The following is a 57,671-nucleotide window of genomic DNA, read 5'->3' on the forward strand; positions in this document are numbered from 1 at the left end:
GATGTCAGCAGTCGTGACGGGGGCAGAGTTGTATTTGCCGCTTGAAGGATTGATTGATATCGAGGAGGAGTTGGCTCGTTTGACGAAGGAACTTGGCAAGTGGCAAGGTGAAGTAAAGCGGGTTCAGGGCAAGTTGTCGAATGAACGTTTTACTGCCAAGGCGCCTGAGTCAGTTGTTGAGGAAGAACGTGCGAAAGAGAAGGATTATTTGGAGAAGTATGCGGCGGTTGAACGTCGTATTGCGGAACTAAAGGAAATTTAAAAGTAGTTTGAAGAAGGTGAAAGCCCATTTGACAGCGCGATGCTGTTGGATGGGCTTTTGTCGTTTGGGGTTGGTGAGGATTAAGGGGAGAGAGATAGGGATTTACGCTTCGTAGGGGACGCTTTCCAGGGGCTTCTCCTACGATCCCAAGCTAAAATCATATGTTAAATATAGTATTCATCCAGTCGGATGGGTATAATTGGAATCAAGATATTATGAATGTTAGGAGAGTGCTCAATGGGTTTTTTAGTTCGGGAGATGTTAAGTAAGGATATTGAGAGAGTACAGGATATTGCTAGGGTGAGTTGGCATGCTACGTATGAGGGGATGATTCCTCGTGCGATTCAAGATTGCTTTTTGGATGCGGCTTATAGTACTAGTATGATGAATACCCGTCTACAAAATTCTAATCTATTTGTTGTAGAAGATGAAAATGAAGTAGTTGGGTTTGCTGATTTTTCACAGGTAGATGATGGCGACAAATCCGAACTGCGTGCTATTTATCTTTATCCTGATCGACAAGGGAGGGGATTGGGCTCGACTCTTATACAAAAGGGAATTGAAGTTCTGGGAGAGATGAGAGAAATTGTGGTCGAAGTGGAAAAGGAAAATCTAGTTGGGCGGAAGTTTTATGAAGCGATAGGATTTGAGACGGTTAAAGAATATGATGATTACTTTGACGGCCATATGTTGAAAACGATTCAAATGAAATGGATTCTTTAAGAGTAATTGGGGGGGGATTTGCTTGAATAGAATACTGTTCATTGTAGTAAATATTTTTACTGGTTTATTTGTGCTGATTACTAGTGTTGTAGGCTATGGAATTAGCGGAATGGGAGAAGATTCTACTCCTAATATTGCCATACTAGGTTTAATCGTAATATGGGCAGTCGGCTTAGCTTTGCAGTTAAGCAAAAGGATTCGTGTTTTAGGGTTTATTATCACGTTTATTCCGGTAATGTTTATATTATATATCTACTTTACAGCTATGAATATATAAAGGAGAGAAGCGAATGTTAATTAAACCAAAGAAATTGCAGCGTGGTGATCAGGTCGCAACAGTGAGTCCTTCGTGGGGAGGCGCAGGCGAACCGGAAATCAGGTGGCGATATGAGCAAGGCGTAAAGAGATTGGAAAGTATTTTCGGCTTAACTGTTGTGCCGATGCCGAACAGTTTAAAGGGAGCCGCCTTTCTCTACGAGAATCCGAAAGCTCGTGCAGAAGATTTGATGACTGCATTTAAGGACACGAATATTAAAGGGATTATTGCGAATATCGGAGGAGAGGACAGCATCCGTTTACTTTCATATATCGATTTTAGCGTAATACACGAAAATCCAAAAATCTTCATGGGATACTCTGATGTTACGGTATCTCATCTGTTTTGTCATAAAGCAGGACTCTCGTCATTTTACGGACCAGCAATATTAACCGATTTTGCTGAAAATATAGAGATGGATTCCTACACAGTTGAGATGGTAAATAGGACTCTCTTTTCTAATGAAATTATTGGTGAGATCCAACCAGCTGAAAAGTGGACAAGTGAGCGGTTGGAATGGATCGCTCAGAATAAAGATAAGCGACGTACGATGAATCAGAATACTGGATACGAACTGCTTCAAGGCTCAGGTACTGTGCAAGGACGATTGATTGGCGGGTGTATCGAAGTATTAGAATTTGCGAAGGGTACGGCGATTTGGCCAGAAGACGAGTATTGGAACAACAGTATATTATTCTTTGAAACATCCGAAGAGAAGCCTGAACCTAGTTTGATTCGCTACTGGTTAAGAAATTATGCAGCACAAGGAATCTTACAGAAAGTAAATGGGATTATATTCGGTAAACCTCAAGACGAGAAATATTTTGATGAGTATAAAGAGGAAATTCTGAACGTGATGAAGGAATATGGTTTGGAGCATTTACCTATTTTATACAACTTGAACTATGGCCATACAGAACCTAAGTTTATATTACCGTATGGGGCATTGGCGAAGATAGATTGTGAACACGAGACGTTTTCGATTCTCGAGAGTGGCGTTGAGTAAAATAGTAGATAAATGAGGTGTTTTTAATTTTTACAGATCAGCAATTGCGAATGCTCATCAAAGGTGAAGTTATAGGGGACACCTTTCCTTATGATAGCTATGATGAAAAAGAGATCTTGGCACATATCAATCGGCTGTTTTACCGAATCAATCGCATCCACAATGTGCTCTGCGAAGCGGAATGGGATCATTTTGGCAGTGGCTATGCTTCCTTTGTGGAGTTTTTTTGTTATCGGAAAGAAGATTGTATCGTTGTGGAAGAAAAGAATGGAATACGTGAAATAGAGATAAAAGGTATTATACTCGATATAAGTCGTCTAGCATCAGTCGCTATAATGGGAGAAGACGTTAGGTATAGAACTATTAGTATAGAGACGAACGAGGAAGTAAGCAGTGGACAAGGTACAATTCTTGATGATCCTACTTCGTTAGTTGTGGGTGCGGAAGTGGAAATACTAGCAATAGAATTACGAAAAGCTCTACAGGAGTTTGATTTCAACCTATTAGCTGCAAAGGAAATGAGTGCACCACTATCGTTTAAAACAAAAATCCCAACAATATATCGGAATGAGCGACAATATCTAGTGTTGGATGCCATCTTTTATTGGGAAGATTAATAAAGGGGTTAAATGTAGATCGATAAAATAAATAGGGAGGAACGATATGAAAGTGGAAGTAGTGGAATACAACAATCAATGGCCAGAATTGTTTAAAATAGAATCTCAAAAGATCGCCACGGTTTTTAAAGAAGAATTAGTAAGTATTCATCACATCGGCAGTACATCTGTAGAGGGTCTATCAGCTAAACCAATTATTGATATAATGCCCGTAGTAAAGACAATCGAAAATGTTGACGCCTTGAGTACTCAGATGAATGAAATCGGTTATGAAGCGCTTGGTGAATTTGGAATGAGGGGAAGACGTTATTTTAGAAAAGGTGAACAGACTCGAACACATCAAATCCATGTATTCCAGGAGGATAACCTATACGACATTGCTCGTCATTTAGCTGTTAGAGATTATCTTCTCGTTCATCATGAGGAGAGTAATCTCTATGGCAAATTGAAAATAAAACTGGCTGCCATGTTTCCAGACGACATAGAATCCTATATGGATGGGAAAAATTTGTTTGTGAAGGAATTAGAGCGAAAAGCGCTTATTTGGTACGATGCCAAAGCGTGATATGTGGAAGGAAAACTGAAAAGTAAAGAGGTGTTCTATGAGGTTATTCGCGAAGTTAGGAATCATAGTAATTTCAACACTTCTACTAACCGCATGTTTTGGAGAAGATTATGATTTCACCCCTCCAGATGTTACGCTGATGAATCATACGGAATATACTGATACAGATGAATTGACTGCGGTGAATATCGAGTGGGATTCGGACAAATTATACACTAAGAAAACCAATGATATTTTCTCAGTCGCAAACGATCAGAAAACATTGGTTTATCATATAGGACAAGAAGTGAGAGTCGTATTTGTCACTCAGGATTTTGCTATCAGGAAGTTGAGCGCTTATTTTATGAAAGATGGTATTAAAACAGAAATCGAGGTAGATGGGGAAGTTTTCAACATGCCTAACGAGAAGGGTAAATATATCATTGTCTTACATCTTCTTGCAGATAGTGGAACGGTAGAATATGTAGGGAACGTGTTAATTGAGTAGTGGTGAACCGTTACTAGTGGTGCTAGCCATCTTTAGAATTGTGAATCTAATACTGAGATTCCATTAAGCTGGTTTACATAATATTATTATAGGTACTAACAGAAAGGAGTTTAGTAATGCTGGCAATTATTGAAGTATTGGGTATTGTATTACCTATTATAATAGCGGGTCGGATTGTGGTATTTGTCATTAAGAGACTGGATCAGAAAATGAAGCAAGGTGCGTTGCCTAAGAAAAAATCGAATAGCGCTATTTTCCGAATGTCGAGAAGTCATTTGATGTGAAAGAGATGCTTTGGAAATTAGAGAAATCGAATGTAGATGTACATATGTATGATGGGGAGCACGGGTTTAGTGATCCTTACGCTGCTTCATACAATAGAGAACTGGCTTACATGACCTGTAAGCAAACAATAGACTTCTTCAGAAATAATGGAATGAATCGTGTAGAGGGAAGCACTTCATGAGGAGAAGTGCTTTTAGCTGTTTAGATAAATTGATAATACAACCCTAACTGTGTATCGTACCATAACAAAGTGCCATGTTTTCGTTTTGGTAGGCGTGTTTGGAAACTCCACTCAGGATACTGTTTGATGATTTGGACTTGATCACCAGTGGCGAAGGCGATAAAGGATATATAATGATCTTTTGTCATCGGGTGATCACTTGAGATAAAATGTTCATTATCCACTTCTTCAATCGTGAGTTTTTCTGTCTGGCTCGCTTTCTTTGCTTCGAGCGCTTCCAGCTTCCTGCCACAGCAAGATATTGTAATATCTCCTGTTGCTAATACGATATTATGGCAAGATGGGCATACAAAGTACTTTGATTTCTTCATATTTCCTCCTATAAATTCATTAGACAGTAATTCACCGTCTAAAATGTTTTCTATATTTACACCTAGTAGTGTAGATAAGCTAGATAAAAGCGTTACATCAGGACAACCATATCCGCGCTCCCATTTTGAAATGGTGCGATCCGAGATATTCATTTGATCGGCTAATTGCTTCTGTGTGAATCCTTTTTCTTTGCGCAAATTATATATTACTTCTCCAACTTTACTCGTATCCATCGTTTTCCCTCCTGCTCTCTATATATCATAGGCGCAACTCTCACGTGCATCAACAAACGTTCGGTGGAGTTTGTTACACTCATCTGTACTAGCATGGATAATTTACTTAATAATATAAAAGAACAGCACTGAGGTAGCAGAAAGGAAGGTGAATAGGAATGAAACAGCATTGTTGCGAAGATATGGCGTATCATGCAAATTTCACATGCGACATACACGATGAACCGTTTGATTGTCCGGATCAATTAATCCTGTTTGATAAAACAGATCAAGATTACCGACTGCTGATTCATGATGGAGGTACTTCTAGTATCGGTATTTCTTTTTGCCCTTGGTGTGGGAATAAATTATGAATGAGCTATTAGATTATTGAAAGGATAAGTGACTATGGAATATACACTTAAAGATAGAAGTTTCGAGTTCAGTGAAACAGAAGTAAAACATGAAGTAATCAAAATTGGAGAACCAGAGGATGACCTTTTCGAAATTGAATTCAAACTAACCTTCTCTTATGGATTCTTGAATTACTCACATAATTTTATTTGGATAAATCAAGATATCGAAACGTTATTGGAACAAATGAAGAAAATGGATGAAAAGAATTATGGTACTCTTAGTGTACTTTCCCCAGGGGTTTCTTTCGCTTATTTAAAAGATCCCCATGATGAAAACCTTTATGAGTTTACGGTTTTCATGGATACTGGCTATATTAATTCCTATATGGGAACTGAATCGAAACTTGGAATTACTCTAATAGTAACCCGTGAAGATATTGCAAACTGGATTACTTCTTTTATAAAAAGTTAGTTGAAAAACTGCCCACTCCCTTGCCTTCGGAAAATAGGCGAGGGAGTGGGCCATTTACTTTTTTGTTGCTTGTTCAATTACGATCCATAAATCATTCTTATTCTCATTACGTTCTTTCCGTCAATGAATCATATCCGTATTGTCTTACTTCTGTCTACTTCATCCAATTTAGTAGAGCGTTTTCTTAACATGAGTCATCACCCAACTGATTTTTGACATACTTCAATAATTTCTTCGCTACTGAAAACTCATGTGTTTGATAGAGTGAACGGGCCCCAACTGGATCCTCGATTTCATTCAGCAACCAGCCACCTGAAATTGGAAGTATGAAATCCATGCCAATATAATCGCTCGAAATTGCCCGGGAAATCGCCTGAACTTGTTTGGTTTCCGTGTTGTTTAACGTGTACAATTCTACCGTGCCACCCAATGTGTAGTTGGATTTGAATGAATCTTTCGCTCCAGTTCGTTTTACAGCACCTAACACTTCATTACCCAACATGAATACGCGGACATCTGTTGCATTCGATTCGATGAAGGGCTGCACGATTAGTTCATTATGATCGAATCGATTTAAAATAGTTTCAGCTTGCTTCGCGGATTCGCATAGAAATACTTCACTACCGCCATGACCTCCGCGCGTTTTCATTACAAAGGGTAAGGGGGGAAGTTGATCCGCTCGGAATGTGGGAACGGCGGGAATACCAAGTAGAGTAGCGAGTTCAAATGTACGCAGTTTATCATTGGCGATTTTCTGTACACTCGCTCGATTGAACACACGGTAGCTCGCTTGTTCCAATTCCAAAGCGAATGTAGGATTACGATCTCGGAATAAAATGAAATCAAGCGGCTCGGTAGGCGAATCAGTTATCAGCTTTAATTCAATCCCTAGATTTTTCGCTTCTTTCAAAAGATCGTCGATAAACGCGTGATTCCTCTTCGCTTCCTCCTCATTATAGTAAACGGCGCCTTTCATTTAATCTTCTCCAATATGTACGCGATCATTGCATCGGCTACGTTAATGCCGGTGACGTTCAAGAGGTTACGGATATGTGCTGCGCCGTTCACTTCGCAAACGAGGGGCTGTTCATCCGCACCGAATAATAAATCCACGCCTGCGAATTCTGCTCCAACTGCTTTTGCCGCTTCCATAGCTAGTGTTTTCTGTGCGCTAGTCAATTCCACCACTTCAGCTACGCCACCGTTCGTAATATTCGCTCGAAAATCTGTCTCTGAGTGGCGATACATAGCCGCAATGATTTGATCTCCTACTATGTTTACGCGTAAGTCTCGACCTCTACTCGTCTCAATGAACTCTTGAAAGACATAATCCACGCCACGCAGCTCATCGACTTTCTCATAGAACGCATCTTTCGTCTCGATCAAATACACCTTCATACCAAATGAGCCATGACCTTCTTTAATAATCATAGGTAAGCGTAGAGTCTCAAGGACATTCTCGTAATATCCGCTTTCTGTAATCGTGAAATTAGGATAAACTTTCGGTGCGATGATCGTCTTCGGCATCGCGACACCATGCTTCGCTAGTTCAAGATACTGTTTTGCTTTATTATCACAAGTTTCAATAACTTCAGGATCATTGAAGACGGGGATCCCCATATTTTTCAAATACTGTGCAAGCAACGTATCTTTATCGAGGAAGACGACGAAATTAGGAGCATCTTTCACTTCGTTTTGCACATCCATCTGAATTTCATAATTTTTTAAGATTGTCGTCCGTACACCAGCACGCTCTGCCGCTTCCTGTATAAGCCGTGCTTGATCAGCGAATTTATCACTCGTTAAACTACCATTATAAATAACCCAACAACTTTTCAATCCCGACGCCACCTTTGCTATACTGTATATAACTTAATTTTAGCACAGGAGGAATTTCTTTGATTCCAAAATTTGATGAATATAAAAAACAATTTGACATAAAGAGTGATGATTTGATTAAACCGGGTTTGGACGCGATTGAAGAGGCATTGGCGAGTGTGTTGAATCCTGAGAGAGATTTACGAATTATTCATGTGGCGGGTACGAACGGTAAAGGCTCGACGATTGCGGTAATGGAAGCTGTCCTGCAAGCACACGGATTTGAAACGGGCGTATTTTCTTCACCAGCCATAGTGGATGTACATGATCAGATTCGAATCAATGGAAAGCCAATTAGACATGAGGAATTGGAGTATGTGTTCGAGGAGATGGAAGCCGCAGGATTGAGTGGTATGCTGACGGACTTTGAATTGCTGACAGTGGCGGCTTTTTTGGCGTTTCGTAACGCGGGACCTGATTATGTGTTACTTGAGACGGGGATGGGTGGCAGATTCGACAGCACGAATGTTGTGACGCCTTTAGTGTCCATCATTACGTCGATTGCGCTAGATCATATTGGGTTTCTTGGTGACACGGTAGCGAAGATCGCAGAGCATAAGGCGGGCATCATTAAACCATATACTCCTGTAGTTATAGGAGAGCTACCAGAAGAAGCGAAAGAGGTTGTACTGGCAGAAGCAAAGATGAAAAAAAGTTTAGTGCGTGCATATGGAGAGAATTTCACTATGGAGCAAGGGGAGACGGAAAAGTTTAGGGGAATGTCTACATTTGAAATTCCAGTGCGGCATATGAAAGGCCCACACCAGGCAATCAATCATGCAGTGGCACTAGAAGCTTTATCATTGGCAGGGGTGCCTTTAAAACAAGACAAGGTGACAGAAGCGATTACGAATGTTGCATTGCCTTTTCGATTCCACAAAATTGCGGAGAATGTGTATATTGATGGAGCGCATAATCCCGCCGCGGCTCATATGTTGGTGCGGACGATTGAAGAGCAGTTTCCGGGAGAGAATGTCGATTGGGTTGTTGGGATGTTGAATACGAAAGATTACGCGGAAACATTGAAGATCTTGGCACCGCTTGCAAATAGTTTTGCGTTTGTGGATTTTCCACATGAGCAAGCTGCGAAAGCGGAGGATTTGCAGGTGGTTTGTCCTATAGAAGCGAGCCGCGTAATTTCATATAAAGAAGTGAATTTGAAATGTTCACAAAAACACATAAAAGTAGTCGTTGGCTCTCTTTACTTATTGAGTAGTTTAATGAGACAATAGGCTTAACAGAATGAGTTTTATAGACTTATATATTTATATTAGGGTATTTAGTTTTATTTTCTATAGTAAAATATGATGATAATAAAGGTTAATATATATTTAGAAATCAAAGAATCATTTCAGGAAGGAAGACCAATATGTTTATGCATTATGTGAAAAAAAATTCAGGAATGACTCTTGTGGAAGTTTTAGCATCTCTAGTGTTGCTATCAATTATAATAATTTCCTTCTTGGCAGTCTTTCCCACTGTTGCGAAACAAAATAAAGCTTCTGAAGAGTTTATGGATGCGACATATATCGCTCAATCTGAAATGGAATATATTATTAGCATAAAAGGACAGGAAGATGGTCTTACTGACTTAGTAAAAAAGCTTGTGGAAAGTGAAAGAGTAATAAAGAATGAAGGTAGAGTTAGGTACAAAACAGCTACTTCGACTAGTAAAGAAATTGTATTGGAACGAGAAACTCCAGAGTTATCCTATAAAGTTACAATTATCTTTAATAAAGACGTGACTTATCAAACTTCACATGTACTAGTAAAAGTATCTCAATTGGACCTAGAGGAAAAGATGAGAGCCCAGATGGAAACAATTCTATGGTGGGGGGAGAACTAATGAAAAATTCTATCAAAGATCAAAAAGGTGTAACACTGGTAGAGTTATTGGCTGTTCTCGTGCTTTTGTCACTAATAGGGTTGATGATATTTGGAATCTATTTCTCTGGTAAAAAAGAGTATGATATCCAAAAAGAAAAAACAGAACATCAGGAAAACATTCTATTTGTAATGAAATATCTTACGAAAGAGATTAGAAAAAAGAATAATTTCAGAGTATTCGATGAAGATGTGCTGGAAATTAAAAAAGAGACTGGGAAGGATATTTATCGACGTAAGGGTACCACATTATTTAAAAATTCTGAAGTGCTTGCTGATAACATTAAAGATTTCAAAGTGGAGTCTTCTGATGGTAAAGCATTAAAAATTGAAGTGGTTAGCGATGATAAACTTAATAGGAATAGTGATGCGAAAAAGATTGAGACAACCATCGTGATTAGAAAAGGAGGGGAGTCATGAGAAACGACAAAGGGTATACACTTGTTGTTGTTTTAATGGTTCTGGTTGTAATGGCTGTTTTAGGCACCTCCATAATTGGACTATCATTGAATAATTCTAAAATGACTAGGGGAGAGCAGGACGACCAGTCAGTTTTCTACATTGCAGAATCTGGAGTGAACTATACACTAGCTCGAATAAATGAAATTGCTACTGCCACTGCTTCCCAATTTACTAAAGCCGACGATGAAGCTAATTTTTTTCAGGCGGTAAGTGAAAAAGTGCGATTAGCAGGTATTGAGGATGATACAAAAAATCAGCAATTTGAAAATTTATACGGAGAGAAACCAGAGATTATAAATGTTGAAATCAAAAGAGGAATTGACCGTAATATTTCTAAGTATGAGATTCGTTCTACAGGGAGAATTGGGGGAAAGGTAAGAACTGTAAGTCAAATCATAACTTTGAATTATGAAATACTTCCAGGTATAGGCACTGGTCAGGGTGGGAATAGCGGTAATGGAGATGTAGGAACAGGTACATCAACTAGTTTTCCCGCAATTAAAGTTCCGGACGGCACAGCTGTTTTTGTTAATGGGAAAATTAGTATAAGTGGTGGAGCTATAATTAATGGAAGTATAGGAACGAACCTAACAGATAATAAATCTATTACGCTCAGTGGCGGTCCAAAAATTTCTGGAAATATCTTTGTACCTGTTGGTTCTGAAAAAGGTGCATTAGATAAACCGAATTCGATGACTATCTCAGTCCCTATTGGTATGGAAGAATCCGGAATTATGAAATTACCAGAGTTTCCAGAATACCCTTCCTATAAGAAGCCGTCCGATGTAACAATAGGTGATCAATATAAACGAAAAGATGTCATCAAAGATGGCGGCGTCTACGCAGATAATTATGTCTCAAATAATTATACGTTAAACATTGACGGTAACATGTATTTAACTACTATAAAGGTTGACGGAAATAACACACTGAAAATTAATGTTGGAGATAAAGATAGAGTCATTGTGGTGGACCATCTAGATGTCCTTCAAGGAAAAATAGAGATCATAGGTACAGGCAAACTTACATTAATGGTAAAAGATAAAATTAATGTAAAAGGATCTATTGGAAACAGTGGCTCAGCTAATCAATTAGGTATATTCTTTGAGGGCTCAACAACCAAGGAACCTAAAAAGGTGAAATTCGATAATGAAACTCAAATTAATGGTTCATTTTATGCGAAGGATGCAGATATCGAGTTGACAGGCGGTGGTGGAATTAAAGGGAATATTTTAACTGGTGGAAAAGAGGTAAAGGTAAGTGGAGGAGTTAAAGCAGATCCAACATTAATCCTAGCACCGAATGCCGCTGTTAATATATCAGGTGGTGGTAACATAAGTGGTGCGATTTACGCAGGTTCATTTACCGCTGATGGGGGGGCTAGTGTGACTTTCAAGCAGCCGAATATAGGCGCGGTTCCAATTGGTCCCGGAACAAATAAGCCCGATCCGGTAGTTCCTGATAATACTTTAATCACACCACCACATATTACTAGAGGCGAATTCAAAGAAATTTAACATTATATTTTATTGGTAAAGGAAGGTGTCCAATGCAATCAAAATTATACAAAACCAGCTTAGCCTTAGGTGTTCTACTACTGGTCATCTTCGTATTATTCGCCCAACAAGCATACGCAGGTGACGGATTCTTCTCGAATTTCAAGAAGTTCAGCAAGCACACATATGCAGGACCGTTTGAGATATCAAAGCATAATCGTAAAGATGCGAAAGAAAAGCTTATAAATAATTTTGCAGAGCTTGAACAAGCTTTATCAGTACAACTAATCGTACAAGATCTTCAAGTAGATGTTCCTACAGAAATAGTAAGTTTTAATCCAGACGCTACATTAAATCAAGCGAAAAGTGGAGATGACAATTCATTAGTCGCGAGTGTTTCCCGTGAAGGTCTTCGCACGGTGATGAAGCAGAATTTTAATTCGCTTACATTCAGTGAAGCCGAGGTAGAGACGATTGCTGCACAAATAGAAGTTCAGCTACGGAGTGGTATTATGCCGCAACAAGTATATGTAGCCAACTATATTCCTGAGTTGTATGAGCAGAATCAAGTGATTGCTTCAGCTATATATGAAGCGGATGAACTAGCAAAAGGTCTGCGTTTATTGATGGATGACTTGGATGGGTTGGAGATTCAGCCGAACTCCTCGTTTTCATTCAGTGAATATCTAGAAGGTAAAGAGTCTGCTAGTGCGACAGATTTACAAATGACGATTATGGCGTCTCTACTATATAAAGCGGCACTGCAAACGAATTGGATTATGGATGAACGAAATATTTCTACTGAATTGCCAGCAGGCGTTGAACCAGGATTCGAAGCGGCGATTAATCGTAAGCTCGATTTGGATTTCCAATTCACGAACCCTAATCAAACAGTCTTCACGATTCGTACGGATTGGACAGGCTCACAATTGGAGCTGTCAATTGAAGGTCTGCCATTTGTGCATAGCTACGATACTGAAGTGGAGAAAATTACAAAGTATGACCCTAAAAAGGTTATCCGTTATAGCGCTTTTGTAAATGCGGGTGCGATTGAAGTAGTGGATAAAGGTAAAAAAGGCATGGAGGTTGCGGTTAAACGTAATGTTATGCTGAATGGTTCATTGGAAGAGATTGAAGATGTATCGGTTGATTTCTATGCTCCGCAACCAATTATTGAACGTCATAGTTTAGAAAAAGTAGTAGAGAAAGTTCCTGATAGTAATGTGGAAAGTAATTCTGGCACTACTGATGGAAACACTTCAGGTAATGGGTCGACTGATAATCCGTCTAATTCATCTAACGGAAATGGCTCCACTTCTCCAAATAGTGGCGGATCAGGTAGCGATGGTAACTTGGGATCGGGGAGCAAAGGCTCAGGATCATCTAACGGAAGTGATGCAAGTAACTCGAATGGTTCCGGCACCAAAGATGATGTGAAATATGATTACGATAAAGGTGGCAATCTGATTAAAGTCGACAAGAATGGTAATCCAATCGATTGATAAAGGGGGATTCAGATGGCGACAACTAGAAAACGTCTTGGAGATTTATTAATAGAGTCTGGCTTGCTATCGGACGAACAGTTAATGAGTACGTTGAAAGAAAAGTCTCGGGATGAGCGACTTGGTGATGCGTTATTGCAGCGTGGGTATATTACGGAGCAGCAGTTAATTGAAGTGTTGGAGTTCCAACTCGGAATTCCTCACGTCAACTTGTTCCGATATCCGTTTGATCCGAAGTTGTTTAATATTGTACCTAAAGGTTTAGCGCAGCAAAAAATGATTGTTCCGTTGAAAAAAGATGGCGATAAATTATTTGTCGCGATGGCGGACCCAATGGATTACAATACAATTGAAGATTTACGACTTTCCACAGGATTTCATATAGAAACTGCGATTGCGTCAAAAGATGATATAACACGAACGATCACTCGATATTATGATGATGAATTATTTGATGACTTGTTGTTTGAAGAACCAGACACTACGGCAAGTCAGATGGAGCAACAAGATGATATCGTGGATAATGATTCTCCTGTTGTGCGTCTAGTGAACCAGATTATTTCTAGTGCGGTGTCTATGAAGTCCAGTGATATTCATATTGATCCTCAAGAACATCAAGTCATCATCCGTTTTAGAATTGACGGAAAGTTGCAGACGGAACGAGTTTTACCAAAGCATATGCAGTCCATGTTACTTGCACGGATTAAAATTATGGGGAATTTGAACATTACCGAATCTCGCATGCCTCAGGATGGTCGGATTAAAGTAATGATTGATTTCCGTCCGATTGATTTGCGGTTATCGACTTTGCCGACAGTCTTTGGTGAGAAAGTCGTTATGCGTATTTTGGACTTGAGCAGCTCGTTGAACGATATGACAAAGCTTGGTTTTGGGCCAACGAATCTAGAGCGTTTTCTTGAAGAAATTGAGAAGCCAAATGGTATCGTTCTGATATCTGGTCCAACGGGTTCTGGTAAATCATCTACGTTATATGCAGCCTTGAATCGATTGAATAGCGAAGAGGTAAATATTATTACGATTGAAGATCCTGTGGAGTATCAATTGGAAGGAATTAATCAAATTCAAGTGAATTCCAATGTAGGGTTAACGTTTGCGACAGGGTTACGTTCTATTTTACGGCAAGATCCTGACGTGGTAATGGTCGGGGAAATTCGGGATAAAGAGACGGTGGAAATCGCGATACGTGCTTCATTGACAGGACACTTAGTTTTAAGCACAATCCACACGAATGACTCGGTTGCGTCTATATCAAGATTGCTTGATATGGGTGTGGAGCCTTTCCTTTTGACTGCTTCTTTGAATGCGATTGTAGCTCAACGATTGGTTCGTCGTGTTTGTCGAGATTGTGGTACTACTCAGCCGGCTACTGATCGTGAAAAAGAGATTTTTGTTAGACGTGGGAAAACGATAGAAACGATCCATCGCGGTACAGGTTGTTCTGCGTGTAATATGACTGGTTATCGAGGACGTATTGCGATACATGAAGTTTTGATAATAAATGCGGAATTGCGTGATGCTATTAATAGTGGCGCAGCACCTACAGTATTCCGTGATATTGCAGAGAGAAGTGAAACGATATTCCTGATAGACGATGGTTTGGAAAAAGTACAGCAAGGCATTACAACTACTGAAGAAGTGTTGAGAGTAGCCTTGTTAGATTAGGAGTGTTTGCTGTGACGGAAAGAATTGATCAATTACTAACTGAGGCCTTTAAAATCAAAGCATCCGATATTCACTTAACTATAGGCGTGCCGCCAGTTTTTCGAGTACACGGTGACTTGAAACGTTTTGGTGAAACGGTTATGACTGAAGAAGACACAAAAGAAATTGCTTATCAGACGATCCCAGAAAAGATGATTCCAGCTTTTAAAGAAGCTGGACAGATTGACTATTCTTATGAAATCCCTGGCATTTCACGTTTCCGTGTCAACGCATTCCAACAACGCGGTGCGATTTCATTGGCATTCCGGACGATTCCTACAAAAATTCCGACAATCGATGATTTGAATATGCCGGGAACGTTGAAGAATTTGTCTGATATGGCACAAGGGTTAATTTTAGTAACAGGGCCAACAGGTTCGGGTAAGTCCACGACACTTGCTGCGATGATTCGTTATATGAATGAAACAATGCGTAAGCATATTATTACATTGGAAGATCCGATTGAGTATATGCATGCGCACGGTTCTTCTATTATTGATCAGCGTGAAGTCGGTTTTGATACGCTGTCGTTTGCGGACGGTTTACGTGCTGCTTTGCGTCAAGATCCGGACGTTATTCTAGTTGGTGAGATGCGAGATTTGGAGACGATCTCTACGGCCATTACTGCTGCGGAAACCGGCCACTTAGTTCTTGCGACTTTACACACGTGGAGTGCTGCTTCGACGATTGATAGAATCATAGATGTATTTCCTCATGGTCAACAGGCGCAAATTCGTGTGCAATTGGCGGGCGTTTTGAAGGCAGTCGTTTCTCAGCGTTTATTCCAGACGATGGATAAGCAAGGCAGACGTGCGGCAACGGAGATTATGATTAATAATCCTGCTGTGTCGAACTTGATACGATCTGAGAAGATTCACCAGATTCCAAACGTCATTCAGACAAGTCGTGCGCAAGGGATGCATATGATGGATCACTCCGTAAAGAATTTGATGGATCAGCGAATTATTTCGTATGAAGCAGCATTGCCGTTTTTGCAAGGGGATGATTAATAGTGGCTCGTTTTACATATGAAGGGCGAGATGCTAAAGCGATTCGCCGTGGTACGGTAACCGCTACGAATAAACGTGATGCGGCAATCAAACTTAAAGGGCAAGGGATTCGTGTGGTAAGTCTTGTGGAACAGAAAGAGACTGTTTTGACGAAGGATATAACTATTGGAAGTCCGGTAAAGCGTGATCAATTGATCATGTTCTTGCGACAGTTCTCGACGCTTCTTCAAGCAGGGGTTACGATTGTGGATGCGGTGAGGATTTTATCTATGCAAGTGGAGCAGGCGGCTTTTCGGAAGATCTTAACATCAGTTCAGGAGGATTTGCGGACAGGTAATCCTTTGTCGGTTGCTTTAGCTAAACATCCTAAAGTTTTTGAACCTTTGATTTTGAATATGATCAGTGCCGGAGAATTATCAGGTACAGTGGATGAGTCCCTTGATCAACTTGCTGACCATTTCGAGAAAGCTTATCGTTCAAGACAAAAAGTAATGTCTGCGTTGTCTTATCCAATTGTCGTCGGTATATTGGCTATCGGAGTAGTTATTTTCCTGCTCTCATTCGTCGTGCCAATGTTTGTGGAGATGTTCGATAGTATTGGCGGGGAACTGCCTTGGCTTACAATATTCGTACTACGAGCCAGTGATTTCATGCAGAGCTACTGGTATGTCGTAATATTGGCAGTTGCCGCAATTGTCGTGGGTATCACATTAATACGAAATAATCCTCAAGGGAAATACATACTAGACACTATTTTATTGAAGCTTCCGATCTTTGGTAATATCGTACAGAAATCTTCTTTGGCTATGATGACGCGAACGCTTAGCTCAATGTTTTCGAGCTCGGTTCCAATTCTACAGTCTCTAGCGATGACGGAGAGAGTAGTAGACAACAAAGTAATATCGAAAGTAATTGGAGAATCCAGAGCGTCCATGGAACGTGGGGGATCACTAACTGAGCCGATGATGAACCATTGGGCTTTCCCTCCTTTAATCCCGCATATGATTGCGATTGGAGAAGAGACTGGTTCTTTGGACTCGATGCTAGCAAAAGTTGCTGACTTCTATGAAAAGGAAGTAGAGGCTGCTACAGACCGCTTAAAAGCTTTAATAGAGCCTTTAATGATTGTTTTCCTAGCAGCAATAGTCGGGACTATAGTTTTGGCAATCATGATGCCGATGTTTAGTATGTTTGAACAGATAGATAGTTTGTAACAGAAATAAAAAATGTTATGTATTATTTTTATTTATTTCAATAAAACTAGTGTTATTTTCCTAATACCTCTGATATACTATATTAATAGAGTAAGAAAAAACAAGAGGAGGAAATTATATGAAAAAGTTTTTGCAAAAGAAATTAAATCAAAAAGGTTTGACGCTTGTTGAGTTACTAGCAGTTATTGTTATTTTAGGTATTATTGCTGCGATTGCGGTGCCTGCTATTGGGAATATTATTACTAACACTAAATACAATGCAGCTAAGGCAGATGCAATAAATACCCTTAATGCGGCTAACATGTACTTTACAGAAGACAATACAGCTACAGCTGCGTCTGAAGTCACAGTTGTTCAATTAAAAGACAACGGCTATTTGGATAGCTATGGCACTTTAACTAAAGAAACAAAGGTAGTAAATAGTTCTCCTAGAAAAATTAATGGTGCAGCTTCCTATGGTGATGGTAAATCGGTGAAATTAGACAATACTTTAGAAGAAATCAATGATGATAATCAAAAAGGAAGTACAACTCCGGAAACAATAAAGGTCCCGTAAGAATAAAAGGCAGTTAAGTAGTTAATAAAATTACGATATTTTCAGATGATGCAGAGTGCGGTTTAAATCGCTCTCTGCTTTTTTTATAAACTGGAATAGGAGGTTGATATTATGCAACAGTTAAAATCAGAAAAAGGATTAACTTTAATTGAATTTTTGGCAGTGATTGTAATTCTAGGAATCATTGCCGCACTTGCTGTTCCTTCGATTGGAAAAATAATAGAAAATAATCGACACAAAGCTACTAAGAGCGAAGCGATTATCATGCTAGAAGCGGCACAATTATATTTTATAGAAAATCCAGAGAATTATGGAAAAGAGCATCAAACAATTATTTTGCCAAATCTAATTAAAATGGGTTATATGGAAGGTAGAGGTTATTTGAATGGTTCTGCTTACGTAACAAACGTCACACCGGCTAAAATCTGCGCTAATTCCGAAGGTAAAAGTAAAGTGACGTTTTACAATGCAACTGCCGAACAAATTGTAAATAGTAAACAAGATGTCAAGGTCGGCAATGAGAAGTGTGGTGATTTAACACCATAATGAATAGAATGTTTGACACTCCAGTAGGATTCTTGTTAACTGGAGTGTTTTGTTTTGAGAACTATTAATGATAATTGATTTGTTTAACTGTGTGAAATTTGAATCCCTTTCCTACCAATCTTCCCTTCTAACACCACATTTGATATACTTACCATAACTAGTAAGCAAGGAAGAAATAACTAAAACCCTTGCTTACTCTCGTCTGGAAGGAGTTCGTTCATGTCTATATTATCTAATTTAAAACGCCCGCTTTCCAAACTCACTATGCCAACACTCAGCCGTAATAAGCGTGTTTATTCATTAACTCTTGACGATGACGCGATTCGGTACGTACGAATAAAATCCCTGGATCCGATCGTACTAGACACTGCAAAAGAGATGTTGCTACCTGAACATGTCATCCAAGAAGGCCGAATAGCCGAAGAGGATATGCTGCGGGATGTCTTGTTGGAGATTGTGAAAGATTGGAATCTTGCGAAGCGTGACGTGGCGTTTCTTGCGCCCGATACATATGTCATTATCCGACGTGTTGCGTATCCAGACACGGTGGAGGATGAAGAGCTGAAAAGCCATTTCTTTATCGAGATTGGTTCGACGATTTATTTGCCGTTTGATGATCCGGTATTTGATGTTGTTCCGTATACAGCGAATAATGCGCAAAATGAAGCGATTTTAATTGCGTCGAAAGAAAGTATCATGCAGACATATGAGGAAGTGCTGAAGTCCGTAAAGTTGGAACCAGTTGTGGCGGACATTGCACCGCTTTCTCTGTATCGTCTGGCACATCATGTGCATCACTTTGAGGGGACGGAACATATTCTCCTTGCTGATTTGCGTGGTCGTAGTCTGACCGTGTCCATTTTCTATTCTCATTATCCTTTGTTCATACGCTCGATGGAACTTGAGTTGCCACTTAGCATGTCGACAGGCGAAGAGCTGGAAAAGCAGGTTGAGCCACTTACGATTGTCATGGAGCTCGAGAAACTGGCGAATTTCTATCGCTTTAATTTGGCGGAGAATGATTCGGCTATTACCCATCTAGTATGGAATGGAACCTATACACAACAAGAGGAATTATTGCAAATGGTACGAGAACGTTTAGCGATCGAAGCGCTTCCCTTGGTGAAAGAGCCGATTAGTTGTGTGGACGGAACCGCTATTACTGCGGATTTCCACCGAGTTATTGGTCTAGCACTGAAGGAAGAGGTGTAATACGTGTATGTTAGTTGATATAAATCTACTTCCGGAAAAGATCCGGGAGAAGACTACTTTTCTTTGGATAGCGATTGTCATCCTCTTAGTCGCTTTCATTAGTTGGGCCGTGCTGTATTTCTTCGCTCAAAAAAATGATGATGAAGCTCAAAAGTTACAGCAGTCTACATATGAAATACAGAAACAACAAGAAGGTGTTACGTCCCAAATGCGGTTGTCTGCATTTGGTCAGGAAAAAGAACAGTTAGCTGCGACGGTGGAGTTTCTTAAGGGGCATCAATATAAAACACAACCTCTTATAGAAGATCTTTCGAAAGCATTGCCTGATCGAGGGTTTTTCCAAGAGCTAACATTCACTGCGCCAAACGAAGTGACGTTGAAGGTACAGTTTGATGATTTGATGGAGCCTGCGCTCTATTTAACTCGAATGAAAGCTTCGGCGTTAGTAATTGATGCGACGTTTGAAGGAATTGAGACGGAAAAACTAGATATTAAAGAACGCGAGAATGTCTTGCCTAGATATTTCGCTACCTATTTCATTCAGTTTGTTGATGACCGTGCGCTGCCAGGTACAGATGCAGATGTAGACCCAAATGCGATTGAAGAGCCGCAAGAGGAAGCCCCACCTGCTGAAGAACAACCACAGCAACCTGCACCTGAAGAACCACAACCTCCTGTAGATGCGAATACGGAAGGAGGCGATACGCTTGAATAAGTATCTATCTAAACGTCAGATGGAGATCGGATTGGTCGTATTGGCCTTGATTTTCCTTATTGCACTCGTCTACTACACGGTGACGAACGTCTACTTGCCAGCGAAAGAAACGAAGGATCAGATGGCGGCTCAATTTGCTTCGGAACGTGATGTGTTGTTTTCATTACAAAAGCAATTGGCGAATAAAGATCCGAATGAAACGATAACGTCTGCGCCACTTCAAAAAGTCGTGCCAGTTATACCGCTTGAAGATGCATTACTCATTCGTCTGGAGAAGGCGGAAGTAAAATCCAATAGTAGAATAGAAGAAATTAATTTTTCGAAAGAAGTATTCGATGTAGAATTATTGCCTGAAAATGTACAAAATCTCGAAACGGTGTTGATGGAAGTGACGCTCGCTGCGGATACGTACAAGCAAGTGGATACGTTTATTTATGAGATTGAAGAAATGATTCGAATTATGAATGTAGAGACAATCCAGTTTGAAGCGACTGCCGAGAAAACGGAAGAGGAATCGGATATCGGTGAAATGAAAGTCGTGATTTCATTTAATGCGTACTTCCGTCCGGATCTTGTCAACTTGCAAAATGAGGCGCCGAAAGTAGATGCGCCGCCACCTGCATCGAAATTCGATCCGACGACGATCAATAAAATGACAGGTACCGAGAAAGCGGAGTAAGGAGGCAATTCATGGAATGGCTCTATAGTATATTTTTCTTCCTTTACGGTATTACGTTCGGCTCGTTTTTTAACGTTGTCGGCATCAGGGTGCCGCTGAAGGAGTCCGTTGTGTCGCCTCCTTCTCACTGTACGACGTGTGATCGGAATTTGACGCCGGTTGATCTAGTGCCGGTTTTCTCTTACGTGTTCTTGCGTGGCAAGTGCAGAGGTTGTAAAGAGAAGATCAGTGCACTTTATCCCACGATGGAGTTGATCACAGGTGTATTGTTCGTTTGTGCGTACTTACACTTCGGATTTCAGTGGGAGCTCGTTGTAGCATTACTGTTTATTTCGATGTTGGTTATTTTAACGGTATCCGACCTGAAGTATATGTTAATTCCAAATAAAATCTTGTTGCCGTTTGGTATCGCGATTTTCATCTTGCGCTTCATCAGTCCGCTGACGCCATGGTGGGATAGCTTGCTTGGAGCGGCCGTTGGGTTCGGTCTGTTGCTGTTAATTGCGATCGTGTCGAACGGCGGGATGGGCGGTGGCGACATTAAGTTGTTTTTCGTTATCGGCTTAGTGCTCGGGACGATGCAGACGTTAGTGACACTGTTTCTCGCTTCATTAATTGGCGCGATTGTCGGACTGATCTTTTTGAAAAAGACGAAGCAAGGACGTAAGACGCCTGTGCCTTTTGGTCCTTCGATTGCGGTCGCTGCACTCATTGCCTATTTTTACGGCGAGCAGCTTGTCAGTTGGTATACAGGTTTGTTGAACTAAATCGGTAAATGTTTATGGACGAGACGACAACAGTCTCGTCTTTTTTTACGTTCATTTTGGTAAGGTGGAAGAAAACTAGTGGAGTGATGGAATGAATTTCCGCAGGACGTATTCAAAGAACATTGTGATTCGGGCGTTAGTGCAAGGAGTGGCGATCGGCTTGGTCGCGGTGCTAGTGATCGGGCTAACGATATCGACTACGGGAGGGAAAGAGGATAAGGCGAGTGAAACGGTGGCAACGACTGGGCCGAAGACAGAGGAGAAGGGAGGGGGAGTTGAGGGTGGAGATACGATGTTCGTCAAGCAGCATGGCGTGTTTTCTAGCCAGGAAGCAGCGACGGATTTCGTGGCCGAGAATCCGAGTCTCGCTAGTACGGCTGTCGTGTCAGCAGGCGGACAGTTCTATGTTTGGGGAGCGGTATGGCTGAAAGAGAGCGACGTCCTGTTGAAGGAAGGTGAGGATGCGTTTAAGAAGAGAATCACTGTCGTACCAGGCGCTTGCAAGTCTGCAGATGCCGGTGAGGTGAAAAAAGCATTGTTAGCCGAAGATCTATCGAAAATTGAATTGTCTAAGGATGGAAAAAATGCGAAGAAAGGTGGAGACTTTGCGAAGAAAGTGACCGCCATCACTGCGTTTACAAAGGATTCCTCTATCGCGAGGCTGCATCTGTTGGCACACTATTCGGACCAAGACCCATGCTTCAAAATTAAATTTTGACCCCATATACGGGGGAAGAATTGAATTTTGCCCTTTTTTCAAATCGTGTAGAATAGCGTACACTATGAAAAAGGGGGTTGTTCCAATGAAATTTATTAGTTTAAAACCTATCGTGCTCGCATCTTCTTCGCCGAGACGTAAGGAGCTATTGCAGCTAGCAGGAATTAATTTTTCGGTGAGGCCGAGTGATGTGGATGAGGATGTGCCGTTTACACCCGAAGAGCCATATGAGTATGCGGTTCGTTTATCGGAGCGAAAGGCGCTTGCGGTATTTGAATCAGAAGAAGAGATCATCATTGCGGCAGATACGATTGTAGTGAAAGACGGCAAAGTATTCCCGAAGCCCGAAGATGACGCGCAGGCCATTGACTTCTTGATGGAGCTGTCTGGAGAGTTGCATGAAGTGATTACGGGTGTAACGATTCTGGCTAACGGTAAGACAATTCAGTTTGCAGGTTTGTCTCAAGTGAAGTTTAGGAAACTGGATGAAGAGCTCGTTTCCGCTTATGTAAAATCAGGGGATGCTTCAGATAAAGCGGGCGCGTACGGCATCCAAACGCAAGGGATGCTGTTTGTGGAAAATATGGTAGGTGATTATCAAAACATCGTAGGGTTGCCGGTCAGTGATCTGGTCAACCGTATGCGCCAAGAAGGGTTGCTGATTTTAGAAGGCGGTGGCGCGTAATGCCACTTGATCTGGCACCGCAAATGATGATCCGCGATGTGCATATCGCTGACAGGCCCCGTGAGCGTTTGATACGAGAAGGGGCGAGCAGTTTATCCAACCAGGAGTTGATGGCGATCCTGCTGCGCACAGGTTCACGCTCAGAGTCTGTTCTCGTACTCGCCAACCGTGTGTTGTCTACGATTGACCGTTTGCAAGATTTGAAAGAGCTAACAGTGGATGAGATGACGAAGATTAAAGGGATTGGTGAAGCGAAGGCGGTGCAGTTACTAGCTGCAGCAGAACTCGGCAAGCGATTGTATCGGACTGCACCGCATGAACGGTATAAGATCCGTTCACCTGAAGATGCCGCGAATTATTTGATGACGGATATGTCGTCGTTGAACCAAGAACACTTTGTTGTGTTATTCTTAAATGTTAAAAATGAAGTGCTACATAAGCAGACGATTTTCATTGGCAGTTTGAATTCTTCCATAGTACATCCACGCGAAGTGTTCCGTGAAGCGTTCAAACGTTCGGCTGCATCGATGATTATTTCACATAATCATCCGAGCGGTGACACGACGCCTTCAAGAGAAGATATCGAAGTGACAAAGCGCCTGATGGAAGCGGGTCAGATCATGGGCGTGGATGTGCTCGATCATATCATCATCGGTGATCAGAAATTCATCAGTTTAAAAGACAAAGGTTACATATAAAAACATGGATTTTGTCGCGAAAAAGTGGAGAGACTGGGAAATCAGTCTCTTTTTCGATGTTTTTTGCAAACTGGCCGGGAGATACTGTAAATTAAGTTACCTTTCCGTTATAATGTGGTGTATGCTTTTAAGAATACCGATGAAGGTTTGATAGAAAGGGAGAATTGACTTGTTTGGTTTCAGATCAAGAAACGTAGGAATTGACTTGGGGACAGCCAATACTCTAGTTTTCATTAAGGAAAAAGGTATTGTGCTAAGGGAGCCTTCTGTTGTAGCGAAGAATACAACGACGGGTGAAATCGTTGCGGTAGGCAGTGAAGCCCATGCCATGATCGGACGTACGCCGAGTTCAGTTGTGGCCATTCGCCCGATGCGAGAAGGAGTTATTGCAGATTTTGAAACAACAACTGCTATGATTCGACATTATTTAAAAGAAGCGCTAAAATCAGCAGGAACTTCATGGACGAAGCCGACTGTCATGGTTTGTGTACCTTATGGTATTACATCTGTTGAGCAACGCGCAGTGATCGATGCTGCACGTCAAGCGGGTGCGAAAGAAGCATATACGATTGAAGAACCTTTTGCGGCTGCGATCGGTGCAGATTTACCAGTATGGGAACCAACCGGCAGTATGGTCGTCGATATAGGTGGAGGTACGACGGAAGTAGCCATCATTTCTCTAGGTGGTATTGTTACAAGCACTTCGATCCGTGTAGGCGGAGATTCTATGGATACCGCTATCATAACGTATATCCGAAAAGAATATAAATTGATGATCGGTGAACGTACGGCTGAAAACATCAAGATGCAAATTGGTTCGGCGTTTGATTTGGATAAGACGGAAAAGATGGATATCCACGGTCGCGACTTATTGACGGGTCTGCCGAAAACGATGGAAATTAATTCGCAGGAAATTACGAAAGCATTGAAAGAGCCAATGGATTTGATAATTGAAGGTATGAGAAAAACGCTTGAGCAGACACCACCTGAACTGGCGTCCGACGTCATGGAGCGTGGAATTGTCTTAACGGGTGGCGGTTCATTGCTTCGTAACCTCGATAAAGCTATTTCTGAGGAAACAAAAATGCCTGCATTTGTAGCAGGAGATACACTTGACTGTGTAGTAATTGGAACGGGTAAGGCTTTGGATAACTTAGAACTCATTAAGAAAATTCAATCATAATATTAATTGGAGGAGATGTAGGCAATGCCGCGTTTTTTTTCCAATAAACGATTAATCATTTTATTAGTAGGAGTAATCGTCCTTGTGGCATTAATTGCATTTTCACTTCGCGACCGAAATCATGCAAATGTTCCGGAACAAGCAGTGAAGGATGTCGTAGGTTTTGGGCAGTCGCTTGTTACGAAACCAGCCCATTTTGTGACGGGACTTATTGAAAATATTGATACGATGCTTAATACATACGAAGAAAACAAACGATTAAAAAAGCGTCTGGAAACGTATGCCGCCATGCAAGCGGAGTTAGTGGATGTCAAAGCGAATAATGTGAAGTTGCGGGGAATCATTGATAAACAAGAGGATCTGCGCGCATTTGAGCCAATTCAGTCCACAGTGATTTCACGCAATCCTGATCAATGGGAAGAGAAAATCATCATCGACAAAGGAACAACGGCTGGAGTGGACGTCAATATGGCGGTCATGACGGCACAAGGCTTGATTGGGAAGGTCATTTTGTCCACTCCATTTACATCCACAGTCGAATTAATATCGACGGAAAATAGCGATTTCCGTGTGGCAGCAATGGTAGTTGGCGAAGAAGAAATGTTCGGTTTGATCGAAGGATACGATCGAACTTCTGGACAGTTAATCATGAAGCGTCTAGATTCAAGCTTCAATGTAAAAAAAGGAATGCAAGTGATATCTTCAGGTCTCGGAGGAATCTTCCCTAAAGGTATTTTAATAGGGGAAGTAACCGAAGTTTCGACGGATGACTATGGTTTGACAAAACTAGCGTATATAAAACCAGCAGCTACTTTCTCACAACTAGATCACGTGATGATTGCGAAGCGAACCATGACAGTGGTTGACGGAACCGACGGAGGCAACTCCGCAGATGCAGAAGGGGACGATGAGTCATGATCCGATTCATCATTCCTTTAATTGCTATCCTGCTATTTTTCCTGGAACCCATTTTCAGTCTGTTTTCACCAATTGAAATTAACAGCGAGTTATACATCACGGTGCCTAGGTTCCTAATGGTCTATTTAATTTTCATTGCGACGTATTATAATAGCAAGCGAGCGATTATTTACGGATTTGTCCTCGGACTGTTGTATGATATGTATCATATTGATATTATTGGATTATACACATTCATGTATCCGCTGATTTGTTACGTTGCGGCGTTAGTAATTCGACAAATTGAGCGTCATACCGTGACGGTTATGGTATTATCAGTAGTAATGATTGTGTTACTGGAATTGTTGTCGTACTTTTTTGCTAGTGTGATTGCGTTAACGTCTATTGATTTCGGCGAATTCTTCACGAGTCGACTCATTCCGACAATGATTGCGAATTCATTATTTATCGTGATGTTCGGCTATATGTTCAAACAGATTACAGAGAAAAGATTTTTTCAAAAACAAGCAGGTTTTTAAGTATTGTGAGGTGATGTAGGTGACGAAATCACAGTTGATAACGATAAAAGGAACAAAAGACGGCTTAGTATTACGATTAGATGACCATTGCGCATTTACCGAATTGCTAGGTGAGTTGAAAGAAAAAGTGCAGAGCAGCGTACTTGAAGGTGTGTCTGAAGTACAGTTGCATCTAGGACATCGTTATTGTGACGAGAAAGACATGAACAAGATTCAATCGGTCATTCATACTTCCCCTCATTTGCGAGTTTCGAAGGTACATAGTGACGTCATTTCGTTAAAAGAGTGTGAGAGAAAGTTGATCGAGAAGCAGTCCGAAACCTATATAGGAATCGTTCGATCGGGTCAGGTCGTAAAAGCTGATGGCGATTTGGTCATTATCGGTGACGTGAATCAGAGTGCACAAGTCATTGCAGGCGGCAGTATTTATGTACTGGGCCGTGTCAAAGGCATTGCACATGCGGGAGCACAAGGCAATAAAGATGCAGTCATTGCTGCATCTTGGCTGGAAGCAACGCATCTGAAAATTGCGGATAAGATCGAGATCATGACCGACGAATTGACGATTCTTTCTGAGCAACCTGAAATGGAATGTGCGTATCTTCAAAAGAATGGGCAGATTGCGATAGACCGTCTTCAGGAGCTCCGATATTTACGTCCGGACCTTGCTACATTTAAGGGAGGTATATAATTTGGGAGAAGCAATTGTCATTACTTCTGGTAAAGGTGGCGTTGGAAAAACAACAACGTCAGCCAATCTTGGTACCGCTCTTGCGTTACAAGGGAAAAAAGTGTGTTTAGTGGATACAGATATTGGTCTGCGTAACTTGGACGTAATTCTAGGCTTAGAAAACCGGATTATTTATGATTTGGTCGATGTAGTGGAAGAGCGTTGTAAAGTTCATCAGGCCCTTGTGAAAGATAAGCGTTTCGAGGACCGATTGTTCTTGCTGCCAGCAGCTCAGACGACTGATAAGAGTGCTGTGAATCCGGAACAGATGAAAAAGCTTGTTTTAGAATTAAAACAAGATTATGATTATGTCTTGATTGATTGTCCTGCAGGAATTGAGCAAGGCTTTAAAAACGCGATTTCTGGTGCGGACCGCGCGATTGTCGTGACGACTCCAGAAATTTCTGCTGTGCGTGACGCGGACCGTATTATTGGACTGCTTGAAGCAGAAGAAGGACTGGAGCCGCCGAAATTGATCATCAACCGCATTAGAAGCGGTATGATGGAAAGCGGTGAAACATTGGATGTCAATGAAATCACGACACATTTGTCGATAGATTTATTAGGTATCGTAATGGATGATCAAAACGTTATATCTGCTTCAAATAAAGGTGAACCTGTCGTGATGGACCCGACAAACCCTGCTGCAATTGGTTATCGCAATATTGCACGACGAATCTTAGGTGAGTCTGTGCCATTAATGACGATGGAGAAAAGCAAAGCAGGATTCTTCGGCAAGATTAAGAACATGTTCAGCAAATAATACAAACTTAAATCTCAGTGCCTTTTATGGTACTGAGTTTTTTTCATTCGTCATTTAATTCTCTCTCTTTTCATACACTGCAGGTAAGGGAGGGGACGTGATGAAATGGAAAACAAAATGGATCATCGCTATTGTGCTGATGGTGTCTGTTGTAGGTTTATCAAAACTGGAAGAACGCCAGTTAGTTAATATACCGATTACGCAATATGTGACGACAGGGAAAGATTTTGTGGTGATGAAGAAGTGGGTGTCTTCCTGGATGGCAGAAGATGAAGTCATCACGGTGTCCGGGGATTCCGTATTTAATCCGTTTGAGACGTACGAATCGTTCCAGCCCTATCAAGATGGTGCTATTATCTCGTATACTCAACCGATGTCGATTACTTCACAAGGAAGCGGGCTAGTCGTCTTTACAGGCTATACAAGACAGTCAGGGAAGACGGTGACTGTTCAGTACGATAACGGTGATGAGGTAACGTATGGATTCGTAGGCTCGTTCTCGACGCTTCCATACACGGCTGTAAGGCTTGGGGATGAGATTGCGATGATGGACGAGGAAGCAGTATATATCCGCGTGAAACGCAATGGGATACCGCTAGAGCCTACTGTGCTGGCAACGTATATGTCAGGCGGTCAGCAATGAAGTATCGTATTCATCCGGTATTGTTGCCGATCTTTTTATTTTTCATGATCGTCGGTGGTGTGTCATTGTACGCGATGCTCTTATTCTCTTTACTTTTTCATGAACTAGGACACGTATTGGCCGCTCGACACGTCGGGATGAAAATTAGGAGTTGTACAATTTTACCGTATGGAGGGGAATTGCAATTTGTTAATCGGCAACTGGCAAGTAAACAGCAACGGCTGATCGTGGCGCTCGGAGGACCTGTCGCGACAGCCGTTTTGTTAGTACTTGGCATGTGTTTGACATTCCCGGGTGATGCGCAGTTTGTAAAGATTCAACTGATCTTGTTGAGTGTCAATTTATTACCGATTCTACCTCTTGACGGTGGACAAGTGGTGTCTGTTTTGCTGGAGACGGAGGCGACGAAATACACTACGCGCTCGAACTTCTTACTGTATTCCATCATCGTGTCTGCATCGCTATGTGCATTTTTCACTGCATATTTGCCGGATAGTTTGCCACTCGTCATTATCACATCATTTTTAGCAGTGCAGAACATTATTTCCTATCGTTTTAGAAGGTACGAGCGGGTCTTTGAGCAGCTCACTAAAAAAGAAACTTCCTTCTTTTAAAAGATTATAGGAATAATGCTTGACCTGCTCTTTTCTATGTGATAATATTTTACTGTTATTGATTGTAGCACCCGTGCTACAACCGCACTAAACAGGTTCAAGTATTCGTAGGTTGAATCACCTGTCAAGGCGAGTCTGTATAATTAGAGGAGGTGCAAGTATGTACGCAATTATTGAAACTGGTGGAAAACAAATCAAAGTTGAAGCAGGCCAAGAGATCTTCATTGAGAAGGTTGCTGGTGAAGCGGATGAAGTGGTAACTTTTGACAAGGTGCTAATGGTGGGCGGAGATGACGTTAAAGTCGGTGCTCCATTCGTAGAAGGCGCAACTGTAACAGGTAAAGTTGTCAAGCAAGGCCGCGCAAAGAAAATCGTTGTTTTCAAATATAAGGCAAAGAAAAACTACCGTAAAAAACAAGGACACCGTCAGCCATACACGAAAATCGTTATTGACGGAATCAATCTATAATCCGGCATGATACATGTCAGAATTATGAAAGAGCCTTCTGGGCGCATCTCAGTTTTTGAGATGGATGGTCATGCAAACTTTGCTGAACACGGACAAGATCTAGTTTGTGCTGGTGCTTCTGCCGTATCATTTGGTGCGGTGAATGCTATTATGCAATTGACTTCGATTGAACCTGATGTTGATCAAGGTGCGGATGGTGGATACTTACGTGTGGCGTTTCCGGTAACGGATCAAGATGCGCAAGTTCAGCTGCTCCTGCAAGCAATGATTATTTCTTTACAAACGATTGAATTAGACTATGCAGATTATATAAAATTATCCTTTAAAAAGTAGGAGGTGGCAGCTATGTTACGTTTAGATCTTCAGTTTTTCGCATCGAAAAAAGGTGTAGGTTCTACTAAGAACGGTCGTGACTCACATTCGAAACGTCTTGGTGCTAAGCGCGCAGATGGACAAATCGTTTCTGGAGGATCAATCCTTTATCGCCAGCGTGGAACAAAAGTTCACCCAGGTGAAAACGTTGGTCGCGGTGGAGATGATACTCTATTCGCAAAAATCGACGGCGTCGTTCGTTTTGAACGTCTTGGCCGCGACAAAAAGAAAGTCAGTGTCTACCCAGCAGCAACGCAAGAAGCTTAATTGGATAGCGTGACGATGTGAAAAGGACTGCACTTGTTGCAGTCCTTTTTCTTATGTCAAGATTGGTGTGTTATGAGCGGATGTTAGGGAAGTATGAGCGCTTAGTTTAGCAGATAGAGCGGATAGCGAGTATGTATGATCGCTTGTACATTATTATGAGCGGCTACAGGATTTATTGAGCGCTTACCGATAAATAATGAGCGCTTGACCAATCTAGAAGACGACGGGTCATACATTTCAGGCAATTTGTCTGCCGGTGATGATTTTTTTAGTGATTTGCGCGCGAAAATGCTATACTAAGAAGTACGAAAACAGCTGGTGGTGAAAAGATGGGGAAAAATGAGCTAAATGTGTCGCAGGCAGTGAGATTTAGTCGACATGATCACATGAATGATCTGCAATTAATCCTCATGAATATTGATATGGGGAAATATTCAGAAGCGCGAAACTGCATTCTCGAGAAAACGGGGGATATGCAGCGAGAGGCATTGCTTCAGAAATTATCTATGCCTCTTACTGAAGAATGGATCACGACACTTGGGTGGCGATATCCAGTTCTAAAGGTGCAATTGTATTGTGATATTACAGAAAAAATTGATTCAAGTGAAATTGACCAAGAGCTGGTCAAATACTTGGAACAAGTTGTGCTGGCTGTGGAAGCAAAAATCCAGCGCTACGCAGATTGTCCTGTGACGATTGAAGTCACGACGGAAACTGCTTCTTGGAGTATGCAACTGACATTTACCGAGCTGTACGCGAAGCAACTAGACATCCCAGAACATTCATCTCAGCTTACGGTCGAAGTCCTCGGTGAACCGAATCAATGGACGTTTACCATCAGTGGACAATTAGGAGGATTATAAATTATGTTTGTGGATCACGTTAAAGTATTTGTAAAAGGTGGCGACGGTGGCGATGGTATGGTTTCGTTCCGTCGTGAAAAATATATAGCTAATGGTGGGCCATCCGGTGGCGATGGCGGGAAAGGCGCAGATGTCATCTTTATTGTAGATGAAGGATTGCGTACGTTAATGGATTTCCGTTATCAGCGTCATTTTAAAGCGGATCGCGGAGAACACGGTCAAAGTAAAAATATGCACGGTCGTAGCGGTAAGCATATGATCGTTAAAGTTCCGCCTGGCACAGTCGTCAAAGATGCGGAAACCGAAACGATTATCGCGGATTTGGTGGAACATGGTCAGCAAGCAGTCATCGCGCGTGGTGGGCGTGGAGGACGCGGTAATAGCCGTTTCGTTACGCCGCAGAACACAGCGCCTGAGCTTTCTGAAAAAGGAGAGCCAGGTGTTAGTAAAGATATCGTGCTTGAATTGAAAGTTCTCGCTGACGTTGGTCTTGTTGGATTCCCGAGTGTTGGTAAATCCACGTTACTATCAGTCGTTTCTTCAGCGAAGCCGAAAATTGCGGATTATCACTTTACTACATTAGTTCCGAACCTCGGAATGATCGAAACAGATGATCACCGTACATTCGTCATGGCGGATTTGCCTGGGTTGATTGAAGGCGCGCATGAAGGGATTGGACTAGGACATCAATTCTTGCGTCACATCGAACGTACGCGCGTAATCGTGCACGTCATCGATATGTCAGGACTTGAAGGTCGTGAGCCGTTTGAAGATTACCAGACGATCAATAAAGAGCTAGAGCAGTACAATATGCGTTTGACTGAACGACCACAAATTATTGTGGCAAATAAAATGGATATGCCGGATGCGCAAGAGAATCTGGAAATATTTAAAGAGGCGCTTGGTGATGAAGAGATTCAAGTGTTCCCGATTTCAGCATTGACGAGAACTGGTTTAGATCCATTACTGTATGCAATTTTAGATCTGCTTGAAACTACACCGGAATTCCCGATGTTGACGGATGCGGATGAAGAAGAAGCAAGTAACTCTGTATTGTATAAGCATGAAACGACTGGACCTGATTTCATTATTTCACGTGACGATGATGGGGCATTCATGTTGTCGGGTTATACGTTGGAGCGTTTGTTCCAGATGACCGATTTCAACTTCGATCAATCAGTCCGCAAGTTCTCGCGTCAGATGCGTGGTATGGGAATCGACGAAGCGTTGCGTGAACGTGGTGCGAAAAACGGTGATATCGTACGTATCATGAGCTACGAGTTCGAGTTCTTGGAGTAAGACCGGATTGGCTCGTTTTGGGGGGAGCAAAATGGAACAAATCGGGGAAGGCCAGTTTTATTTAGTCCGCGAAGATGTATTGACTGAGTCAATGCAGAAAATGCTGGAAGCTAAACGTATGATGGCAAGGGGCGAAGTGACGACGATCCAAGAAGCAACCAAACGGGTCGGTCTGTCACGCAGTGCCTTCTATAAATATCGTGATGCCGTGTTCCCGTTCGAATCGATCGCACGGGACCGGATTTTGACGATATTTATTCAACTGGAAGATTTAAAAGGTTCGTTAGCTGTGCTTTTGGAAGTCGTCTCAGAGGCGAAGTGTAATGTATTGACGATTCACCAGACGATTCCTGTCCAGGGGCGCGCGAACATTACGTTATCGTTGGATGTGACGGAAATGGAAATTAAGGTAGAAGCATTTTTACAGCGACTCAAAGCACCTCGATTTATTGATTCCGTTGACTTAATTAGTTCAGGGGTTTTCTAACCTCTTAAATCAGTGGGGAGATGAAAGAATCATGACAGAAAAGAAGTATGTACCTTCCGTTGCATATTTGGGACCTGAAGCATCATTCACTCATATTGCGGCGTCCGATTTATTCGGAATGGAGGGCTTAACGCCACGTCCGACGATTCCAGATTGTATAGAAGCGGTGACAGAAGGACATGTTGCCTACGCGGTCGTTCCGTTGGAGAATGCACTTGAGGGATCCGTTCCATTAACGATTGATTATTTATTCAATAGTGAAGAGTTGTTTATTACTGCTGAAATTTCCACGCCAATTGAGCAACATATGTTAGTGAATAAATCACAGGTGAATCATTTGGGTGAATTGGATTCGATTCAGTCTCATCCGCATGCGTTGGCGCAATGTCATAAGTTTTTGCAGTATCGTTACAGAGGAGTTCCGCTAATTCAGACGACGTCTACGGCAGCGGCAGCGAAATCTATATCTGAACAGCCAGAACTACGTGTTGCAGCAATTGGCAACCGTTTGGCAGCAGAAACGTACGGCTTACATATAGCAGAGGAAAATATTCACGACTTCCACTTCAACCATACACGCTTCGTCGTGCTGTCGTTGCGCAAGGAGAAGCTGGAGCATTCAAAGCATGTTTCTACTATGAAGACGACGTTGATGGTGAAGTTGCCTGAAGATGACCGCCCAGGGATGTTGCATCAAATTCTGTCAGTGTTCTCGTGGCGCCGACTGAACTTGAGCAAGATCGAGTCACGACCGTTAAAGACGGGCCTTGGTCATTATTTCTTTATTATTGATATTAATGAATCTGAGGAGCATCCGATGATGAAGGGCGCAATGGAAGAGCTAGACGCACTAGGCTGTACAGCACGCTCGTTCGGAACGTACTATGCCTATGAGTCTGGGGAATTTATCTCTTGAGTTAGGATAGGCTGGCAATGGCATGTATTAGTAGATTGGCATGTATTACGTTACTGTACTTGAAAAAGAACTTGAACTGCCCTTGAACTTAACTAAGTTCAAGGGCTTTACTAATTCACGCACTATCGCAAAAAAGAGTTCTACGGTCATCCACTAAAAAAGTAGGATTGAAGCGGAAGCAGACGGCGACTCTTGAGGGGTCAGCCCGATTAGCAGAACAACAAAGGAACGAGAGCCGTGACTAGCTCGCTCACCGTGGACCCATGGGAAAGTGTCTACCGGCTGGAGTTTCAATCCCGTGCACACTCTATATAAACTGACATCATTCCACCATCCTCTATTCAACAGGATGGTTATTTATTTGGAATAAACCATTTTCCTACGAATATACATAACAAGAGAGGAGGCCTACACACATTGTCACAAAAGTAGGCGTCCGTTCATACGATGGATTGATGGAAGGGGGAATTGTAAGTGGAAGTTCATATTGTCGTCAAGGGTGATACATTATGGAAGATCGCAAGACAATACGGTATACCGTTCGAGGAATTGAAGCGGGTGAATGCGCACCTGGCGAATCCGGACTATATCGTCCCCGGCATGAAAATATTTTTGCCGATGGATAAGAAAAAGCCTCAACATAAAGGTGATCACACGAAACCGCAGGAGAAGCCAACTGAGAAACCACATCACGAAAAACCGATGAAGCCGCCACACCAGGAGAAGCCTTCAAAACCGGCACCTCCACAAACGAAACCATCAACGGATCAAGTGCCGCAACTACCAAAAGCGCCACAGATGCCGCCGATGCAGCAAAAGCCAATGCCGCAAGTACCGCCGATGCAACAGCAACCGGCCCCAGCACCGCCAGCGATGCCGCAACAACCGCAGACTCCAACGGCACCACATATGCCGATGCCGCCTAGTATGCAGGCTCCACCGATGTGGCAGGCAGTATTCCCGATTTGCGGATGGATGCCAATTTTCGATGCGGACTGCCATCCACATATGCCGCAACAACCAATGCAGCCTATGCCGCCGATGCAACCGCCTATGCAGGCACCAATCAAACCGATGCCGCCAAAAGAGTCATCGAAGTGGTGTGAGGAGACACCTCATCACCATAAACCGGTTCCCGCACCTATGCCAGACGGTTGGCAGTTGATCGAATCGAGTTCATTACACATGAAACCGAATCCGATGCCTCAACCAAAACCCCAACCGAAGCCGCCTGTGATGCAGCCAATGCCTCAACAACCTGCACCTATGCCAATGCCGCAACAACCGACGATGCCGCCTAAAGCGGATACTCCGCCGTCATGGTGTCCGTCAAATCAACCGCATTGCTCACCGAATTGGCCGGTTCAGCCTCAATGGTCGACACAACCAGAATGTATGCCGGCGATGCAATGGATGCCGTATCCGCAAATGATGCCAATGCCAATGCATCCAATGTGGCAACAACCTCCAGGTTATCAGGGTGATTGTGGGTGTAATGCACCTCCACAACAGCCGATGCCAATACAGGAGGACTGGCACCGAAACCAGTAACCGCGTATGGCAGACAATCAGCGATTTACCAAAATCAAAAAGAATGTCTGGAAAATGGAATCAGGCGGAGCAGTGTATTCTGTAAAGAAGTATGCATCACACGCTCAAGCTGTGAAAGTTCGGCAAGTTCATCAATTACTTAGTGCACAACATTTTCCATATATCTTGCCGATTGTCGATAAATCGGATCCGCTGTTGATCATGCAGCCGTGGCTTGAAAATGCGAAAGCGGTCAACTTTAAGCGTAGAATTGACCGGATCGATTCGTTCCGTGCGCTGCAAGCATTACATGATACGAAATATACGATTGATTGGCAGTCGATTTCCTGTCTTCCGTATTATCATATGATCGAGAAGTGGGAAATCCGGCTTGCGCGGTTTGAAGAGGTGCGACAAATGTGTGGAGCATTTTTGGCTCCCTCGACGATTGACCAGCTGTTAAAATATGGACAGGATGCACTTCACATTGCAAAGAAAGAATCGCCTCCTGTTCACTCGCTGACGCTGTTGCATGGGGATGTTGTACATCATAATATTTTGCGCGACTCAAATGGGAATATTTGCTTTATCGATTTTGATTTAGCCTGCCTCGGAACGGAAGAGGATGAACGTGTGTTGTGGATGCATCGTGTGTTGCCACAAATTTCTTACAATCCGACTTTTTTGATGGGCGAGCATCCGGCGCTGCAAACCTTGTCAAACCAGTCACTAGCAAAGCTTTTATATCCGAATGAAGTGCTTCGGGAATGGTTGCATCTGTTGTCGTTGCCACTAGCGCAACAGCAACGGATGGCCAGCAAACTTCTACATTTCACAGATACCGCGCTCTCACATTGGCCAAGATTATGGTATGATATAGAGCGAATGATGAAGTAGGAGGTTTGATCCATGGCAGGCCATTCAAAGTGGAAAAATATCCAGAACAGAAAAGGCGCACAGGATGCAAAACGAGGAAAGATCTTTCAGAAGATGTCACGTGAAATTTACGTGGCAGCAAAGTCTGGCGGAGACGATCCAGACACGAATCCAGCTTTACGTCTAGCAATCGATAAATCAAAGAGTGTGAATGTCCCGAATGATGTAATTCAGCGGGCAATCGATAAAGCAACAGGTTCGGGTGCGGATGAAAACTACGAAGAAGTGATTTACGAAGGGTACGGACCAGGCGGCGTTGCTGTTCTTGTATATACCCTGACTGAAAACCGCAATCGTACAGGACCCAATATGCGTGTGGCATTCAATAAAAATGGTGGTAGTTTAGGAGAAACTGGCTCCGTCAACTATTTATTTGAACGCAAAGGCCGTTTGTTCATCGAACGTACGCAAGAAACGGACGAGGACGCAGTCATGCTGGCGGCTTTGGAAGCAGGAGCAGAAGATGTTATTTCGACAGAAGATGGATTTGAAATTCTGACGGAACCCTCTGAATTTCTGAATGTAAAAGAAGCGCTTGAAGCGGAAGATTTAGTATTTATTTCAGCAGAAGTAGATATGGTTCCATCCGTTTATGCGGATTTGAGCGGAGAGCAACAAGAACAATTTATGAATATGATCGACGCGTTAGAAGATGACGACGATGTTCAAAACGTCTATTCTAATGCATCGGATGAGTAATGAATGCTAGCCAGTCAACAACTTTTAAGCAAGTAAAGTTGTTAACTGGCTTTTTTGTTGTTGACAATGATAATGAGATTCATTATCATTTAACTTAGTTACTAAAGAATGTATACTCTTTAGTAGAATAAAAGGGGGAAATAATTATGATAATCGTAACAAACACAAATAAGATTATAAAAGACCGTGGACATGAATTGGTTACGCGTTTTGATAAAGTAGGAAAAGTGGAGCAGATGGAAGGGTTTCTAGGACTAGAAGTATTGTTCACGGATAATTTGCTAGACTATGATGAAGTGACAATTAGTACGCGTTGGGAATCAAAAGAAGCATTTGAGGCGTGGACGAAAAGCGATGCATTCAAGGAAGCGCATTCACATCGCGACGGACAACCCGGATACGTTATTAGCAATAAAGTATCGTTCTATGATGTCAGGGTAGTACGTGATCCTGTCGTTGCGGTGTGACCGCGAGAAGAATGATTAGATGTTCAGAGAAAACAATAACCCCTCACTTTCATATTGCCAAGTGAGGGGTGATGGTATATCTATTATGCTTTAACGCTAGAAGATTTTGGTTGCGTTAAGAGACCGCCTTTTTCTTTTAAGTACTTTTCAATACCTTCAGCTGCACGGTATGAAAGTGCACCGATTGTTGGGGTAGGGTGGTGACTACTGAAGTGAGGTAGTGCAGATCCGCCAACGACGAATAAGTTTTCCATTTCCCACAGTTGCAAGTAGTTATTTACTGCAGACGTTTCCGGATCTTCACCCATAGCTACGCCACCAATATAGTGCATACCGTCGTAACCGTGGTTAAATTGGTCTGGTAATTCGTCCTGATCAATAATGTCCGCACCCATCGCTTCAACAATTTCAGTACATTTTTCAATACCGAATTTCGCGATGTTCTTATCTTGTTCTGTTAATTTATTGGTAATACGTAATAATGGATCGCCAAACTCATCTTTATACGTAGGGTCTAAGTCCATATAGTTGTGCCACCAAGGCATAACTGCTGCTGAGTACCAAACTGTTAACGTACGGAAAGCGTAGAAGAGTGATTTCTCTTTAAATTCTTCACCCCATGTTGGTGTACCTTTAGGGACAAAGTTATTCTTAATCGCTCCATCTCCGTATTGACGAAGTTCGATTCCACCACCGTGAATAAAGTCTAAATCTGTGTGGTCAAATAGATCGGCGTCATAATCACTTACAGCGCCACCTAATCCACCAGCACCCATGTAGTAGTTGAATTTCTTGTCGTTAAAGAATCCTGTTGCTCCTAGGAACGTACTGTTGAATTGTCCTGTAAAGTTACGGCCAATCGTTCCTTTTCTAGTTTCTGGGTTATAGATTTCGCCGATATCCGATAGCATAAGCAAGCGGTTATTTGAGAATGTGAATGCCGCAAGAACGACAACATCAGCTGGTTGTTCGAATTCTTGACCTGTTCTTGTATCCGTATATAAAACGCCCGTCGCTTTTCCGTCTTTATGTATAACTCTTCGGACGAGTGAGTTCGTTCTGATTTCACAGTTTCCAGTTTTCCGAGCAGTCGGAATAACTGTTGCAAGAGGATCTGATTTTGAACCGAAGTCACAGCCGTACATTGTACAGAACGAACAGAACATACACTGGTTCAATGTTTCACCATCAGGATTCGTATACGTTTGGGACATGTTTCCAGAAGCCATTTGGTATGGATGTAAGCCAATTTCTTTTGCTGATTCTTTAAATAATTTAATTGCAGGTGAAGCTAACATAGGTGGGTTTGGATACTCGTTTGATCTCTTGTCTCCAAGTGGATCGGGTTCTCCTGAAATCCCAGCTGTTTGTTCCCATTTAGCGTAATAAGGTTCTAGTTCATCATAAGTAATGCCCCAGTCACGGATTTGCATGCCTTCAGGAATCTTACTTTCCCCATAACGTTCGATTGTTTTTGAACGAATTTCGAAGTCATATGAACGCCAGCGGTACACGGAGCCTGCCCAGTGCATACTTCCGCCTCCAAGGTCCGTTCCCGTATTCATATCTTTTTGCAAACGTACAGGTAATGCAGCATCGCCTATCGACACGCGAGACGTAATTGTATCGCCTGTCAATTTCTCAATCATTTCATGTCTATTTGTATACCGTAGTTCATCTTTAACACCTATAAAATCTGAACGTGTTTGATCTTTTCCACGTTCCAACATGACGACTTGATAGCCTGATTTGGATAGTTCAGCTGAAACGATTCCGCCAGCCCAACCACTACCAACGACTACCACGTCTACTTTATCTAATTTTTTAGCCATTTATGTGTCCTCCTCAATTAAAGCCCTTGGTAGTTACGTAAACTTGAAGGCTCCATTACAATAAATTCTTCTTCTTCGATTTTATCTAAAAAGCTCATGATTGGTCCGGGGTATTCTTTCATTCTCCAAGCTTCCATATTACGATTTCCACCGTAAACAGGATCTGCATAGACGCCTTCGATCGTTGTTTGACGCAACAAGTTAAAGAAGTCTGAGGAATCTACACCACTGAACTCCACTTCACCTTTTTCAAACATTGTCAAAATTTCATCTTGCTGTTCGGGTTCTAGGTTCACAAACCGCTCACCGAATTTGTCTTGTGAAGTTTTCTCCATTGCAGTAAGCCCTTCAAGGAAAAATGTACCTCTCGTCATTCTTGTTTGATAGTTGGCCGTACCAGCCGGTAATTTCACAACAGTAGACGAAGTGATGACTTCATCTTTTTGACGTTTTTCTTCTTGGTATACGTCAGTTTTTACAATCGATGGAAAAGGACCGTGCATGTAGTCATTCCCGTTTTTTCCCCAGTTGCTTGCGCATTGGCGGTCAATGAAATACGGTACGCCTAGTTCAATTGCACCCATTCCGTTTTTATTCTCTGGATAGATTCTTTCAGTTGCAGCAGATAGTAACGCAAAGTCTTCATTCCGACTGAAGAATGTACGTGCATCAAACGAGACAGGCTTATTTGCCTGTGATGCTGTTTCTTCCTTTGGTCCTTTTTGGAACTGACTCGTTAGTAAACCACCAAAGAGAGAGCCTCCTAAAAGTCCACCAGCGACGAGACCGCCACTCTTCAAAAACTTTCTTCGACTTAAATCTTGAGTATCTTGATTGGAATTTTTATTATTCGTCATAGTGTAGTTCCTCCTTCACATTTGTCATGAAATGTGGCGACTTTTGCCAAGGCAAGTTGAATCGCACCGTTTCTTTACTTTATGGACTCAGACTTTTCTACGTCCGTTTTTTTGTTCTTGTCGTCTTCTTCTAAAATACCTTTTGTTGCCTGTTTAAATTCCGCTAGTGTTTTACCGACAGCTGAACCAATTTCCGGCAATTTTCGCGGTCCGAATAAAATTAAAATAATGACTAATATAATTATTAATCCAGGTACTCCGATAGACGCTAAACTCACATAATTCCCTCCTCTTACATTAATTGTGTATATACAACGTATTAGTAGACCTTTATGTATGTACTTATCTGTCGATAGGTTTTTGGCCCTCATATATGATAGTGTTATTCGACAAAAAATGCAAAGTAATTTTACGAAACTTTTTCGTTAACTCATTATATGAATAAATAAAATAATCTGCCTAAATAATCTAGTGCGAATACTTAGAGGTAGAAGTAGCTAGAGTTTTGCAGTTAGCAAATCACTAACCGGAAACGCATAGTCTTAAATAAGAGAGGTGTGATGGAATTTTATTTTGTTAGTTTATGAAATGAAATTGCTCGATGGTAAGCTAATCTATGGCGAATAGAGTTATCGTTCACTACGATTTTGAAGAAACAGATGAATAAGTAATTGTTCCATTTTTAAACAGATATTAAAAAGATCAAATGACTGTGAATTGCAAAAATAGATTAACGAAAAAATATAGTATTTAGAAAGATTAAACTTTTCTTATTTTGCGAATATAATTAAAATATTATATTGTTTATTTAATAAACGTGACCTATTAGTAGATAAACTTATAGAGGGGGATGTAGTGTATTCTATTACAGGATAGAATATGTGGACATTCACTATACGGGGTCAAAAGGAAAAATATCGGCACATAAAGTTCACTTTTCGTGCACCTTTTAATAAACGAACAGTAGCGCTGTTCAGTGCAATCAATCAAGCATATGGTGAATTTATGTATTGAGTGAGAGTTCTGATCTTTAGGAGGGTGATAGGGTACAGACAGATGAAGCGAGCATTGACATAGTATGACATAGTGTCAGTCAACGTAAATTATGCGTTCCTAAGGCTAGTTGTGATGCATTCAAGTACTTGTTGGAAGGATGTATAATTGGAGAAAACCTTGCAAAGTCCTCAATGAATTTAATTGGTTCTCGAAATATATCTATACATGATGATGAACCGCTAAATCTTGATGTTTTAGAAAGGATCAAACATCAACATATTGCGATATCGTAGTCTTTTCAAAGGTAATCTTGAAGTGATAAATCATTATACTTGTACTCTTAGTTATACAGATTTTTGTAAGGGGTTACTAAGGCATGGAGCGGGTCGTTTATGAGAGTAGGAATGTTATTTTGTGAATTTTAAAAAATGAAATAGGCTTATTCAGCTGTAAAAAAGATAGTGTACAGGCTATAGCATGGTGCTATAACCTGTAATGTGGTATTACTTTTTATTTCTATCTACATAGACGCTCATAGCAGTACACATAAATTTCGCTAAGCCTTCACCAAATTGATCAATGTTTTTGGTGAAACGTTCGTCGTCTACGTACATTTGACCTAATCCCTTGAATGCATCAAGAGAGTAATTCCTCATTTCGTTTAAGAAAAGATGCCACTTTGTAATTTTTTCTTGAACCTCTTTGGAGTCAGGGGATAGATGGCGAATCGCGGCGAGGCTACGAAAAACTTCATTAAATTTTTCCTGATCGAAGGCAGTCATGTTTTTTGCTTTTTCATTTGCTTCATCCACTGCTTGATCGCCCCACTTTTCTCTTGCTTCTTGTTCATATGGGTTATGGCTAAAGTCGAAGCCTGTGAATTTTTCTTTATTTGACATGTGTATTTCTCCTTTCAAATGTTGAATAGTTTTTTCGATAGTCCCGATCATCTGTTCAAGCCGGTTCTTTTCTTTTAGAAGCATTCTGTGTTGCATTTCAAGCGCTTCTTGTTGATCAAATGATGGACTATCAATAATTTCTTTAATTTTCTTTAAAGGGAAGCCGAGCTCTCTAAAAAATAGGATTTGCTGCAAGGTCTCGAGATTCTCGTCAGAATATATACGATACCCAGCATCAGTGGTTTCTTCGGGAATTAATAATCCGATTTCATCGTAATGGTGTAGTGTGCGCACACTAATTCCTACTAAATCAGCAACTTCTTTCACTTTCATCTTGTTTTGCTCCCTTCACTAGTAATTTTAAAGTACCCCGTAACGTGAGAGTCAATAACATTTCTAAAAATGTTTGAAAAAGCTTTGTAGCGTTACTGAAAAAGATCGATATGACGAAGGTGAAGATGTAAAAAAATATACGAAATTAGAATATATAGGAGAGGAAGATGAAGTTAAAATTACTCACGGAAGTTTGCTATTTTTATTTGCCATGACTGAAACAACAAGAAATTATGTAATCGAGGGGATAAAAAAGCGTTTAATGTATATGGGTGAAGAATGTATTGATAAATATTACATGTCCAGGTTAATTGAACAAGCTGTCAAATACACTAGATAAGTGAATGCGTTTTTCACTAGTTATTTACGTACTTCCAGCGTCTCCAACATCTGTTCAAATCGTGCCCCATGACCTTCTTGAGCTTCAAGGAAGTAGTTCTCCTTAATGAGCAATGTACCTCCGTCTACTTCCATCATGTAGATCGTCACGACTTCACTATCCGATTCTTCTCCTGAAGTACCTTGCAATGAAAGAGCGTTGACTGGTGCAGATATCAATTTTTCCTCAAACTGCATATTGTATTCCTGTTCCATATCTTCCTTTACACTTTCTGGAGTTTGATTTTCGACGTATAGAAATGTCATATTCACCTCAGGATAACCTTCAGGCATTTCGTCAAGCGGCATGAGCTTATCTTTTGTTTCACCGGTCTTAAACATATAACGGTCAGAATCAATGTACATCGAATACAATGCATCGCGACCTTCAACGAGGTCCATCGTGATAGTGGAGTCCTCTCCTTCTACAGAGACGACAACATCCATCGTGGATTCACGGTCGGGCAACGTCGTCGTTTCTTCAGATGTTTCTTTGACAGGTGTTTCTGCGGGTGGCTTTACTTCTTCGGTAAGTTTTTCTGTTGCAGAATTACAGCTGACAAGTAATAGCGACATAGCAAGACTTGCATAAATCATCGTGCGCATTTCGTTTCTTCCTCCTTTAGCATGCATAGTAGAACTCCTCAATAATGTATACGTTTTCAAAATAACGAAGGCTTCAAAAACCGAGCAAATCATTAGAAATAAAAATGAGCAAGCGCTATGATAAGTCTTGCAGATATTAAAACACAAGGGAGATCTTCAGAATGACCATTCGAGTAAAAGCAGTAATTGGAAGTACAAGTTCCACTTCATACAATTTAAAGTTAGTAAATTTCATGGCTGAGCGATATAAAGAAGAATTGGATATTACGCCGGTTCTTATCAATGATTTAGAAATGTTCTCTATTGATATTGAAAGTGAACCACCTGTAGCCGTACAAGCATTTAAAGATGACGTGAAAGATTCGGATGCCGTTTTATTCGCAACACCGGAATATAACTTTTCAATTCCTGGCGCAATGAAAAATGCGTTGGATTGGTTGTCACGTGGCGGCGACTTTACATTACACGGCAAAACGGGCTTTATCGTAGGGGCGTCGATGGGCGTGTTCGGTTCTGTGAGAGCGCAGATCCACTTACGTGAAATTCTTTCTAACCCAGCACTAGCACCTACCTTATTGCCAGGCAACGAAGTATATATCGGTGCTGTTCACACGAAAATGGACGAAGAAGGAAATATTACAGATGAAGCTACCATCGCATTCCTTGATACCGTCGTTCAGAATTTCATCGCATTCCATAAGAAACAACAAGCAATTGCTCAAGCATAAGTAGGATGAATGGACACGAATTTTATGTGTCCATTTTTTTATGTAGGTTTCTGGAGGTTGAACAACTAGAAAACCCGTTCGTATGCTATAATAGCAGGTATACTTTAGGGGGAGAATACTTTGTACGATTACATAAAAGGCTATGTGACACGCGTGACACCTGAATATGTAGTGCTGGAGCAATCGGGAATTGGTTGGCAAGTGATGACACCAAATCCATTTGCATTCCACGTAACAGAAGAGGTGCAGCAAGTGTTCACGTATTTACATGTGCGTGAAGATACGCAATTATTGATCGGATTCAAGACACTGGAACAACGTGAACTGTTTCGCAAACTGATTACCGTTTCGGGAATCGGTCCTAAAGGCGCGCTCGCAATTCTTGCGAACGGCTTGCCATCTCAAGTAGTGAGTGCGATTGAGCGCGAAGATGAAGGGTTTCTCGTGCAGTTTCCAGGTGTCGGCAAGAAGACAGCGCGTCAAATGATTTTGGATCTAAAAGGCAAACTTCACGACCTGTTTACCGAAATTGATTTACCGGATTCGGAAGACACGTTGCTCACGCTTGCTGAAAGTGATGAGCTCGATGAAGCGATGCTTGCGTTGACTGCACTTGGATATTCTGACCGTGAACTAAAGAAAGTAAAGCCGAAGCTCGAGAAAGAAGAACTCGATACAGAAGGCTATATGCGACTGGCGTTAAAATTATTATTGAAACAAGGCTAATACGATGGAGGTGGTTCCAATGGATGAACGCATACTGACGAATGAAGCGACGGATTTTGATGATAGTTTTGAACAATCGTTACGCCCGCAATTATTGCAGCAATATATTGGTCAGCAACAGGCGAAAGATAATTTATCAATTTTTATCGAGGCGGCAAAAAAGCGGGAAGAAAGTTTGGATCATGTGTTGTTATACGGTCCTCCTGGGCTTGGAAAGACGACGCTCGCTACGGTGATCGGCAATGAAATGGGTGTCAATGTCCGCATGACGAGCGGTCCTGCTATTGAACGTCCGGGTGACTTGGCGGCAGTGGTATCTTCATTGGAGCCGGGCGACGTCCTTTTCATCGATGAAATCCACCGGCTGAACCGTGCGATTGAAGAAGTGCTGTATCCAGCGATGGAGGATTTCTGTCTCGATATTATGGTCGGGAAAGGTCCGACTGCGCGTTCTGTGCGACTGGATTTGCCGCCGTTTACATTGATTGGCGCGACGACGCGTGCAGGGGCATTGTCTGCACCGCTACGTGACCGTTTCGGTGTACCACTTAGACTTGAGTATTATGAAGTGGAATCATTAACGGAAATTGTCATTCGAAGCGCAAATTTATTTGGCGTGGACATCGATCCGTTGGCAGCTGTGGAACTGGCGAAACGCTCTCGCGGAACACCGCGTATTGCGAATCGTCTACTGCGAAGAGTGCGCGATTATGCACAAGTGCGCGGGAATGGTATCATTACGCTTTCGATTGCACAAGAAGCACTCGATATGCTACAAGTGGATCATCATGGACTCGATCAAATCGACCATCAGTTGCTCCACAGCATGATCGAACGGTTCCGTGGGGGTCCAGTAGGCATCGACACACTCGCTGCGAGTATTGGTGAAGAGTCGGTGACGATCGAAGACGTCTATGAGCCGTATTTATTACAAATGGGGTTTATTCAACGTACATCAAGAGGTCGGATGGCGACGGAAAAGGCTTACGAGCATTTCGGCTATCCGCTTCCTGAATGACAGATAGGAGTTAGCATGATGGAAGTAGAAGACTTTGATTTTGATTTACCGGAACATTTAATTGCTCAAACACCGCTTTTGGATCGCACAGCGAGCCGTTTACTCGTTATGGGACGAGATAATGGTATCGTTACACATAAGCATTTCCGTGATTTAGTGGATGAACTAGAAGCAGGGGACTTGCTCGTGTTGAACGATACAAAAGTATTGCCGGCGCGTTTGATCGGGACGAAAGAAGAAACCGGTGCGACGATTGAAGTGTTATTATTAAAAGAAACAGGTGATGATCGCTGGGAAACGCTGGTCAAGCCTTCAAAACGTATAAAAGTAGGGACGATCGTGACGTTTGGCGACGGTTTGTTGCAGGCTGAATGTACCGCACTCGGTGAACAAGGTGGGCGCGAGTTCAAATTTAGTTATGATGGTATTTTTTATGAGTTGCTCGATCAGCTCGGGCAGATGCCGTTGCCTCCATATATTACCGAGACGTTAGAAGATCAGACGCGCTATCAAACCGTTTTTGCAAAAGAGCGTGGGTCTGCGGCAGCACCTACAGCCGGCTTGCACTTCACGGATGAAATCCTGGATGCATTGCGTGAAAAAGGCGTGCAGATTGCTTTCATTACGTTGCACGTTGGACTTGGTACATTCCGTCCTGTTAGTGTGGATACAATTGAAGACCACACGATGCATGCGGAATATTATGTGATGACGGAAGAAACGGCGGCACTCGTTCGCGAGACAAAAGCTAATGGTGGCAATGTAGTGGCGGTCGGTACGACGTCTACACGGACGCTTGAGACCATCGCTTCAGAGAATAATGGTGAAGTCGTCGCGGCAAGTGGTTGGACTTCGATTTTCATTTATCCTGGGTATGAGTTCAAAGCAATTGACGGTTTAGTGACGAATTTCCACTTGCCAAAATCCACGCTATTGATGATGTTATCGGCATTTGCCGGACGCGATCATGTCATGCGTGCATATGAAGAAGCCGTGAAAGAGCAGTATCGCTTTTTCAGTTTTGGGGACGCGATGTTCATCCGCCCTGCTACAAGAAAGGAACGAGGTTAATTGGCAGCTATTACGTACGAACATATCAAAACATGTAAACAAACGGGTGCGCGACTTGGGATTGTCCATACGCCGCACGGTTCATTTGAAACACCTGCTTTCATGCCTGTCGGAACACAAGCTACGGTAAAAACGATGGCTCCGGAAGAATTGAAGGCAATGGGTGCAGGCATTATTTTAAGTAACACGTATCATTTATGGTTACGTCCAGGGAATGAAATCGTCAAAGAAGCGGGTGGATTACATAAGTTCATGAACTGGGATCGTCCCATTTTGACTGATTCCGGCGGCTTCCAAGTGTTTTCTTTAAGTAAATTCCGTGATATTAAAGAAGAAGGCGTTCATTTCCGTAATCATATTAATGGAGATAAGTTGTTCTTAAGTCCAGAAAAAGCGATGGAGATTCAAAATGATCTTGGAGCGGATATTATGATGGCATTTGACGAATGTCCTCCATTCCCTGCGACGCATGAATATATGAAAGCAAGTGTTGAGCGTACGTCACGATGGGCAGAACGTTGCCTCGAATCACATGGACGTCCAACAGATCAAGGATTATTCGGTATCGTACAAGGTGGCGAGTATGAAGATCTTCGTAAGCAAAGTGCGCGTGATCTAGTCTCGATGGATTTCCCAGGCTATGCAATCGGTGGGTTGTCTGTCGGGGAACCGAAAGATATTATGAACAAAGTGTTGGACTTCACGACACCATTGCTTCCGCAAGATAAGCCGCGTTATTTGATGGGTGTTGGATCTCCAGACTCATTGATCGACGGTGCAATCCGTGGTATCGATATGTTTGACTGTGTCTTGCCGACACGGATTGCACGTAACGGTACGTTAATGACAAGTGAAGGTCGTGTAGTTGTCAAAAATGCGAAGTATGAACGAGATTTTGGTCCGCTTGATCCGAACTGTGATTGTTATGCGTGCAAAAACTATAGTCGTGCCTATATTCGTCATTTAATTCGTGCGGGTGAAACATTTGGCATACGATTGACGTCCTATCATAACCTGCACTTCTTGCTGAATTTAATGGAGCAAGTACGTCAGGCTATACGTGAAGATCGCCTCGGTGATTTCCGCGAAGAGTTTTTTGAGCAATACGGCTTCAACAAACCGAATGCAAAAAACTTTTAAATCTTGTATAATAAAATTTGATGCTTTAGGAAGGGGGAAAATCTATAATGATGGAACAATACGGTGGTATTTTCACACTAGTCATCATGGTGGCTATTATGTGGTTTTTACTAATTCGTCCTGCTCAGAAGAGACAGAAAGCAGCGAAAGAGATGCAAAATAGTTTAAAGCGTGGAGACGAAGTAGTAACAATTGGTGGTATTCACGGTACTGTGGATGCAGTAGATGAAACGTCTATTTTCTTGCGTGTATCTGATACTACAGTTTTGCGTTTTGACAAGCAAGCGGTAGGCAGAGTCGCAACAGCGTCATAAGTAAAAGCGGTGATCTATTGGTATATCCATAGATTTCCGCTTTTTTGTTTAGTCACGTATAGAAAAACGATCTGCCGGCACACTAAGTGTGAAGGAGGCAGATTCGCTGTGCATGAGTTACTAATTATCGGATTGCGTACGGTGTTTTTATATATATTTCTTCTTGTGATATTACGAATTATGGGAAAACGGGAAGTCGGTGAACTGGGCGTCATAGATATCGTTGTCTTTATCATTATGGCGGAAGTAGCTGCGATGATTGTAGAATCTCCCGATAAACCCATTTTTAAAGGGATTCTTCCTATTCTCCTATTGCTGGTCATTCAATATATATCCTCCATGATTTCATTGAAAAATAAGAAGTTTCGTGATCTAGTCGATGGTGATCCAACGCTGATGATTCGACATGGAGAGATCCAGGAAGATGAAATGCGTAAACAGCGTTATAATCTTGATGACTTGTTTCAACAGTTACGAGAGAATCAAGTCGGTTCGATTCATAACGTGACGTTTGCGTATCTCGAATCTTCCGGAAATTTATCTGTATTCACTAAAGACGGTGACCATCCAATTGTCGGACTGGTGCTCGATGGGGAAATGCAGCCGGAGCATCTAAAATTGATCGGCAAGACGGAAGACTGGTTGCTAAAAAAGTTACGTGCTAAAAATATTACTGATTTGAGCACGATTTTTTATTGCTCATATGAACAAGGTGAAATTAGAGTCCAATTGAAAAAGAATTAATAGCGTTTAACTAAATTCCGTAACATGACGAAGTCCTGCGTTTTGATTTGTCTCGTCAGCAATAATAAAGCGAACAGCACGCCTGACGTAATGGCACATTCGATAAATAGATGGTGCGAACCGATTGGAATGAAAATCGGACGAATGACGACGGTCAGCAAGAACACGATATAGGTCATCGCGAACATCGAAAATCCAGTAGCGGTTGATTTGTTTTGGCGGAGTGTAGCAATATGCAAGAAAGATGTCACGAGTACACCGAAACCGATTGCGAGAACGGCACCCGTTTCTTGAAGACCTGGTTGCGATGCTAAAATGAACATCACCGCAAGTTTTGCGATCCCTCCGTAAACGGAGTTCATCATGCCGGCTTTCGCATCACCTGTTGCCTGCAAAATGGAATAGAGAGGGCTTTGAATATAATAAAAGAAGAAAATGGGTGCGAGCAACGTCATATAGCTGCCGCCTTCCACAATATGGAACAGCTTCTCTGCGAGTTCTTGGCCGTGCATATAAAATACGGTAGCCGCAAATGCACCAGTTAAAGCGGATAAACGCAATGCTAAATGAATGCGTTCTTGCAACTTTTTGACGTTACTCGAAGCGGCTGCACCACTGACGGCTGGAACGAGCACGACGGATAATGCGTACGGAATGAATGCCGGAAACAATAATAACGGAATAAGTACCCCTGAAATGACACCATACAATGAAGTGGCCGCTACCGTTCCAACGCCTGCCATGGAAAGTGCGCGTAAAAAGATGATGGGTTCAAGAAACCATGTGAAAGTACCAAATAGCCGACTGCCTGACGAAGGAAGTGCCACCTCAAGAATGGGCTCCATCGGATAGCGCGGTTCATTTTTCTGTGGCTTCGGATGTTTCTTTTGTTGCTGACGGTATTTGTATAGAAGATAAAGTACCGACACGACTTCAGCGAGGAATGTCACAGCCATCGCATACGCTGCATTCATCATGGGATCTTCTGGAGCTAGAATGTATGGCAACATCCATGTGATCAATAAAATACGAAAGATTTGCTCAATCACTTGTGCCCATGCGGTTTCTTCAATACGTGAAATCCCTTGGAAATAACCTCTGATTAACCCACCGATTGAAGCGATGGGTACGATGGCGAGGGCTACATATAATGCAGTGGAAGTTGCGCTATTACCGAGTAAAGTCTCAGCTAGAAAAGGAATGAACAGGATACACGCAGGAATGAAAACTGCGCCGGATAAAATAGTGATAAATGTGGCGGTTCTCATAACTTGTCGCAATTGTACGGTGCCGCCTTGTGCTTTTAATTCCGCTATTACCTTCGCGATTGCAATCGGTACACCAAGCTGTACTAAGGAGAGGAAAAAGATGAATGCCGGGTATGCGGTCATATAGATCCCGACTGTTTCTTCTCCTGCTACCCGCATAAATTGAATTCGATAGACGAAACCGAGTAATTTTGATAAAAACACGGCCGCCATCAAAAAGATCGTCCCCCGAATAAATGATGACATCCTACACCACTCCTTCTGATTTGCCAGGTTTTCCAATACAATAAGAATGCTTGGGCAAAACCCAAATATAGTTAAGTGTATGTGATATAATCAAGTTTATTCCGGAACTATACACGAGGGGGGAAGTGGCATTGGATCAACAGTTGACAGACTTATACAGACAGTTGCTCCCTGCGCTAGAAAGTAAAAAGCAAGAATTGACGTTTTACGGCTACTCGGAGATTACGGAGGAAGATTTACTGAAATATGTAGTAGAGAAAAAGTGGCGAAAAAAAGATGTTTCTGCGATGCGTTCTTATGAAATGATTTCAGATGTATTGACCATTACGGCGGCACAGTTCATGACCCATACGCAAACCGAGGCGCAACGCCACAGTGAAGACGTGTTGGAGCTGAGTAAAGAAGAATGGTCTGTGTTATTTTCGCCTAAAAAAGCGGATTGATTTGCAATTCCTATCATGAAGTATTTGACACAGACAACCTACTGTTTCATAATTGGTATGTTGTACAATGAGAGAAGAAAGTACATAACAGGTGCTATGCCGCTCTAGTATATGAGGGGGAAAAGGAAATATGAAAAACAGAGGAAGGATCGTCGCGTTTTTGCTGCTCATCGTTATTTTAGCATCAACGGTATTTTCCACGACGAGTCCGATTTTAAAAGATGTCAAGTTAGGCCTTGACTTACAGGGTGGTTTCGAGGTTCTGTATCAAGTGAAGCCATTGAAAGAAGGACAAAAGATCACGGAGTCAACGGTTGCCGATACGGCACGTGCATTGACGAATCGTATTGACGTGCTCGGTGTAAACGAACCAAGCATTCAAATCGAATCCAACAACCGAATCCGCGTTCAGCTTGCCGGGGTAGAAGATCAGGAAACTGCCCGCGAATTATTATCCACCCAAGCCAATCTATCATTCCGTAATGCGAATGATGAATTGATGCTTGACGGAAATGATTTGAAAGAAGGTAAAGCAAAAGCCAATTTCGATGAAAATAACAACCCTGTTGTTACATTGGAAATGAAAGATCCAAATAAATTTGGAGAAGTTACATCTGAAATTGCAGCAATGAAGCCGGATAACATGCTCGTTATTTGGTTGGACTTCATTGAAGGTGAAAACTCCTTTAAAGAAGAAGCTGCAAAACCGGAATCTGCTTTTATCTCGGCTCCGTATGTGTCTAAAACGATCAACTCTTCAAGCGTCGAAATCTCAGGTAACTTCACTATTGAAGAGACGAAAAACCTGGCTGGTATTTTGAACGCAGGTGCCTTACCTGTTGATTTAGAGGAAATTTACTCGACTTCTGTCGGTGCGCAATTTGGTGAACAAGCACTGGATAAAACGATATTTGCTGGAATTATCGGTGTTAGCTTAGTCTTTATCTTTATGGCACTCTATTACCGTTTGCCAGGGCTTATCGCAGTTGTCACACTCTCTGTTTATATCTTTTTGATTTTGCTAGTGTTCACATTAATCAACGGTGTGTTGACACTACCTGGTATCGCGGCATTAATGCTCGGGGTCGGTATGGCAGTCGATGCCAATATCATCACCTATGAGCGGATCAAAGAAGAATTACGTGTCGGTAAATCGGTTAAAACATCCTTTACGGCCGGAGCGAAGTCTTCGTTCACCGCAATCCTCGACGCGAACGTCACGACACTCCTTGCAGCAGTCGTATTGTTCATTTATGGTACAAGCTCTGTTAAAGGTTTCGCGACCATGCTCATTATTAGTATTTTGGTTAGTTTCCTAACAGCTGTTTGGGGATCTCGTCTATTGCTTGGACTACTCGTTCACAGTGGATACCTCGACAATAAAGTTAGCTGGTTTGGACTGAACAAGAAACAAGTGCATTCAGCGGATGAAGGCTATGAAACACTTGATCTTACGACGAAATTTGACCGTTTTGATTTCGTGCATTCGAGAAAACGTTTCTATACTCTTTCTATCGTCTTATTGCTCGTCGGGGCCATTATGCTCGGTGTCTTTAAGCTCAACTTGGGAATCGACTTCTCAGGCGGTACACGTGTGGAAATGCTTGCTGAACAACAGCTCGATGAAACGGAAGTAACGAAACTTCTGGAAGAGATCGGCCACCCAACGTCCGACGTTGTCATTTCAGGTGATGATAAGAACATTGCGGTTGCACGATATAAAGAAGACTTCGGACAAGAAGAAGTCAATAAAATCAAAAAAGAGTTGTCTGAAGAATATGGCGCGGAACCAAACGTTTCAACGGTTTCCAATACGGTAGGGAAAGAGCTCGTACGCAATGCTATTTCTGCACTAGCAATTGCTGCTCTAGGTATCATCATCTACGTAGCGTTCCGTTTCGAATGGCGCATGGGTCTAGCGGCAATTATCGGTTTACTGCATGACGCGTTCTTCATGATTGCGATCTTCAGTATTTTGCGACTTGAAGTAGATATCACATTCATTGCGGCGGTACTGACGATTATCGGTTATTCTATCAACGATACGATCGTCACCTTCGACAGAATACGTGAAAACTTGAATCGCTCGAAGCATATTAGTACTGACGACGAGTTGGCAGCGATCGTCAATAAATCATTGCGACAGACACTTGGCCGTTCGGTTAACACGGTTCTGACAGTCATCTTCGTCGTAGTGGCATTGATGGCACTCGGTGCAGAATCAATTCGACCGTTCTCCGTCGCTCTATTGATTGGTTTGCTGGCAGGTACGTATTCATCCATCTTCATCTCTGCTCAACTTTGGTTCGATCTAAAGAGAAAGCAAATTTCGAAGAATGGTGGAATGAAAGTAGAAAAAGAGAAAAAACAATGGGGCTCAGACGAACCTGTTGTGTAATACGTTTGAACTATATAAAGAGCAGGGTATACTTCGGTATATCCTGCTTTTTTTGAATGGAGGAATGATGCATATGAAATTTCAATGGACTATTTTAGTCGGTTTGTTATTTGCTGTGTTGATCGCAGTATTTGCTGTATTTAACGTGGAGTCTGTACCGGTGAATTACTTCTTTGGTACAGAGATGATCCCACTTGTGCTAATTATTTTGGGCTCAGCATTGCTAGGCGCGATTATTAGTGGTTTCTTTGCTATTTATAAGTCGTATATAGGTGGGCGACGTGTGAAGGAGTTGGAAAAGCAGTTACATGTGAAGGAAGAAGAGTTGACAGCGCAGCGTAGAGAAATGCAAGAAATGGAAGAGCGTATCGATGCATTGATGGAGCCACCATTAGTTCAAGCGGAGATTATTCCACCGAAAGAGTTGTATTAAATAGGTCTAACCACAGCAACTCGTGATGTGCGGCTTGCTGTGGTTTTTTGTTCGTTGTTAAGGAGGGAAATGCGATAGTGTTACGGTATTTTGCTTGGGTTCGTAAGTAGTGGCTCTCGTTGTGGTTTTGGTAGGTGCTTTTCTTTATATGAACATAAAAGAGGACTTTATTTAGTCTAAAAAGTAAGCTACGTATTATCCAATCAGTTGTCTTATGTCGAAAGGCAATCCCTCACGTCGCATAGAAAGAAAACGACAGTAGTTGATCGGAGTGGAAGGCGGCGACTCCCGATGGATCAGCCCGACAGGTGAGACAACTAAAGGGAGCTTGCGACCTAGTTGGCTCACCGCGGGCCCATGGGAAAGCGTCCGCCTGGAACGCAGATCAACGGCGTCATCCCACTCCCAATCTTCCCATATCGTTTCCTTTCAGTCTCCATCCACATTCGCTATAATAAGAACAGAGGATGTGAAAGCATTGATACAATCCAAAAAAAGATGGCAAATCGATCGGCCAGACGAAGAACTCGTCAACCAGCTCGCGAAAGACTTGAACCTTTCCACGATGCTGACGAAAATACTCGTTGCACGCGGAATCACCACAAGCGAACAAGCAAACGCGTACTTGCACATGGACGAGTCCAACTTGCATGACCCATTTTTATTACATGACATGCAAAAAGCTGTCGATCGCATCCAACATGCAATCGATACACAGCAACAACTCACAATATATGGAGATTATGATGCCGGTGCGACACGTTTCTGAGTGAAAAGCTTAGACACTAGGATAAATCCTAGGAGAACTGATTTCTTGATAGGTGGAATGATTGGGTAACGCCTTGAAACGCCTACTCTGATACTCCGACAAGCCTTTCAACGGTTATATTGAAAGGTTTGAAGCTCGGTGAAGTCGGCAGAGAGATACCGTAAGTTAGAGAAAGCTCAGCAAGTATCTAATACGAAAGCTGTCCAGAGGTGGATGGTGTGTCCTATATGCCGGGAGTCCATAAAATATCTATGGTTAGAATGTGCTGCACAAGCACTGACGAATCTCTGAATGTACGGGTCTAGACGTAGTTGTTACAGAAATGTAACAGGTGGCAGTGCCATCGTGTGTGTGGGCGAGTAAAAATCTGGCGTTATGAAAACCCATAACTTGTTACAGGCAAGTTCAAGCATACAGGACTATAGGAGAAACCTAAGGATATATGTACGGATAAAGAAATCGGAACGTGGAAAACGAAGGATGTGGAGGTATTAACCTACCTGCGAAACAGTTCAGTAGATAAAGGGGCGACCTATTAAAACTGATTTTCCTTTCGTGAGAGTGGAGCCATAGTACCTTTGAAACCATGATAATAAGTGGTGGAGGGATAGGCTCTAGTCGGAAATTTCAAAGACTTATAAATGCATAACAGACACAGATTCGAGTACGACTAAAAGAATCACCACTTGAGAGAGGGGTTGATGTCTGTGGCAAATTCACAAATCGTAAAACATGTTAAAAAGTCCAAACTCAGAAATGCAGAGTATTACCACATGCAAGATACACTTGATATGCTGCATGAACAAAGCAAAAATGGCAGTAGTTTCAGAAACTTAATGAGCATGATTAGTTCTTCTGAAAACATTAAGTTGGCGTATCGAAATATCAAGAAAAATACAGGTAGCAAAACGGCTGGCGTTGATGGTCGAACAATCGAGCATATATCTAAGCTAACCGAGGAGCAATTTGTTGGCTTTGTTAGAAATAAGCTTCGAGATTATAAACCGAAAGCAGTTAGACGAGTAGAAATACCAAAGCCGAATGGGAAAATTAGACCTTTAGGAATTCCTGCAATTTGGGATAGGATAGTCCAACAGTGTATACTACAAATTCTTGAACCCATAGTTGAAGCAAAATTCTCAGGGAGAAGTCATGGATTTAGACCAAACCGTTCAGTTGAGAATGCGATAGCACAAAGTTATCGTCTAATGCAGAATTCAAAAATGTCATATGTAATTGATATAGATATTAAGGGATTCTTCGATAACGTGTCTCATGCCAAGTTGTTAAAACAAATGTGGGCAATGGGGATACAAGATAAGAATTTACTCACTATTATTTCGAAAATGCTCAAAGCGAAAATCAAGTTGCCAGATGGACAAATCATCGAGAATGAGAAAGGTACGCCACAAGGAGGGATTTTGTCTCCTTTGTTATCTAATATCGTTCTCAATGAACTTGACCGCTGGATTGAAAGCCAATGGGAGGATGTTCCTACTAAAAAGGATTATCTGCAATACCATAAAAAGAAAAATAATCACGCTGATAAAGGTTACAAATACAGGATGCTCAGGAAATCCAAGCTAAAAGAATGTTATATTGTTCGATATGCGGATGATTTCAAAATCTTTTGCAGTAATCCTAATCACGCCAAACGATTATTTATCGCGGTACAAAACTGGCTGAAAGAAAGACTTGGTTTAGAAATAAGCGAAGACAAATCAAAAATAGTGAATCTCAAAAAGGGCTACTCTGAATTCTTAGGGTTTAAGATGAAACTAATTCCTAAGGGTGATAAATGGATTGTGAAGAGTCATATGTGCGATCAGGCAGTAAGACGCACAAAGAAAAACTTGAAGCAAATCATTAACGGTATTCGACATGATAGCGGTGTTAATGACCAAGCAAGAAAAATAGCACTCTACAACTCGACTGTAATAGGACTTCATCAATATTTCCGTACCGCTACAATGATTTCCGAAGATATGGGGAACATTGCATACGAAGTGAATGCATGCATGAAAGACCATCGTATGAAAAGGCGAATTAAGAAAACAGGTGTGATAACATCTGATTTCATTAAGAAAGAATACGGGAAGAGCAAACAATTAAGATTTATATCACGAGATCCGCTCCTACCCATTGGATATATTAAACACAAAAATCCGATGATGAAGCGAAACACGGTGAATGCATATACAAAAGAAGGTAGAGAAGAAATTCACAAAAACCTGACGACTGTTGATATTAATATTCTTCGATTTTTGATGGAGCATCCAATTCCACAACGAAGTATAGAGTACAACGATAACCGTATAGCATTATATTGTGCACAAAGAGGAAAATGCCATGTAACTGGGCAAATGTTAAACCCGATGACGATTCATTGTCATCATAAAGTACCACGGTTGCAAGGTGGTACTGACCAATATAACAACCTCTGTCTCGTTGATAAGGAAATCCACATCTTAATCCATGCAATAGATGAAGAAATAATCTTAAAGTATAAAAAGTTACTAACCAACTCACAAAGCCTGAATAAGATAAATACGCTACGAAAGAAACTGGAACTACAACAATTAACAATCTAATTGGACGATTAGACATACAAACGAACAAGTGAATTCTGTTAAGTTATGTAGATTACCAAAGTTTTGAAATTTTTCGATGGAACGCCGTGTGAGGTGAAAGTCTCACGCACGGTGTGAAGTGGGGGAAAAGCTGGCGATAAACTCAAAGGCTTACCTATCACTATACGGCGTAACAAGCGTCACCGTGCTAACGACAGCGCTCGAACGTCTTGGTGCAAAAGTGAACTTCGCTATTCCTAACCGTTTTGAACATGGCTACGGACCGAACAGCGACTATTTTGAACAACTACATACAGAAGGCACAGAAGTCCTTATCACCGTAGACAACGGAATTTCAGGCATCGAACAAGTCGCATTCGCGAAGTCGCTTGGGATGACGATCATCGTAACTGACCACCACGAAATGGGCGACGTACTACCTGAGGCGGATGCGGTCATTCACCCACGTCATCCAGAAGGTAATTATCCATTTGGAGAACTCGCAGGTGTAGGAGTGGCATTCAAACTCGCTTCTGCTTTACTTGGAGAACCACCGCTCGATTTGCTAGAATTCGTAGCGATCGGCACCATCGCAGACTTAGTTCCGTTAGAAGATGAAAATCGTTATAT

The 57,671-nt window shown here is 41.9% G+C and carries 68 protein-coding genes and 1 other annotated feature (2 of these 69 cut by a window edge); of the genes, 59 read left to right on the top strand and 9 right to left on the bottom strand.

Features of this window, described 5'->3' with window-relative positions:
- The 8 genes from H605_RS0107540 to H605_RS18890 all read left to right on the top strand — a co-directional run.
- Positions 1 to 262, top strand: the end of a protein-coding gene (locus H605_RS0107540; protein ID WP_029053663.1) for a valine--tRNA ligase. Its footprint begins 2,384 nt before the window's first position; 262 of the gene's 2,646 nt are visible here — the last part of the coding sequence; its start codon lies beyond the left edge, outside the window; its stop codon occupies positions 260 to 262.
- A gap of 237 nt (positions 263 to 499) precedes the next feature.
- Positions 500 to 985, top strand: coding sequence for a GNAT family N-acetyltransferase (locus tag H605_RS0107545; RefSeq protein WP_029053664.1), 486 nt, complete (start codon positions 500 to 502; stop codon positions 983 to 985).
- A gap of 22 nt (positions 986 to 1,007) precedes the next feature.
- A complete protein-coding gene (locus tag H605_RS0107550; RefSeq protein ID WP_029053665.1) occupies positions 1,008 to 1,262 on the top strand; it encodes a hypothetical protein in 255 nt (84 codons plus the stop codon).
- Positions 1,263 to 1,275: 13 nt separating this feature from the next.
- A complete protein-coding gene (locus H605_RS0107555; protein WP_029053666.1) occupies positions 1,276 to 2,307 on the top strand; it encodes a S66 family peptidase in 1,032 nt (343 codons plus the stop codon).
- A gap of 17 nt (positions 2,308 to 2,324) precedes the next feature.
- The gene (locus tag H605_RS0107560) at positions 2,325 to 2,924 is read left to right on the top strand and encodes a hypothetical protein (RefSeq protein ID WP_155979491.1); all 600 of its coding nucleotides are present in this window, start codon (positions 2,325 to 2,327) and stop codon (positions 2,922 to 2,924) included.
- A gap of 46 nt (positions 2,925 to 2,970) precedes the next feature.
- A complete protein-coding gene (locus H605_RS0107565) occupies positions 2,971 to 3,489 on the top strand; it encodes a GrpB family protein (protein ID WP_029053668.1) in 519 nt (172 codons plus the stop codon).
- Between the two features lie 37 nt (positions 3,490 to 3,526).
- Positions 3,527 to 3,976 carry a hypothetical protein gene (locus H605_RS0107570; protein WP_029053669.1) on the top strand — a complete coding sequence of 150 codons (450 nt, stop codon included), beginning with the start codon at positions 3,527 to 3,529 and terminating at the stop codon, positions 3,974 to 3,976.
- 116 nt (positions 3,977 to 4,092) lie between these two features.
- Positions 4,093 to 4,260, top strand: coding sequence for a hypothetical protein (locus H605_RS18890; protein WP_155979492.1), 168 nt, complete (start codon positions 4,093 to 4,095; stop codon positions 4,258 to 4,260).
- A gap of 202 nt (positions 4,261 to 4,462) precedes the next feature.
- Here H605_RS18890 and H605_RS0107585 read toward each other — a convergent pair whose 3' ends face one another.
- On the bottom strand, positions 4,463 to 5,047 hold the full coding sequence (locus tag H605_RS0107585) for a helix-turn-helix domain-containing protein (protein WP_029053671.1): 585 nt from the start codon (positions 5,045 to 5,047) through the stop codon (positions 4,463 to 4,465).
- Between the two features lie 158 nt (positions 5,048 to 5,205).
- Here H605_RS0107585 and H605_RS0107590 point away from each other — a divergent pair, with 158 nt between their 5' ends.
- Together H605_RS0107590 and H605_RS0107595 are read left to right on the top strand one after the other, a co-directional pair.
- Complete coding sequence (locus H605_RS0107590; protein ID WP_029053672.1) at positions 5,206 to 5,400, top strand: DUF6980 family protein; 195 nt, start codon at positions 5,206 to 5,208, stop codon at positions 5,398 to 5,400.
- Between the two features lie 34 nt (positions 5,401 to 5,434).
- Positions 5,435 to 5,854 (top strand): hypothetical protein, encoded by a 420-nt coding sequence (locus H605_RS0107595; RefSeq protein WP_029053673.1) that lies wholly within the window; start codon positions 5,435 to 5,437, stop codon positions 5,852 to 5,854.
- A gap of 184 nt (positions 5,855 to 6,038) precedes the next feature.
- On the opposite strand, the gene H605_RS0107600 is transcribed toward H605_RS0107595, so the two are convergent.
- Together H605_RS0107600 and H605_RS0107605 are read right to left on the bottom strand one after the other, a co-directional pair.
- Positions 6,039 to 6,830 carry an ATP-grasp domain-containing protein gene (locus tag H605_RS0107600; protein WP_029053674.1) on the bottom strand — a complete coding sequence of 264 codons (792 nt, stop codon included), beginning with the start codon at positions 6,828 to 6,830 and terminating at the stop codon, positions 6,039 to 6,041.
- Positions 6,827 to 7,693 carry an ATP-grasp domain-containing protein gene (locus H605_RS0107605; protein WP_029053675.1) on the bottom strand — a complete coding sequence of 289 codons (867 nt, stop codon included), beginning with the start codon at positions 7,691 to 7,693 and terminating at the stop codon, positions 6,827 to 6,829. The genes H605_RS0107600 and H605_RS0107605 overlap by 4 nt, the downstream gene beginning before the upstream one ends.
- Positions 7,694 to 7,752: 59 nt before the next feature.
- Between H605_RS0107605 and H605_RS0107610 the strand changes: the two genes are divergently transcribed.
- The 35 genes from H605_RS0107610 to isdG all read left to right on the top strand — a co-directional run bounded on the left by H605_RS0107610 (position 7,753) and on the right by isdG (position 37,272).
- A complete protein-coding gene (locus H605_RS0107610) occupies positions 7,753 to 8,964 on the top strand; it encodes a bifunctional folylpolyglutamate synthase/dihydrofolate synthase (RefSeq protein WP_029053676.1) in 1,212 nt (403 codons plus the stop codon).
- A gap of 137 nt (positions 8,965 to 9,101) precedes the next feature.
- Positions 9,102 to 9,578, top strand: coding sequence for a type IV pilus modification PilV family protein (locus H605_RS18370; RefSeq protein WP_051210505.1), 477 nt, complete (start codon positions 9,102 to 9,104; stop codon positions 9,576 to 9,578).
- Positions 9,578 to 10,036, top strand: coding sequence for a prepilin-type N-terminal cleavage/methylation domain-containing protein (locus H605_RS0107620; RefSeq protein ID WP_029053677.1), 459 nt, complete (start codon positions 9,578 to 9,580; stop codon positions 10,034 to 10,036). The genes H605_RS18370 and H605_RS0107620 overlap by 1 nt, the downstream gene beginning before the upstream one ends.
- Entirely contained in the window at positions 10,033 to 11,595 is a 1,563-nt protein-coding gene (locus tag H605_RS0107625) for a DUF7305 domain-containing protein (RefSeq protein WP_029053678.1), read from the top strand. Before H605_RS0107620 ends, H605_RS0107625 begins: the two co-directional genes overlap by 4 nt.
- A gap of 32 nt (positions 11,596 to 11,627) precedes the next feature.
- Positions 11,628 to 13,076 (top strand): VanW family protein, encoded by a 1,449-nt coding sequence (locus H605_RS0107630; RefSeq protein ID WP_029053679.1) that lies wholly within the window; start codon positions 11,628 to 11,630, stop codon positions 13,074 to 13,076.
- Between the two features lie 15 nt (positions 13,077 to 13,091).
- Complete coding sequence (locus H605_RS0107635) at positions 13,092 to 14,759, top strand: GspE/PulE family protein (RefSeq protein WP_029053680.1); 1,668 nt, start codon at positions 13,092 to 13,094, stop codon at positions 14,757 to 14,759.
- 11 nt (positions 14,760 to 14,770) lie between these two features.
- Positions 14,771 to 15,808: a type IV pilus twitching motility protein PilT gene (locus H605_RS0107640; protein ID WP_029053681.1), complete on the top strand. Its 1,038-nt coding sequence runs from the start codon at positions 14,771 to 14,773 to the stop codon at positions 15,806 to 15,808.
- 2 nt (positions 15,809 to 15,810) lie between these two features.
- Positions 15,811 to 17,022 (top strand): type II secretion system F family protein, encoded by a 1,212-nt coding sequence (locus H605_RS0107645; RefSeq protein ID WP_029053682.1) that lies wholly within the window; start codon positions 15,811 to 15,813, stop codon positions 17,020 to 17,022.
- A 118-nt stretch (positions 17,023 to 17,140) separates the two neighbouring features.
- A complete protein-coding gene (locus tag H605_RS0107650; RefSeq protein WP_029053683.1) occupies positions 17,141 to 17,578 on the top strand; it encodes a type II secretion system protein in 438 nt (145 codons plus the stop codon).
- 111 nt (positions 17,579 to 17,689) lie between these two features.
- On the top strand, positions 17,690 to 18,124 hold the full coding sequence (locus H605_RS18375) for a type II secretion system protein (protein ID WP_051210506.1): 435 nt from the start codon (positions 17,690 to 17,692) through the stop codon (positions 18,122 to 18,124).
- Between the two features lie 219 nt (positions 18,125 to 18,343).
- On the top strand, positions 18,344 to 19,336 hold the full coding sequence (gene pilM, locus H605_RS0107660) for a type IV pilus biogenesis protein PilM (RefSeq protein WP_051210507.1): 993 nt from the start codon (positions 18,344 to 18,346) through the stop codon (positions 19,334 to 19,336).
- Between the two features lie 7 nt (positions 19,337 to 19,343).
- Positions 19,344 to 20,051: a PilN domain-containing protein gene (locus tag H605_RS17550; RefSeq protein ID WP_051210508.1), complete on the top strand. Its 708-nt coding sequence runs from the start codon at positions 19,344 to 19,346 to the stop codon at positions 20,049 to 20,051.
- Positions 20,044 to 20,730, top strand: coding sequence for a hypothetical protein (locus H605_RS17555; protein WP_051210509.1), 687 nt, complete (start codon positions 20,044 to 20,046; stop codon positions 20,728 to 20,730). The genes H605_RS17550 and H605_RS17555 overlap by 8 nt, the downstream gene beginning before the upstream one ends.
- Before the next feature lie 11 nt (positions 20,731 to 20,741).
- Complete coding sequence (locus H605_RS0107675; RefSeq protein WP_029053685.1) at positions 20,742 to 21,497, top strand: prepilin peptidase; 756 nt, start codon at positions 20,742 to 20,744, stop codon at positions 21,495 to 21,497.
- A 91-nt stretch (positions 21,498 to 21,588) separates the two neighbouring features.
- Positions 21,589 to 22,215: a hypothetical protein gene (locus tag H605_RS0107680; protein ID WP_029053686.1), complete on the top strand. Its 627-nt coding sequence runs from the start codon at positions 21,589 to 21,591 to the stop codon at positions 22,213 to 22,215.
- Positions 22,216 to 22,300: 85 nt separating this feature from the next.
- Complete coding sequence (locus H605_RS0107685; RefSeq protein WP_029053687.1) at positions 22,301 to 22,900, top strand: Maf family protein; 600 nt, start codon at positions 22,301 to 22,303, stop codon at positions 22,898 to 22,900.
- Positions 22,900 to 23,598, top strand: coding sequence for a RadC family protein (gene radC, locus H605_RS0107690; RefSeq protein ID WP_029053688.1), 699 nt, complete (start codon positions 22,900 to 22,902; stop codon positions 23,596 to 23,598). The genes H605_RS0107685 and radC overlap by 1 nt, the downstream gene beginning before the upstream one ends.
- Before the next feature lie 169 nt (positions 23,599 to 23,767).
- Entirely contained in the window at positions 23,768 to 24,781 is a 1,014-nt protein-coding gene (locus H605_RS0107695) for a rod shape-determining protein (protein WP_029053689.1), read from the top strand.
- 24 nt (positions 24,782 to 24,805) lie between these two features.
- The gene (mreC, locus tag H605_RS0107700; protein ID WP_029053690.1) at positions 24,806 to 25,699 is read left to right on the top strand and encodes a rod shape-determining protein MreC; all 894 of its coding nucleotides are present in this window, start codon (positions 24,806 to 24,808) and stop codon (positions 25,697 to 25,699) included.
- The gene (gene mreD / locus H605_RS0107705) at positions 25,696 to 26,217 is read left to right on the top strand and encodes a rod shape-determining protein MreD (protein ID WP_029053691.1); all 522 of its coding nucleotides are present in this window, start codon (positions 25,696 to 25,698) and stop codon (positions 26,215 to 26,217) included. Before mreC ends, mreD begins: the two co-directional genes overlap by 4 nt.
- Before the next feature lie 19 nt (positions 26,218 to 26,236).
- Positions 26,237 to 26,908, top strand: a complete 672-nt coding sequence (gene minC / locus H605_RS0107710; protein ID WP_029053692.1) for a septum site-determining protein MinC — start codon at positions 26,237 to 26,239, stop codon at positions 26,906 to 26,908.
- A 1-nt stretch (position 26,909) separates the two neighbouring features.
- Positions 26,910 to 27,710 carry a septum site-determining protein MinD gene (gene minD, locus H605_RS0107715; protein WP_029053693.1) on the top strand — a complete coding sequence of 267 codons (801 nt, stop codon included), beginning with the start codon at positions 26,910 to 26,912 and terminating at the stop codon, positions 27,708 to 27,710.
- Positions 27,711 to 27,810: 100 nt separating this feature from the next.
- Positions 27,811 to 28,353, top strand: coding sequence for a peptidoglycan DD-metalloendopeptidase family protein (locus H605_RS0107720; RefSeq protein ID WP_029053694.1), 543 nt, complete (start codon positions 27,811 to 27,813; stop codon positions 28,351 to 28,353).
- Positions 28,350 to 28,967, top strand: a complete 618-nt coding sequence (locus H605_RS0107725) for a metalloprotease (RefSeq protein WP_029053695.1) — start codon at positions 28,350 to 28,352, stop codon at positions 28,965 to 28,967. Before H605_RS0107720 ends, H605_RS0107725 begins: the two co-directional genes overlap by 4 nt.
- 70 nt (positions 28,968 to 29,037) lie before the next feature.
- Positions 29,038 to 29,114, top strand: a sequence feature (ribosomal protein L21 leader region).
- 13 nt (positions 29,115 to 29,127) lie between these two features.
- Positions 29,128 to 29,436 carry a 50S ribosomal protein L21 gene (gene rplU, locus H605_RS0107730; protein ID WP_029053696.1) on the top strand — a complete coding sequence of 103 codons (309 nt, stop codon included), beginning with the start codon at positions 29,128 to 29,130 and terminating at the stop codon, positions 29,434 to 29,436.
- A 6-nt stretch (positions 29,437 to 29,442) separates the two neighbouring features.
- A complete protein-coding gene (locus H605_RS0107735; protein ID WP_029053697.1) occupies positions 29,443 to 29,769 on the top strand; it encodes a ribosomal-processing cysteine protease Prp in 327 nt (108 codons plus the stop codon).
- Positions 29,770 to 29,781: 12 nt separating this feature from the next.
- Positions 29,782 to 30,075 carry a 50S ribosomal protein L27 gene (gene rpmA / locus H605_RS0107740; protein ID WP_029053698.1) on the top strand — a complete coding sequence of 98 codons (294 nt, stop codon included), beginning with the start codon at positions 29,782 to 29,784 and terminating at the stop codon, positions 30,073 to 30,075.
- A gap of 329 nt (positions 30,076 to 30,404) precedes the next feature.
- Positions 30,405 to 30,938 (top strand): Spo0B domain-containing protein, encoded by a 534-nt coding sequence (locus tag H605_RS18380; RefSeq protein ID WP_051210510.1) that lies wholly within the window; start codon positions 30,405 to 30,407, stop codon positions 30,936 to 30,938.
- Positions 30,939 to 30,941: 3 nt separating this feature from the next.
- Positions 30,942 to 32,237, top strand: a complete 1,296-nt coding sequence (gene obgE / locus H605_RS0107750; RefSeq protein WP_029053699.1) for a GTPase ObgE — start codon at positions 30,942 to 30,944, stop codon at positions 32,235 to 32,237.
- A 31-nt stretch (positions 32,238 to 32,268) separates the two neighbouring features.
- Positions 32,269 to 32,724 carry an ACT domain-containing protein gene (locus H605_RS0107755; RefSeq protein ID WP_029053700.1) on the top strand — a complete coding sequence of 152 codons (456 nt, stop codon included), beginning with the start codon at positions 32,269 to 32,271 and terminating at the stop codon, positions 32,722 to 32,724.
- Positions 32,725 to 32,755: 31 nt separating this feature from the next.
- Positions 32,756 to 33,640, top strand: coding sequence for a prephenate dehydratase (pheA, locus tag H605_RS0107760; protein ID WP_029053701.1), 885 nt, complete (start codon positions 32,756 to 32,758; stop codon positions 33,638 to 33,640).
- Between the two features lie 474 nt (positions 33,641 to 34,114).
- Positions 34,115 to 35,191 carry a LysM peptidoglycan-binding domain-containing protein gene (locus H605_RS18385; RefSeq protein ID WP_051210511.1) on the top strand — a complete coding sequence of 359 codons (1,077 nt, stop codon included), beginning with the start codon at positions 34,115 to 34,117 and terminating at the stop codon, positions 35,189 to 35,191.
- Positions 35,192 to 35,197: 6 nt separating this feature from the next.
- Entirely contained in the window at positions 35,198 to 36,067 is an 870-nt protein-coding gene (locus tag H605_RS0107770; RefSeq protein WP_051210512.1) for a phosphotransferase, read from the top strand.
- Between the two features lie 12 nt (positions 36,068 to 36,079).
- Positions 36,080 to 36,805 carry a YebC/PmpR family DNA-binding transcriptional regulator gene (locus tag H605_RS0107775; protein ID WP_029053703.1) on the top strand — a complete coding sequence of 242 codons (726 nt, stop codon included), beginning with the start codon at positions 36,080 to 36,082 and terminating at the stop codon, positions 36,803 to 36,805.
- A 146-nt stretch (positions 36,806 to 36,951) separates the two neighbouring features.
- Positions 36,952 to 37,272 (top strand): heme oxygenase, encoded by a 321-nt coding sequence (isdG, locus tag H605_RS0107780; RefSeq protein WP_029053704.1) that lies wholly within the window; start codon positions 36,952 to 36,954, stop codon positions 37,270 to 37,272.
- An 83-nt stretch (positions 37,273 to 37,355) separates the two neighbouring features.
- On the opposite strand, the gene H605_RS0107785 is transcribed toward isdG, so the two are convergent.
- The 4 genes from H605_RS0107785 to H605_RS0107805 all read right to left on the bottom strand — a co-directional run bounded on the left by H605_RS0107785 (position 37,356) and on the right by H605_RS0107805 (position 42,189).
- Positions 37,356 to 39,104, bottom strand: a complete 1,749-nt coding sequence (locus tag H605_RS0107785) for a GMC family oxidoreductase (protein WP_029053705.1) — start codon at positions 39,102 to 39,104, stop codon at positions 37,356 to 37,358.
- 17 nt (positions 39,105 to 39,121) lie between these two features.
- Positions 39,122 to 39,961, bottom strand: coding sequence for a gluconate 2-dehydrogenase subunit 3 family protein (locus tag H605_RS0107790; protein WP_029053706.1), 840 nt, complete (start codon positions 39,959 to 39,961; stop codon positions 39,122 to 39,124).
- Positions 39,962 to 40,035: 74 nt separating this feature from the next.
- The gene (gene tatA / locus H605_RS0107795) at positions 40,036 to 40,239 is read right to left on the bottom strand and encodes a twin-arginine translocase TatA/TatE family subunit (RefSeq protein ID WP_029053707.1); all 204 of its coding nucleotides are present in this window, start codon (positions 40,237 to 40,239) and stop codon (positions 40,036 to 40,038) included.
- A gap of 1,221 nt (positions 40,240 to 41,460) precedes the next feature.
- Positions 41,461 to 42,189: a MerR family transcriptional regulator gene (locus H605_RS0107805; RefSeq protein WP_029053708.1), complete on the bottom strand. Its 729-nt coding sequence runs from the start codon at positions 42,187 to 42,189 to the stop codon at positions 41,461 to 41,463.
- 73 nt (positions 42,190 to 42,262) lie between these two features.
- On the opposite strand from H605_RS0107805, the gene H605_RS19215 reads away from it, so the two are divergent.
- Positions 42,263 to 42,529: a hypothetical protein gene (locus H605_RS19215; RefSeq protein ID WP_029053709.1), complete on the top strand. Its 267-nt coding sequence runs from the start codon at positions 42,263 to 42,265 to the stop codon at positions 42,527 to 42,529.
- 20 nt (positions 42,530 to 42,549) lie between these two features.
- Here H605_RS19215 and H605_RS0107815 read toward each other — a convergent pair whose 3' ends face one another.
- Complete coding sequence (locus tag H605_RS0107815) at positions 42,550 to 43,200, bottom strand: hypothetical protein (protein WP_029053710.1); 651 nt, start codon at positions 43,198 to 43,200, stop codon at positions 42,550 to 42,552.
- Between the two features lie 134 nt (positions 43,201 to 43,334).
- Between H605_RS0107815 and H605_RS0107820 the strand changes: the two genes are divergently transcribed.
- The 7 genes from H605_RS0107820 (at position 43,335) to H605_RS0107850 (ending at position 48,914) form a co-directional block, all read left to right on the top strand.
- Positions 43,335 to 43,901 carry an NADPH-dependent FMN reductase gene (locus H605_RS0107820; RefSeq protein WP_081657883.1) on the top strand — a complete coding sequence of 189 codons (567 nt, stop codon included), beginning with the start codon at positions 43,335 to 43,337 and terminating at the stop codon, positions 43,899 to 43,901.
- A gap of 120 nt (positions 43,902 to 44,021) precedes the next feature.
- A complete protein-coding gene (gene ruvA / locus H605_RS0107825; RefSeq protein ID WP_029053712.1) occupies positions 44,022 to 44,627 on the top strand; it encodes a Holliday junction branch migration protein RuvA in 606 nt (201 codons plus the stop codon).
- Positions 44,628 to 44,646: 19 nt separating this feature from the next.
- Entirely contained in the window at positions 44,647 to 45,645 is a 999-nt protein-coding gene (gene ruvB, locus H605_RS0107830; protein WP_029053713.1) for a Holliday junction branch migration DNA helicase RuvB, read from the top strand.
- A gap of 18 nt (positions 45,646 to 45,663) precedes the next feature.
- Positions 45,664 to 46,716: a tRNA preQ1(34) S-adenosylmethionine ribosyltransferase-isomerase QueA gene (gene queA, locus H605_RS0107835; RefSeq protein ID WP_029053714.1), complete on the top strand. Its 1,053-nt coding sequence runs from the start codon at positions 45,664 to 45,666 to the stop codon at positions 46,714 to 46,716.
- Entirely contained in the window at positions 46,717 to 47,856 is a 1,140-nt protein-coding gene (tgt, locus tag H605_RS0107840) for a tRNA guanosine(34) transglycosylase Tgt (protein ID WP_029053715.1), read from the top strand.
- Positions 47,857 to 47,903: 47 nt separating this feature from the next.
- The gene (gene yajC / locus H605_RS0107845) at positions 47,904 to 48,170 is read left to right on the top strand and encodes a preprotein translocase subunit YajC (protein WP_369802807.1); all 267 of its coding nucleotides are present in this window, start codon (positions 47,904 to 47,906) and stop codon (positions 48,168 to 48,170) included.
- 108 nt (positions 48,171 to 48,278) lie between these two features.
- Positions 48,279 to 48,914, top strand: a complete 636-nt coding sequence (locus tag H605_RS0107850) for a DUF421 domain-containing protein (protein WP_029053717.1) — start codon at positions 48,279 to 48,281, stop codon at positions 48,912 to 48,914.
- On the opposite strand, the gene H605_RS0107855 is transcribed toward H605_RS0107850, so the two are convergent.
- Entirely contained in the window at positions 48,911 to 50,428 is a 1,518-nt protein-coding gene (locus H605_RS0107855) for a putative polysaccharide biosynthesis protein (protein WP_029053718.1), read from the bottom strand. The genes H605_RS0107850 and H605_RS0107855 overlap by 4 nt on opposite strands.
- Positions 50,429 to 50,559: 131 nt before the next feature.
- Here H605_RS0107855 and H605_RS17570 point away from each other — a divergent pair, with 131 nt between their 5' ends.
- The 6 genes from H605_RS17570 to recJ form a co-directional block, all read left to right on the top strand.
- Positions 50,560 to 50,871, top strand: coding sequence for a post-transcriptional regulator (locus H605_RS17570; RefSeq protein ID WP_037561724.1), 312 nt, complete (start codon positions 50,560 to 50,562; stop codon positions 50,869 to 50,871).
- Between the two features lie 130 nt (positions 50,872 to 51,001).
- A complete protein-coding gene (gene secDF, locus H605_RS0107865) occupies positions 51,002 to 53,269 on the top strand; it encodes a protein translocase subunit SecDF (protein WP_029053719.1) in 2,268 nt (755 codons plus the stop codon).
- A 73-nt stretch (positions 53,270 to 53,342) separates the two neighbouring features.
- Entirely contained in the window at positions 53,343 to 53,702 is a 360-nt protein-coding gene (locus tag H605_RS0107870) for a lipopolysaccharide assembly protein LapA domain-containing protein (RefSeq protein WP_029053720.1), read from the top strand.
- A 469-nt stretch (positions 53,703 to 54,171) separates the two neighbouring features.
- Positions 54,172 to 54,471, top strand: coding sequence for a single-stranded DNA-binding protein (locus H605_RS0107875; RefSeq protein WP_248681207.1), 300 nt, complete (start codon positions 54,172 to 54,174; stop codon positions 54,469 to 54,471).
- A gap of 707 nt (positions 54,472 to 55,178) precedes the next feature.
- A complete protein-coding gene (gene ltrA / locus H605_RS0107880) occupies positions 55,179 to 57,062 on the top strand; it encodes a group II intron reverse transcriptase/maturase (protein WP_232321236.1) in 1,884 nt (627 codons plus the stop codon).
- Positions 57,063 to 57,180: 118 nt separating this feature from the next.
- A protein-coding gene (gene recJ / locus H605_RS17575) for a single-stranded-DNA-specific exonuclease RecJ (RefSeq protein WP_232321235.1) crosses the window boundary here: on the top strand, positions 57,181 to 57,671 show its beginning. The gene runs 1,627 nt beyond the window's last position; only the first 491 of its 2,118 coding nucleotides appear in the window; the start codon lies at positions 57,181 to 57,183; its stop codon lies beyond the right edge, outside the window.

It is taken from the genome of Sporosarcina ureae DSM 2281 (assembly GCF_000425545.1).
Classification (GTDB): domain Bacteria; phylum Bacillota; class Bacilli; order Bacillales_A; family Planococcaceae; genus Sporosarcina; species Sporosarcina ureae.

Bases quoted from the DNA above. Each gene is read 5' to 3' on its own strand.
- H605_RS0107625 (WP_029053678.1), top strand. From the start codon at position 10,033: ATGAGAAACGACAAAGGGTATACACTTGTTGTTGTTTTAATGGTTCTG.
- H605_RS0107820 (WP_081657883.1), top strand. From the start codon at position 43,335: ATGACCATTCGAGTAAAAGCAGTAATTGGAAGTACAAGTTCCACTTCA.
- H605_RS0107785 (WP_029053705.1), bottom strand. From the start codon at position 39,104: ATGGCTAAAAAATTAGATAAAGTAGACGTGGTAGTCGTTGGTAGTGGT.
- H605_RS0107650 (WP_029053683.1), top strand. From the start codon at position 17,141: ATGAAAAAGTTTTTGCAAAAGAAATTAAATCAAAAAGGTTTGACGCTT.
- H605_RS17550 (WP_051210508.1), top strand. From the start codon at position 19,344: ATGTTAGTTGATATAAATCTACTTCCGGAAAAGATCCGGGAGAAGACT.
- H605_RS0107600 (WP_029053674.1), bottom strand. From the start codon at position 6,830: ATGAAAGGCGCCGTTTACTATAATGAGGAGGAAGCGAAGAGGAATCAC.
- H605_RS0107855 (WP_029053718.1), bottom strand. From the start codon at position 50,428: ATGTCATCATTTATTCGGGGGACGATCTTTTTGATGGCGGCCGTGTTT.
- ruvB (WP_029053713.1), top strand. From the start codon at position 44,647: ATGGATGAACGCATACTGACGAATGAAGCGACGGATTTTGATGATAGT.
- pheA (WP_029053701.1), top strand. From the start codon at position 32,756: ATGACAGAAAAGAAGTATGTACCTTCCGTTGCATATTTGGGACCTGAA.
- H605_RS18375 (WP_051210506.1), top strand. From the start codon at position 17,690: ATGCAACAGTTAAAATCAGAAAAAGGATTAACTTTAATTGAATTTTTG.
- H605_RS18890 (WP_155979492.1), top strand. From the start codon at position 4,093: ATGCTGGCAATTATTGAAGTATTGGGTATTGTATTACCTATTATAATA.
- rpmA (WP_029053698.1), top strand. From the start codon at position 29,782: ATGTTACGTTTAGATCTTCAGTTTTTCGCATCGAAAAAAGGTGTAGGT.
- H605_RS0107585 (WP_029053671.1), bottom strand. From the start codon at position 5,047: ATGGATACGAGTAAAGTTGGAGAAGTAATATATAATTTGCGCAAAGAA.
- H605_RS0107805 (WP_029053708.1), bottom strand. From the start codon at position 42,189: ATGAAAGTGAAAGAAGTTGCTGATTTAGTAGGAATTAGTGTGCGCACA.
- H605_RS0107635 (WP_029053680.1), top strand. From the start codon at position 13,092: ATGGCGACAACTAGAAAACGTCTTGGAGATTTATTAATAGAGTCTGGC.
- H605_RS0107630 (WP_029053679.1), top strand. From the start codon at position 11,628: ATGCAATCAAAATTATACAAAACCAGCTTAGCCTTAGGTGTTCTACTA.
- obgE (WP_029053699.1), top strand. From the start codon at position 30,942: ATGTTTGTGGATCACGTTAAAGTATTTGTAAAAGGTGGCGACGGTGGC.
- H605_RS0107680 (WP_029053686.1), top strand. From the start codon at position 21,589: ATGAATTTCCGCAGGACGTATTCAAAGAACATTGTGATTCGGGCGTTA.
- H605_RS0107735 (WP_029053697.1), top strand. From the start codon at position 29,443: ATGATACATGTCAGAATTATGAAAGAGCCTTCTGGGCGCATCTCAGTT.
- rplU (WP_029053696.1), top strand. From the start codon at position 29,128: ATGTACGCAATTATTGAAACTGGTGGAAAACAAATCAAAGTTGAAGCA.
- H605_RS0107870 (WP_029053720.1), top strand. From the start codon at position 53,343: ATGAAATTTCAATGGACTATTTTAGTCGGTTTGTTATTTGCTGTGTTG.
- mreC (WP_029053690.1), top strand. From the start codon at position 24,806: ATGCCGCGTTTTTTTTCCAATAAACGATTAATCATTTTATTAGTAGGA.
- H605_RS0107720 (WP_029053694.1), top strand. From the start codon at position 27,811: ATGAAATGGAAAACAAAATGGATCATCGCTATTGTGCTGATGGTGTCT.
- queA (WP_029053714.1), top strand. From the start codon at position 45,664: ATGGAAGTAGAAGACTTTGATTTTGATTTACCGGAACATTTAATTGCT.
- mreD (WP_029053691.1), top strand. From the start codon at position 25,696: ATGATCCGATTCATCATTCCTTTAATTGCTATCCTGCTATTTTTCCTG.
- H605_RS0107725 (WP_029053695.1), top strand. From the start codon at position 28,350: ATGAAGTATCGTATTCATCCGGTATTGTTGCCGATCTTTTTATTTTTC.
- H605_RS0107545 (WP_029053664.1), top strand. From the start codon at position 500: ATGGGTTTTTTAGTTCGGGAGATGTTAAGTAAGGATATTGAGAGAGTA.
- isdG (WP_029053704.1), top strand. From the start codon at position 36,952: ATGATAATCGTAACAAACACAAATAAGATTATAAAAGACCGTGGACAT.
- H605_RS0107815 (WP_029053710.1), bottom strand. From the start codon at position 43,200: ATGCATGCTAAAGGAGGAAGAAACGAAATGCGCACGATGATTTATGCA.
- H605_RS0107570 (WP_029053669.1), top strand. From the start codon at position 3,527: ATGAGGTTATTCGCGAAGTTAGGAATCATAGTAATTTCAACACTTCTA.
- H605_RS18370 (WP_051210505.1), top strand. From the start codon at position 9,102: ATGTTTATGCATTATGTGAAAAAAAATTCAGGAATGACTCTTGTGGAA.
- H605_RS0107555 (WP_029053666.1), top strand. From the start codon at position 1,276: ATGTTAATTAAACCAAAGAAATTGCAGCGTGGTGATCAGGTCGCAACA.
- H605_RS0107595 (WP_029053673.1), top strand. From the start codon at position 5,435: ATGGAATATACACTTAAAGATAGAAGTTTCGAGTTCAGTGAAACAGAA.
- H605_RS0107620 (WP_029053677.1), top strand. From the start codon at position 9,578: ATGAAAAATTCTATCAAAGATCAAAAAGGTGTAACACTGGTAGAGTTA.
- secDF (WP_029053719.1), top strand. From the start codon at position 51,002: ATGAAAAACAGAGGAAGGATCGTCGCGTTTTTGCTGCTCATCGTTATT.
- H605_RS0107675 (WP_029053685.1), top strand. From the start codon at position 20,742: ATGGAATGGCTCTATAGTATATTTTTCTTCCTTTACGGTATTACGTTC.
- H605_RS18380 (WP_051210510.1), top strand. From the start codon at position 30,405: ATGGGGAAAAATGAGCTAAATGTGTCGCAGGCAGTGAGATTTAGTCGA.
- H605_RS0107770 (WP_051210512.1), top strand. From the start codon at position 35,198: ATGGCAGACAATCAGCGATTTACCAAAATCAAAAAGAATGTCTGGAAA.
- H605_RS0107790 (WP_029053706.1), bottom strand. From the start codon at position 39,961: ATGACGAATAATAAAAATTCCAATCAAGATACTCAAGATTTAAGTCGA.
- H605_RS0107590 (WP_029053672.1), top strand. From the start codon at position 5,206: ATGAAACAGCATTGTTGCGAAGATATGGCGTATCATGCAAATTTCACA.
- H605_RS0107755 (WP_029053700.1), top strand. From the start codon at position 32,269: ATGGAACAAATCGGGGAAGGCCAGTTTTATTTAGTCCGCGAAGATGTA.
- yajC (WP_369802807.1), top strand. From the start codon at position 47,904: ATGATGGAACAATACGGTGGTATTTTCACACTAGTCATCATGGTGGCT.
- pilM (WP_051210507.1), top strand. From the start codon at position 18,344: ATGTCTATATTATCTAATTTAAAACGCCCGCTTTCCAAACTCACTATG.
- H605_RS0107565 (WP_029053668.1), top strand. From the start codon at position 2,971: ATGAAAGTGGAAGTAGTGGAATACAACAATCAATGGCCAGAATTGTTT.
- H605_RS0107685 (WP_029053687.1), top strand. From the start codon at position 22,301: ATGAAATTTATTAGTTTAAAACCTATCGTGCTCGCATCTTCTTCGCCG.
- radC (WP_029053688.1), top strand. From the start codon at position 22,900: ATGCCACTTGATCTGGCACCGCAAATGATGATCCGCGATGTGCATATC.
- H605_RS0107775 (WP_029053703.1), top strand. From the start codon at position 36,080: ATGGCAGGCCATTCAAAGTGGAAAAATATCCAGAACAGAAAAGGCGCA.